Below are 44601 nucleotides of genomic sequence, written 5' to 3'. Positions count from 1 at the left end.
TGGTCTGGGAACACAAGAAACTGGACGCCCACCGGTGCTGTGACACTCAACCCCGAGCGCGACTCGGTGGTGGCGGCCCATGTCGGCGCCACGCTTATTCAGCCATTGGCTGCATGACTGAGGCGACAACTACCTTGACACGCGCCGGATCGTTGATATGAAAGACGACATGCGCTTCCACTCTTCAAACTTCAACGTCAAACAAGGTGAAACCATTCGCTTCGTCGCCAAGAATTCCGGTAAGGTCAAGCACGAAATGGTGCTGGGTACCGAAAACGATCTCAAGGACCACTATGAGGTGATGAAGAAAAACCCCGAGATGGAACACGCTGACGACAATATGGTCACCGTAGCGCCGGGTAAAAGCGGCGAGATCATCTGGCAGTTCACAAGGGCGGGCAAGGTTGACTTCGCCTGCCTGCAGCCGGGCCACTTTGACGCCGGTATGAAAGGTCTAGTGAATGTGGCAGCCAGCAAACTACCGCCAAAGAGTGACGGCCATAACGATCACAAACACTGACCTTTACGGCTACCACTGGCGATAGGCAGGTCGGCGAGCTCGGTATGTCCGTGGATCAGGCCGGAATGGAAATCCGCGAAAACAGCGATTTTTGAGCGTTCGGTTTGCGCTTGAGGCCAGCAATTGGCAGAGTAACCGCGGCACCTAAGCTTTCGTTGGCATGGGCTACAGTTGATGCATCTCAATCGCATCGGTGCTCAAATTTTCTAGGATCAGATTCTTTACAAACAAGGAGTTCAGTATGCCAATTTCCATGGCGTTTCGCGGCGCACCCAAGAAGGTTCTGGTTGCCCTATCGCTTTTTCTGCCTTTGACGGTCGCGACTTTCGGCGTGCAGGCGCAGGATGGCGCGCAGGCTTCACCCCAAGTGTCGGTCCAGCAAGGCGTCACGGTGAAGGTGACACCCAAGGCGGTCGGTGCCAGCATTGTGCGCTGGCAATTTGCCGTCGTGTTTGACACCCACAGCAGCGACCTCAGCGATGATCTGCTCAAGACCGCAACGCTGATGACTGTCGATGGTCGCGAGATCAAACCGATTGCGTGGACGGGTGCCGCGCCGGGCGGGCACCATCGCGAAGGCGTGCTCGAGTTTGTCATGACGGCACCTCCGCCTAGTGCCGTTGAGCTCAGGCTGGAGCGTCCGGGCGAAGCCGAATCGCGCGTCTTTCGCTGGAAGTTCTGACGAATTTGGCGCCTGACAGCGTGCGGCGATGTGGGTGCCTTGAAAATGCGCTGACGGAGATTTTAGACAAGCATCATGATGGTCGCCGCCGCCGTACCGACAGCGATTGAAACACCGTAGCCGGCTGCGACCCGGCGGCCTAGGAGGCGGCCACCGATCACCGCCGCTATCAACGCCTTCATTACCATGTTGGCCGCTACTGCGATGCCTACAGCCGTCACGGTGGGGGTCACCGCCAAGCCGCCTGCAGCCTGCATTTGAAGCACGGTGACCATGATTGCATCCACATCTGCCAGCCCGGAGAGTGTCGCCACCACATACAGGCCCGGGTTGCCCAGCCATTCTCTGCCGGCCTGAGTCAGTACCATCATCACGGCGAGAAACGCGCCGAAACCAAGCGCCGTACTCAGATCGAACGGCGCGACAGGGTCGCCCTCGGGTGCGATGTCGACCGATGAGTGTCGCTTCCACTGCAATGCGCCCAGGCCGAGCAGCGCGACACCCGCAGCGACCATTGGAACTCCTAGAGGCCTGCCCAGTACAGGCTGAAGCGATACGACGATCACCGTCATGCGCAGGAACATCATTCCGCAGGCGGCCAAAATACCAGCTGCCGCAGCATTGGCCAACCCCGGTTCAGCTTGAGCACGTCTGGCGAGCGTCAATGTGGCGGCGGTTGAAGAGGCGAGCCCTCCCAGCAGACCGGTCCAGAAAATGCCCCGCTGGGGTCCAGTGAAGCGTATTGCGATATGGCCGCACAGAGACAGGCCGGCGATAAGGACGACCGCCCACCAAAGACGATAAGGATTCAATGCCTTGTAGGGGCCGTAGCCGGCATCCGGCAGCAAGGGCAGGATGACCAGCGACAAGACTAGCAGCTGCAGCGCAGCGCTGAGTTCGCGGTGCTCCACCAGCCGTAGCCAGCGGTGCAGTGTGGGTTTGAGGTCCAGCAACATTGCGACGACGACAGATGCGCCGATAGCGACGGCAGCATGGCCGATGCCCGCCAGTGCGCCCAGGGCGTACGTCAGCAGTGCAGCGACAGCGGTAGTTGCACTCAGGCTGCCATGGGCACGCACACTTTCCCGATAAGACACTGTGGAGAGGATGGACAAGCCGGCGAGCCCTGAGGCCAGTGGCCAAGGGCCCAGTGCCTCGCTCAGTACGCCGAGTACGCCGCCCAACAAGCCGAACAATGCAAACGTCCGCAATCCCGCGACCCGGCTCCCATCAGCGCCCTCGCGTTCATGCCAACCGCGTTCGAGGCCGATCAAAATGCCGACGGCAAGTGCTGCAGCAAGAGAAAACACCGTGGACGTGATGGAGGCAGATAGGAGGTTCAGGAAAAGATCTCCAATTTTTAAATCAGAGCCCATATTATCGTCAAGGAGATCGAGCAAACGCCTCGTCTTCTTTGTCAATGCAGGCGGCAGACTGACCGGTTTTGTGATCTGACTTAAGTTCCACTTGATGTACGTCAATCAGCTATCGCGTTGGCGAGATAGCATTAAAAGCATAAATCTGTACCAGCATGAAGCTCTTTTCCAACATCCGCTCAAAACGCAGCATCGCATTCGTAGCGCTGCTGTTTTGGGTGTTTGCCTTGGCTTCAGGAGTCGCCAATGCTTGTCTTCTGGAGGCTCGCGGAACCCATCTCCATGTAGCAGCCGGATTGGCCGATGCAACGCATGCACCCGCCATATCACCTGGTCATGCTGGGGTCATTGCCGACCACGGAGATGACTCCCATGCTTCCAAGGCACCGTGCCTTAAGGCTTGCGCCGATGGTGAGTCCTCTGTGTCCCCGCAGAAATTGCGGTCTGTCCAGATCGATCTTGCTGCGGCGCCCTTGGTCGCGGTTCTCTGGACCGAAACTGTTCCTGTCGTTTTTCCGTTTAGTCGAATCGACGAAATGCGGCCCACGACATCTGAGCGACCCCTTCGGGTTCGCTACTCGCGACTAGCACTCTAGCCGTCTGCTGCCGCGTGTTGCAGAGCCTCGCGCTCTGTCATCTTCGCCGCTCTCACATTTTTCCGACGATTTCGGCTCTTGGTCCTCTTGGTATAGCGGGCAGAGTCGGACATCACACCGGTACCTGCACGCGCGCGCATACACACCGTATTTCCCTTCCATCAACTAACCAGGAGTCTGTCATGACCCATCTCCGTTCAATTTCCCTTGCCATCGCTTTTGCCGCCACTCTCACGTTAGCTGCTTGCAATACCGCTCCAGCGATGCCCATGGGCTCGGCAACTGCGGGCAGCATGGCCCCGCCCGACCATATGGCCAAGATGGACGCGCAGATGAAGACCATGCAGGGCATGCACGAAAAGATGATGAGCGCCAAAACCCCGGAAGAGCGCAGCAAGCTGATGGCCGAGCACATGAAAACCATGCAGGACGGCATGGCCATGATGGGCGGCATGTCCGGCGCCGGTATGGGTGATATGAAAGGCATGCAAGGCATGACGGGCGATATGGGCGCGCGCCAGCAGATGATGGAAAAGCGCATGGAAATGATGCAGACCATGATGAAAATGATGATGGACCGGATGCCTGCCACGCCGGCGAAGTAGGGGTGTGGTCATGACACCGTTTCGTACAGGTATTGCTCTGGCTGTCACCGTCGGGGTGTTTTATGCCCTGTGCGCGCTGGTCTGGGCTCTTGCGCCAGGGCCTTTTTTGGGCTTCATGAATAACCTCTTCCATGGCATGAACTTCAACAGCATGGTTCAGCCTCGGCCATTCGGGTGGCAGGGTTTCTTGACGGCGCTGCTCGTACTGAGCACCTGGGCGCTATTGGCAGGGGCTTTTTTTGCCTGGTTGCTCAATCGAATAACGCGTTGATTAGCCGGCTCTAGCGCGCCGGCGGGGTAGTTAAAGCTTGTAAAGGTAAGTTATATGTTGAAGAGAAGACAGCTGTTTCAGTTTGCCGGTGTGGCGGCCGTGGCCGCCGCCGGGGGCGCAGCCTGGATGTATTACGGATCGCCCCGTTCTGAGGCGCTGGCGGGCGGGCCGTTTCGCCACTATCCCTTCGATCCGGTGGCCGCAGATAATTTCCAGCAGAAGCTGTTCATTCCTGTCGGCAGCGGGCCGTTTGGGGTACTCGATGTCGCCGGCCCGCTCAAAATCCGCGCTACGGCGGCGAGCTTCCCGTTGCTGCCCGGCCGCGAATCCCCCTTCTTGCTGTACCAGACCGAGCAGGCGGGCAAGGCCTACCAGAACCCTATTTTGCGCATTGAGAGCGGCGCGCGTTTCACGGCCAGCCTGGACAACGCGCTCCAGGAGCCGACCATCATCCACTGGCACGGGCTGCACACACCCGCTGCCATGGACGGCCATCCGGCCAGCACCATCGGCCCGGGCGGGCGCTACGCCTATGACTTCAAGGTCAACAACCGCGGCGGCACCTACTGGTACCACACACACGCGCACGAGCTGACTGCCGAACAGGCCTATCACGGTCTGGCGAGTTTTTTCCTGGTGGACGACGACGATCAGCGCAGAGTCAGCAAGGCACTTGATCTGCAGCTCGGCGTCACCGATTTGCCCCTGGTCATTCAGGACAAGCAGTTCGATGCGCAGGGCAGGCTGTTGTACAAGCCTGGTGCCCATGAAGCCATGATGGGCTGGCTCGGCGACATCGTGCTCGCCAACCTGACACCCAATGCGGTGCAGGCCGTCACACCGCGCACCTACCGCCTGCGGCTGCTCAACGGGTCGAATGCGCGCATTTACCGGCTCGCCTTCGTCAAGGGAAACAAGGCGCTGGACTTCACCGTCATCGGCACCGACGGCGGCCTGATCGAACGGCCGGAAACGGTGAGCGAAGCCTTTCTCGCGCCGGGCGAACGCCTTGACGTGCTGTTCGACGCAGGCCAGGCGCGGCCCGGTGAGCACATCTTCCTCAGGAGCCTGGCGTTCGATGCGATGGAAAACGAAGGGCCAGCTGCCGGTCCGGGCGGCATGCCGGGTATGAGCGGCATGGGCATGGGCCAGATGATGGCCAGCATGTCCTCGTCACGGTTGCCGCTGGGCCTGGAGTTCAACATTTTGAAACTGTCGGTCACGGCCGGTGAACGCGTCGTCGCCAAACTGCCGGCCACGCTGTCCCAGATCAAGCCGATTGCTACCTCCGGCGCCGCGCAGCGCAAGATCGAACTGTCGATGGGGCAAATGCGATTCTTGATCAACGGGTACACCTTTCGCATGGACGAAATCGCATTTGACGTTAAACGCGGTGCGGTCGAAATCTGGAGCATCAGCAACCCGACGCTGGGCATGCCGCACCCGATGCACATCCACGGCTTTTCGTTCCAGGTGCTCGAACGCATCGGCAGTCCGCCCCAGGTCTCGGCCACGGCGCGCTTCGGCCAGGGACGCACCGTGAGCGACCTCGGCTGGAAAGACACCGTGCTGGTCTGGCCCGGCGAAACGGTGCGGGTGGTGATCGACTTCGCCCACGATTACCCCGGCGACCAGACCTATGTGTTCCATTGCCACAACCTAGAACACGAAGACGGCGGGATGATGATCAATTTTCGCGTCAAGGCGTGAAGGCGAATCTATACACGGGCTTAGGCAATTCAACTCACGGGAAAACTTACCATGAACACACTTAAATTTGATATCAGCGGAATGACTTGCGGCGGTTGCACGAGTAGCGTGCAGCGAACCCTGAAAAAAATTGCCGGAGTCAGTCACGCCGAAGTGACTTTGCATCCGGGCGTCGCTACCGTTGTGACTGATCCCGCCCGGGTGTCGCCCGCGCAAATTGAATTGGCGATCACCAGCCTTGGCTACCCGGCTAAGGCGCGCCCGGCAGATCAAGGTCAATAGGCCCGGCCATGAACAAGAAGAACCGCAAAGACGAGCGCAGAAGAAAAAGTCACACGGCAACTCACGGTGACATGGTTCAGCCCCGGATGTCTCTAATCCAGGCGGCGCCAGGCTGCTGGTCCGCTGAATTGTCTGCAATGGGAAACGCATGAAAACAACAACCATCGAGGTCGGCGATCTGGTCTCCACACTGAGCGCCACTGGCGTTGAGAGGCAGCTCTCTACGCTTCCGGGTGTCCATCACGTAGACGTGAACTACGTCGCCGGAAGCGCGACCGTGCACTATGATGAATCGCGGATCGAGCTTGAAACTATCCGGCAACGCGTGATCGACTGCGGCTATCACTGCCGCGGCCAACTCCTCCCAGCCCATGTTTGCGCTCCGGAGGAGCATAAGACGGCAGGAGATGCACATACCCGACATGCCGGGCACACCATGCCTGGCGGCGCAGGGCGCCAAAGCATTGGCGGCGATTCGGGGACAGAGCTGCGAGCTGCTGTGAAAGTTGCACCGGCGGCGCATGGCGACCATGGTTCTCACAGTGGTCATGGCGACCCTTCCGCTAACGGGAAGGCCGACATGATGCATGACATGGGTCACGCACCGGGTATGTCGATGGAAGACATGGCCAAAGACATGCGCAACCGCTTCCTTGTAGCTCTATTGTTCGCAATTCCAGTGTTTCTGTATTCACCAATGGGGCAGATGTTTGGCGACTTTGCTACCCCGTTCGGCATCGACCGCAAGCTGTTCCTGTTCGTCGTCGCGACAGGTGCCATTGCCTATCCGGGCTGGCCCTTCTTCATCGCTGCCTGGCGTGCTGCGCGCAACAAGGTTGCGAACATGGCGACTCTGGTCGTCCTGTCGGTCGGTACGGGGTACGTCTTTAGCGTCGGCGCCACTTTCATTTATGAAGGTGAGGTGTTTTACGAAGCTGCAGCCGTGTTGCTGGTCTTCATTTTGCTGGGGCATTGGTTGGAGATGCGGGCGCGCGCCGGGGCTTCGGACGCGATCCGCTCTTTGATGGACCTGGCCCCGCCCATGGCCACAGTGCTGCGCGGTGGCGTCGAGGTCAAGGTTCCTACCGCCGAGGTATTGGTTGGTGAGACAGTCGTCATCAAACCGGGAGACAAGATTCCGGTAGATGGCGAAATTTTTGAGGGTGGCTCCCAAGTCGATGAATCCATGCTGACCGGCGAATCCATGCCAGTGAAAAAAGTCGTGGGCGATGCAGTCATCGGCGCTACGATCAACAAAAGCGGCAGCTTCCGCTACAAGGCTACCAAGGTGGGCGCCGACACCGCGCTCGCGCAGATAGTCAAGTTAGTACAGGAAGCGCAGAACTCGAAGGCCCCGGGCCAGTTGCTGGCCGATAGGGCCTCGCAATGGTTGGTGCTGGCTGCCATTCTCATCGGGCTGCTCACCTTCAGCGTCTGGTTCTGGGTCCTGGGCCAGCCTTTGCTGTTCGCCCTGACTTTAACGATCACGGTCTTCGTGATCGCTTGCCCCGATGCCCTTGGGCTGGCCACTCCGATGGCTATCATGGTCGGGACCGGACTTGGGGCCATGAACGGCATCCTCTTCAAGAACGCTGCCGCGCTGGAAAACGCCACCAAGTTGACAGTCATCGTCTTCGACAAGACGGGCACGCTCACGCTCGGGCAGCCAGACGTCGTGGAGACGGTCACCGCGCCAGGTGTCAATGACGCGCAACTGCTGGCCACGGCAGCGGCTGTGGAGAAGTTCTCCGAGCATCCGTTGGCGCTTGCAATACTCAAGCGAGCCGGTACCACGCCGACTGAGGTCGCGACAGGCTTTACCAATATTGATGGGCAGGGCGCTCGCGCAGCTATTAACGGTGAAAACGTCTTGCTCGGCAATCGTCAGCTGATGGAATCTGAAAACGTCGCCTTGGACCCCCTCTCTGCGCAAGCCTCCCGTCTTCAGGGCGGAGGCCGCACCGTGGTGTATGTCGCTCGGGCTGGCAAGCTGATAGGCCTAATTGCCATTGCCGACGCCGTCCGACCAACGTCCATGGCAACGATCGCCAAGCTGCAGGAGCGCGGCGTGAAGGTCGCGATGATCACTGGGGACAATCAGTCCACAGCGGATCGGATAGGGAAAGAACTCGGCATCGACATCGTTCTGGCCGATGTGTTGCCTGGCCAGAAGGCCTCCAAGATCAAAGAGCTGCAGGCCCAGGGCCATAAGGTCGGCATGGTCGGCGACGGTATCAACGACGCTCCAGCCCTGACACAGGCTGATGTGGGCTTCGCAATTGGCGCGGGCACTGACGTGGCGATGGAGAGCGCCCAGGTCATCTTGATGAAGAGCGATCCCTACGACGTGGTCGGTGCCATCGAGCTGTCACGCGCCACGCTGCGCAAGATGCACCAGAACCTGTGGTGGGCGGTCGGCTACAACGTGATTGCCTTTCCTCTGGCGGCCGGCGTCTTTTACCCATTCACGCTGTCGCCCGAGGTCGCGGCACTGTCGATGTCCGGCAGCTCGGCGCTGGTAGCAATCAATGCATTGCTACTCAAACGCACCAAGCTCGCCGGCATTAGGCACCAGAAGCCGCAAGCTTCAACGACAACGGCCGCAGGGATTTCATCATGATAAATCTGTCCCCGGTTCCAAGCGACCTGGAGTCAGATTGTTCAAAACATCGAAAGGTACGGGAAGAAGAGGCCGGGACATCTATTTTCAGCGCGCCTTTTGACATCTCCTACGCGGCCCTTGAGCCCTGCAATTTTCAAACCACGATTCTCGCAAGGACCTTCACATGAAACGCTCACTTTCCTCACGCCTGCGTCAGTGCGGCAAGGCCTCCACTTGGATATTCGCCGGCTTTGCGGCGGTCGCTCTGTTCTTCCTTTTGGCAGAACATCGCGCTCATCTTTTCGGCTGGCTACCCTTCCTGCTCTTGGGGGGCTGCGTGTTGATGCATATGTTCCACGGCGGTCATGGGGGCCACGGTCAACATCGATCCGACGATACGCCCGGCCGCCGCGACCAAGACGCGGCACCCGGAGAGGTTACCCCGAAGCCGGGCGCATCAGCGTCATCTGGCACCCACCACCACTGAACCTATATCGGAGTCAAGGACATGGACCAATCTTCTGCACCAGCCTATGGGCTGTGGACGCTGGTAGTCATCAATTCACTGGTGTTCATTATTTTCGCTTTTAGTTTCGCCAAGCCGCAGAGCCCAAGGGACTGGCGCTCGTTCAGTGCCTTCTCCGGGTTTCTGGTGGCGCTTTTTGCCGAGATGTATGGTTTCCCGCTAACCATCTACCTGATGTCGGGATGGTTGAGCACCAAGTTCCCGGGTGTGGACTTCCTCTCGCACGATGCAGGTCATTTGTTGGAGGTGATGTTCGGCTGGCGTGCTAATCCCCACCTCGGCCCATTTCACCTGCTCAGCGCCTTATTCATCGGCGGCGGCTTTTGGCTGCTGTCCGCAGCTTGGTCGGTGTTGTACGCGAACCAGCGTGCAGGAACACTTGCTCAAAGTGGCGCATATGCAAGGGTTCGGCATCCCCAGTACGTGGCGTTTGTGATGATCATGTTCGGCTTCCTGCTGCAGTGGCCAACGGTACTGACGCTGGTGATGTTCCCAGTCTTGTGTGTGATGTACGTGCGGCTTTCCTATACGGAGGAGCGCGAATCGGCACAGCGTTTTGGGGATGAATGGGATCGCTACGCGAGCCGAACACCTCGATTTATTCCGAACTTTGGCGGATCGCCCTCGACTCAACACCCCACATAACACGTCGCCGGACATTGAAAATCATCTCACTTGGGGCGCAACGGCGTGACCGACGATCCATCTTTCCGCTACACATGGTTAATCTGGGCCTCGGCATTTATGGTGCCGTGGGCACTGCTGTTCTACTTCCGCCCCGAACTGCGCCGTCCCATGCTTTGGGCCAGCATGCTGACCACACCTTTCGGTCTGACAGAGCCACTGTTCGTGCCCGCCTATTGGAATCCACCCAGCCTGTTTGACCTGGCCCAACGAACAGGCTTTGATATTGAAAGCCTGATCTTCTGCTTCGCGATCGGTGGCCTAGGCGTGGCCGGCTATCGCGCTCTAACTTCATTGCCACTCAGAAGCATGGATCACCGAGCGAGATCGATGCCACAGCATCGCTGGCATCTGTTGGCACTAGCCTGTCCACTTTTCGTCTTCGGTGGCCTGATGGTGCTGCGTTGGAACCCCATATATCCCGGAATTCTGGCGATGTTTTCAGGGGCAATGGCAACACTCTTCTGCCGACTGGACCTCTGGCGAAACACACTCTTCGGCGGAGGCGTTTTTCTGGCGCTGTATGCGGTTTTTCTGCTGGGGTTGAAGTGGTTTTGGCCCGGTTACGTTGAGGCCGTCTGGAACCTGGGCGCCTTGCTTGCCTGGCGTCCGGGCGGTTTGCCCATAGAGGAGCTCTTGTTTGGCTTCGCTTTCGGCATGTACTGGAGCAGTGTTTATGAGCATCTCACCTGGCGGCAGCGGGACATGGCGCGGATTCGCCGAGTCGTAAGCGCCGGAAGAGGTGTTACGTGAAAAGAGACTCGTGCTGCCGTGCCGGAAGGACGAAAGCGAAGGGCGCGTCGGCAGCGATATGGCTCGCTGAGCCCGACCTCGCAGGCGTCCTGAGGCGTGACGCCCCAGATCTCGCGGTAGCCCAGTATCGATTGATAAAGGAGAACGAATGAACAACATGATCCAGGTAGGCATCGTTGGCTACGGTGTGATCGGCAAGCGTGTTGCCAAAGCCATCAAAAGTCAGCCGGATATGGCATTAGCGGGCGTAGCCGATGTTGCCGCAGACTGGCGCATTCTGGGCGCCGTGACGCAACAAATACCCCTCTATGCCGCGGACGCGTCGGCAAGCCAGCGCATGCGAGAGGCGGGTTTTCATCTCAACGGGTCGCTGGATGATCTCTTGGGCATCAGCGACATCGTCGTGGACTGTACGCCCAAGCGCGTTGGTGCCAGCAATGCGGAGCGCTATCGCGCCGCCGGAAAGGCATTTATTCTTCACGGCGGCGAAAAACACGAAGTAACTGGGCATTCCTTCGTGGCTGAGGCGAACTACGCCTCGGCGGTCGGTCGCCCAGCGACCCGTGTGGTGTCTTGCAACACCACATCGATCGTTCGCACCCTGGGTGCCCTCAAACGCGCCGGCTTGCTCAAACGCGCGCGCGGCACACTGCTGCGGCGAGCCACCGACCCATGGGAAAGTCATCTGGGCGGCATCATCAACACGGTGCTTCCAGAACCTTCGATTCCGAGCCACCAGGGGCCCGATGCGCGCAGCGTTGATCCCGATCTCGACGTGGTGACGATGGCGGTCGCTGTTCCGACGACGATTGCGCACGTCCATTATTGGGCGGTTGATATGACACGTTCAGCGAGCAAAGAGGAAGTTCTGGAGATCTTTTCCCGCTCCAGCCGGATCGCCCTAATCAAAGGCAGTACCGGCCTCACTGCCCCAAACGTGGTCAAGGAGTTGATGGCCGACAGCGGCCGACCGCACGACAGCCTGTACGAAGTAGGACTTTGGTCCGACATGCTGCACGTGGAAGGCGCGGAGTTGTTTTATGCCTACATGGTGGACAACCAGGCCATCGTTATTCCAGAGACGATAGACGCCATCCGTGCGCTGGGGATAAGCGGTGTGCCTGCAAGCGAATCCATTGCCATGACAGACGCCTCTTTAGGCGTGGGCGCACCGTTTGCATCAAAAAAATGGCCTTTGTCATGACAGAGGGGGTCTTTGTATACGACCGGTGGTTGTTGTACTGCAATGGCTAAACCAGTGTTGGAGCCACCCGAAGCCTAATTTTCAATCACTTACCTGAAAGTCTCCACATGAAACTCTCATTCCTCGGTGCCGCAGGCACTGTCACCGGTTCGAAGACGCTCGTCACCCATGAAGGGAAACAGCTGCTTGTCGATTGTGGTCTGTTTCAAGGCTACAAAAATTTGCGCTCGATGAATTGGGAGGAATTTCCCTTCGATCCGAAACAACTCGATGCCGTCGTCCTGACGCATGCCCACCTCGATCATTCCGGGGCCTTGCCGTTGCTCGTCAAGCAGGGTTTTCGTGGTCCGGTATTTGCCACGCCATCCACGATTGAAGTCTGCGGAGTTCTGCTGCCCGACAGCGGAAGGTTGCAGGAAGAAGACGCGGAGTATGCCAACCGCCGCCAGCGGTCTAAACACACACCAGCCCTGCCGCTGTACACCGAAGAGGATGCTTTCCGGGCCTTGCGTCGTCTGGAGCCGTTGCCTTTTGATGCCCCCGCCAGAGGCGTCGCCGGTATGCATCTCCGCCTACGGCCAGCGGGGCATATTCTGGGCGCCGGTTCGGTCGAGGTGACGGCGGGCGAGACCACCATTTTGTTCTCAGGCGACCTGGGCCGCCCGGACGATCTCGTCATGCGGGCGCCTACGCCTATCGAGCGGGCTGACTATATCGTCGCCGAATCGACGTACGGTGACCGCCTTCATGACGGGGCAGATGCCGAAACTCTTCTGGGCGAGGTGATCAGGCGCACGGCCGCACGGGGAGGTGTCGTAGTAATTCCCGCGTTTGCAGTCGGGCGAGCCCAATCGCTTTTGTATTCGATTTACCGCTTAAAAGAGCGTTCGGAAATCCCTGACATGCCCGTATACCTGAACAGCCCGATGGCAATCGACATGACCGATATCTATCACCGCTATCGCGCTGAACACCGGCTGTCGCCGGAGGAGTGCATCGGGATGTGTCAGGTCGCGAAAATGGTTCGTACAGTAGAGGAGTCGCGTGCGCTGGTCGCCCAACATTACCCGGCCGTCATCGTGTCGGCAAGTGGCATGGCCACTGGTGGGCGGGTGCTGCATCACCTAAAGGCGCTGGCGCCGGACAGACGAAACACCATTGTGTTCGCCGGATTCCAGGCTGGGGGCACACGCGGCGGCAGGATAGTTGCCGGCGAGAAAAGCATTCGCATTCACGGGGAGGATGTCGCCGTCAATGCCGAAGTGGTGTCTTTGCCAGGCATGTCCGCCCACGCCGACGCGCGCCAGATCGTCGATTGGCTCAAAACTTCTCCGAAGGCACCTCGGGGTGTTTTCCTCAATCATGGCGAACCGGCTCCGGCAGATGCGCTCCGGCAACGCATAGAGCGTGAACTCGGCTGGTCTGTGACCGTCCCGCGGCTGGGCCAGACCTTGGAGATTGCACGATGAACGGAGTTGGATTGCGGCTGCGTCCCCTGGGGATAGACACACACCAGGAATTCGTGATCTACATGCGGCGGGATTGCCACGTCTGCCGCGCTGAAGGGTTCGAAGCGCAAACACGCGTCGAGGTAGACCTGCACGACCGTCGCATCATAGCGACAATCAACGTCGTCGATTCAGATCTGCTGGCGGAGGGGGAGGTCAGTCTTTCAACCAGCGCCTGGAAAGCGTTGAATGCCATTTTGGGAGACATCGTCGGCGTGGCGCATGCGCCGACACTCGACTCTCTGAGTGCCATGCGTGCCAAGATCTACGGTCATCGGCTTGATGCCCCTGCGCTCAAGGCCATCGTGACGGACGTCGCTGCGGGCCGATATTCGGATATGCACATCGCCGCCTTCCTGAGTGCCTGCGCGGGTGGGCGTATGGACCTCCAGGAAACAATCGATCTGACGCGAGCAATGGTTGACGTGGGGGAGCGTATTGATTGGGGGCGAACCCCCATTGCGGACAAGCACTGCATAGGAGGTTTGCCTGGCAACCGGACAACTCCCATCGTGGTTGCCATTGCCGCTGCAGCTGGGCTGACAATGCCAAAGACTTCATCCCGCGCGATCACTTCACCTGCTGGTACCGCCGATGTGATGGAGACGGTGACCCGTGTTGATCTGGATCTACCTGCAATGCGCCGCGTCGTCGAGCGCGAGGGCGGCTGTTTTGTATGGGGAGGGGCGCTGACCCTGAGTCCGGCGGATGACTTGCTGATCCGCGTTGAGCGTCCACTGGACCTTGATAGCGACGCCCAGCTGGTCGCGTCCGTGTTGTCCAAGAAGATTGCCGCCGGGGCGACGCACGCGGTGATCGACATTCCCGTTGGTCCCACCGCCAAGATTCGGACCAATGAAGATGCGCATCGCCTTCAGGTCCTGCTTGAACAGGTAGCTGCTGCACATGGAATCCACTTGCGGGTTGTCCGCACGAACGGTGCACAGCCCGTTGGGCGTGGCGTTGGCCCCGCACTGGAAGCGCATGACGTCCTGGCGGTGTTGCGCGGTGCGGCTGCGGCCCCTGTGGATCTTCGCATGCGGTCGCTGGTGCTGGCGGGAGATCTTTTGGAGTTCTGCGGGCATAGCATTCCAGGCGCTGGCAAATCGGAGGCTTGGCGACTACTTGACAGCGGCGCGGCCTGGGACAAGTTTCAGGCTATCTGCGAGGCGCAAGGTGGGTTGCGCGAGCCCGGTGTCGCCCCTTTGCTTGAAGCGGTGACAGCCGAACGTACCGGCTATGTCTCCGGCATCGACAGTCGACGGCTCGCGCGGGTTGCGAAACTCGCCGGTGCGCCTGGCGCTCCCACTGTCGGGCTCTCTTTACATGTGAAGTTGGGCGATCCTGTGCAGCTTGGTCAGCCCTTGTTCACATTGCACGCGGAGGCACCGGGAGAACTGGCCTACGCTAAGCGCTATCTCGCGACGCACCCGATTTTGACACTGGGCGAGGAGGCAAAATCATGAAGCCCGTGGGGACCGCCATGCCTGGCAATGAACGTCTTACCGACGATCTGGCTGCTCATTTTGATTTCGATCGCGGACTTGCAACGGTTCGCCGTTTCCCCGACGGAGAATCCCATGTGAGGGCTGAAACCTCGGTCGAAGGGCGACATGTGTTCATCGTGTGCACGCTTGATCGACCGGATGACAAACTGGTGCCGCTCCTGCTTCTGGCATGCGCCATCCGCGAAGCTGGTGCGGTATCGGTCGGCTTGGTGGCTCCATACCTGGCCTACATGCGTCAGGATCGGCAGTTTCACGCGGGTGAGACGATCAGCGCTCAGCATGTAGCGGCGTGGATCTCACGCCATGTGGACTGGTTGGTCACTGTAGATCCTCATTTGCACCGCATTGCGGATCTATCGCAGGTTTACAGTATTCCTTCGCGGGTGGCCCATGCGGCAGACGGCGTCGCAAGCTGGGTACGGCTGAATGTAAGCCAACCGCTTTTGATTGGGCCTGACGAGGAAAGCGCCCAGTGGGTAAGGGATGTGGCGCAGCGCGCGGAAGTGCCTTTCATCATATTGGCAAAGACCCGGCGAGGCGATCGTGATGTCGAAGTGTCCGTCCCTGAGGTTGATCGCTGGCGCTCGCACACGCCAGTGCTGGTGGACGACATCGTTTCGACCGCACGGACCATGATCGAAACCGTTGGCCATCTACGCCGTATCGGTCTGGCCGCACCCGTGTGCGTGGCCGTGCATGCTGTGTTCGCACAAACGGCTTTTGAGGATCTGCATGCGGCCGGTGCGGCTGACATAGTGAGCTGCGACACGATTTCTCACCCGTCCAATCGCATCGCACTGGCTTCCGCCATTGCAGCCAGCGTGCGCGAGTTTCTTCCATGAATCCGAACCAGACTATCCGGGAGGCCGCCATGTCGTTCGTGTTGTCAAAACTGGCTGCACTTTTTGTGCTGCTCATCCTCGCACTTGGGTCGTCCGCCGTCTTGGCACAGGCGCGCCTCGAACGCGACGGTGTGGTTCTCTACTGGGGTCTCGTGCCCGCCGCAGTCGTGTCAGAGAAACACGCTTTGGAAGACATGCATGGTGTCGTGCCGCAGGACGGTGGCCAAGTCCATCACCTCGTCGTTGCCCTGTTCACAAGTAGCGGCGCGCGTATCGGGGACGCCGTGGTGCGCGCCCAGCTCAGCGAAACCGGGATTGTCGATGCACCGCCAAAGTACCTGACGCCGATGAGTGTCAACGGCCAAATGACCTACGGCCAGTTGTTCTCGACCGCCAGGAGCGGGCCATACCGCTTCCGCGTCATAGTCAAGCTGGCCAGCCGAGCCACCGAGATCGAGTTCGCTGTGTCAGCCTGGTCGCCTCATCGCGAAGTCCGCTAAGCGATCCCGCCCAAGAACCCGTTGGTCAACCTTCAGAGGCCCACAGTGACAAGTAACACTCCAGCCAGCGCGACAGATGCAGCCACTGCAGACTTAACGGCTGTCAGAATCTTCGATCGTTTGATGCGAGGCTACGCTGGATCAGCTTCCCTGCGGCTGTGGAACAATATCCTGCATGCGCCCGGTGATCAGTTGCCATCCTTCACGCTGGTGCTGCGCGATCCTGCCATCCTGCGTCGTCTGATTCTTGAGCGTAGTCCGCTGTTATTGGCGGATGCCTACTTCCGGGGTGTGATTGATTTCGAGGGTGACCTGTACAGCGCACTCTCATTAAAGACGCATTTCGAGCGCCTATCCCTTACTTGGCACGACAAGCTGGCCCTGCTGCGCGATGCCTGGCGCCTGCCCGCCATGACGGATCCCAATCTCAAGCCGGGTGATACCTTGGCTTCCCGGATCGCCCGGCGTTTCTCCCATCGCCACTCGAAAGACAGTGACCGTGCCGCGATCCAGTTTCACTACGACGTCTCCAACGAGTTTTATCGCTTGTGGCTAGACACGGAGCGCGTGTACTCATGCGCCTATTTCACTAGCCTTGACGAATCGCTGGATCAGGCGCAGCGCAACAAGCTGGAGCATATCTGCCGCAAGCTTCGACTTCAGCCCGGCGAGCGGCTGCTTGACATCGGCTGCGGCTGGGGGGCCCTGGTGTGCTGGGCTGCCAGGCATCATGGGGTGCGGGCCCACGGCATCACGCTTAGCCAGCAGCAGTTCGAGTACGCCCAGCAGCGTATCAAGGCAGACGGGCTGCAGGAACTGGTAACTGTGGAGCTGCGCGACTATCGGGACATGGCCGGCGAACGCGTCTACGACAAGGTGTCGAGCGTCGGCATGTTCGAGCATGTTGGCTTGAGCAACCTGCCGACCTATCTGTCGACCGTCATGCGCCTGCTGCGTCCTGGCGGACTGTTCCTCAATCACGGCATCACGCACGACGAAGAGGGCTGGAACAAGACGGTGGCCACTGAGTTCATCAACCGCTATGTCTTCCCGGATGGCGAACTCGATTGCGTCAGCAACATTCAACTCGGGATGGAGCGCGCGGGATTCGAAATCCACGATGTTGAGGGTCTGCGGCCGCACTACGCGCTGACGTTGCGCCATTGGGTGCAACGACTGGAGGCCAACCGCGACGCTGCGCTGCGCGAAGTTGGCGAGGCGACCTATCGTGTTTGGCGCTTGTACATGGCAGCCTGCGCGCTGGAGTTCGAGTCTGGTGGAACAGGGATTTACCAAATTCTCGCCTCCAGGCACAACCTTGGCGAATGCCCGGTTCCACTATCGCGGCGCGACCTCTACGCAGGCTGCAACGGCCTAAATTCAGGAGTGAATTGAATGTGCTTTTCCGCCACGGCCAGTTTCACCGCGGGTGCCTTTTTGCTTGGCCTGGGTACGCTGACGCTGCGGTCGGCGCGGTGTCGACGCGAATTGCCGTTCGCCGCAATACCGCTGTTGTTCGCAATCCAGCAGCTGAGCGAGGGTGTGATTTGGCTGACGTTTAGCCACGAGGCGCCCTTGCTCAATACGGTGATGACACATGTGTATTCCTTCTTTTCACATGTGTTGTGGCCAGTCTACGTGCCGGTCGCCGTGTTGCTGATAGAACCACCCGGACGCCGACGGCAAGCGCTTGTCGTTTTTTCCGCCGCTGGCATCGCGGTGGGAGCGTACCTGCTTTACTTCCTGGTCGCATTCCCCATCGTCTCGCGACCCATCGGCCAGCACATCGAGTACGTTTCACCGCATTTCTATGCTGCGGTGGCCATGACGCTTTACCTGATGTCAACCACCGTCAGTCTTTTGCTGTCAACGCATAGAACGGTGAAAGCCTACGGAGGCTTTGCGCTGTTGTCCTTTGGCTTGGCCTATTGGTTCTATACAACCTGGTTTATCTCGGTATGGTGCTTCTTTGCCGCGCTGTTGAGCGTTGTCGTTTCTCTTCACTTTCTTTTGCTTAGAGACGGACAGCACAAGCCGAAGCGCATGTGCGGGCATCCGGCGTTGGATCGGCTATCCGAACGCAGCCCGCCTGATCACTATTCATAGGAGTACAAACACTAGACATGGTGAAGACCCGCATCGTCGTCGGGCACCGTTGCACTGTCAAGCGGTTGGGGAAATCTGCTTGAACTGCTGCTGCGTGGTTGTGAGGGTTGTAGTCAATCTGACTGGCCTTTGCTCTTTGAGACAACAGTCGAATTAAACATTTTGGAGAAAAGAGTATGCGAAAACTATTGGCTGTCCTGACCGCAGCATTGGCGCTGAGCCTAACGGGCTGTGGGTACAACACATTTCAGACAAATGACGAGCAAGTCAAGGCGAGTTGGTCGGAGGTCGTCAACCAATACCAGCGCCGTGCGGATCTGGTTCCCAATCTCGTCAATACCGTGAAGGGCGAAGCAAAGTTCGAGCAGGACACCCTGGCGAGGGTGATTGATGCGCGTTCAAAGGCTACATCAATCCAGGCTACCCCGGAGCTTGTCAATGACCCGGTGGCATTTCAAAAATTTCAGCAGGCTCAAGGTGAACTGACTGGTGCATTGTCGAGGCTGTTGGCTGTTTCAGAGAACTACCCGAACTTACGGGCCAACCAGGGTTTTCGGGACCTGCAAGCGCAGCTGGAAGGGACCGAGAATCGCATTACGGTTGCACGCAATCGCTATATCAAGTCGGTGCAGGACTACAACGTGACGGTGCGGTCCTTTCCCACCAATCTGACAGCGATGGTGCTCGGCTACAAGCAAAAGTCCAACTTCACCGTCGAGAACGAAAAGGAAATTTCCAAGCCGCCCAGTGTCGGTTTTGACTCCGCACCGGCAAATCCCAAAGTCGGTGCTTCAGGTGTAGCCAAGTGATTGCGAGAAGCGCAGGCAGGGCCTTATTCCTTGCATTCACACTTGGCTGGGCTGCATTCTCTATAGCGCAAGCACCGGTCCCGCCTTTGACTGGGCATGTCATTGATCTAACCGGCACGCTTGCCGCAGAGCAGAAGGCCTCACTGGAGAAAACGTTGACAGCGTTTGAGGCAAGGAAGGGCAGTCAGCTTGCTGTCCTGATAGTCCCGTCATCAGCGCCGGAAGAAATTGAGCAATTTTCCTTGCGGGTTGCTGAGCAATGGAAGCTCGGACGGAAGAAAGTTGATGACGGTGCTATCCTGGTTGTTGCCAAAAACGATCGCACGCTACGTATTGAGGTGGGATATGGACTGGAAGGGCCGCTCAATGACGCCACCAGCAAACGCATCATCAGCGAGGCCATTCTGCCGCGCTTCAGGCAGCAAGACTTCTATGGTGGCATCACGGCCGGGGTCGAGCAGATCATCCGCGTCGTTGACGGTGAGCCCTTGCCGGCACCCATCGGGCAACCTGCCACCAGTACCGGAGACGTCCGGCAGTACGCCCCTATCCTTTTCATTGTTGCTCTCGCAGTGGGCGGCGTGCTGCGGGCGACGTTAGGCAAAGTACCCGGTTCGCTGGTCACAGGTGGGGCAGTTGCAGTAGTTGCCTGGCTTATCGCTGGCGCCTTATCCGTGGCGTTGCTCGCTGGAGTGATCGCGCTGTTCATCACGTTGTTGGGTGGAGGCATGGGCGGGCATGGACACGGCGGGCACTACGGAGGAGTCGGGCGAGGCGGCTTTGGCGGCGGTGGCTTCAGAGGAGGAGGCGGTGGCTTCGGTGGCGGCGGCGCGTCGGGGAGATGGTAATCATGAATATCAAACGCATCTTGACGCATTTGCTGCTCACCGAAGGGCGGGTCAGGCGAGCCTTTCCGCGCAGTACTTTGAGCACTATCGAAAAAGCTATCAAAGCAAGCGAGACCGCGCATGTCGGAGAAATCCGATTTGTCGTGGAGGGCGGGCTAGACGGCATGCCGCTGTTTAAGGGGCAGACGGCCAAAGAACGGGCCGTTGAAGTTTTCTCGCAACTCCGCGTTTGGGATACCGAAGACAACAGTGGTTTGCTGATTTACTTACTGCTCGCTGATCGGGCGGTAGAAATTGTTGCCGACCGCGGGATTCACGCAAAAGTGGGATCACAAGAATGGAGCAAGGTTTGCCGCCAGATGGAAACGGCCTTCAAACAATCGAACTATGAGAGCGGTGCGCTCAAAGGCGTGCAGGCTGTGACGCAGCATCTGGTGGAGAATTTTCCCGCCAATGGTCGCAGTGTTGATGAACTGCCGGACAAGCCGGTGATCCTTTAAGGCTGGTCGATTTCAAATTTAGGAGTGTCATTACTATGCGAAAAAGCTCAATGAAATGGTTGGTCTCAGTTGTGCAGATCAGTGCGCTGTTGGCTGCCGGGGCGTCCTACGCCGCGGCGGAGAAGGTCTATGTCGCGGATGAAGAGGGGAACACTGTCAGCGTCATCGACGCGACATCCTTCAAGAGGATCGGCAGTATTCCGGTCGGTCAAGGTCCGCACAACGTCCAGGTCGCGCCTGATGGCAGGCAAGTCTGGGTGACCAACAACGGCGAACCGGCAAAGGCGGCCCACAACATGCCGAAGTCCGAGCATGGAGCAATGGCTGGCAGCGGAGAAATTTGGGCCATTGACACCACCACTGATGCGGTGGCGGCTAAGGTGCCAGTCGGCATGCATCCCGCACACGTGGTCGTGACGCCCGATGGCCGTTTTGCTTACGTCGCAAACGGCGGCGAGAACACCGTTAGCGTGGTGGATATTTCTGCGAGACGGGTTGTTGACACAATTCCGGTCGGCGCCTCCCCACACGGCATGCGGATCAGTTCGGACGGCAAACAAGCCTGGGTCGCCAACCTCAAGGGCGGAACCATCTCGGTCATTGACACTGCGGTACGAAAGGAAACTTTGCAAATCGCTGTTGGCAAAGGCCCCGCGCAGGTGGGTTTTACGCCTGATGGTCGGCTGGGGTTCGTGTCGCTGTCTGGGGAAAACCGGGTCGCTGTGATTGACCCTGTGAGTCGAAAGGTTATCAGCAAGATAGCTGTGGGTACAGTTCCGATTCAGTTGTACGCAACACCCGACAGCCAGTTATTGTTGGTGGCGAATCAGGGAACACGGCAAAACCCAGGTAGCACTGTCAGCGTCATTGATCTTCGTAGCTTCAAGGTCGTATCGACGATCAAGACCGGAAAGGGTGCTCACGGCGTGGCAATTGATCGCAAAGGACTCCATGCCTTTGTGACTAACCTTTACGAGGACACAGTCTCCGTTATCGATATCTTGCAGCGCAAGGTGATCGCCACCATCCCTGTCGGCCGCCTGCCCAATGGTGTCAGCGTGACGCCTTGACCATGGTAGGGGTATGCGGCGAAAGGGCACCTAGAGCGGGTTTAAGGTTGCCACGTTAAAGAGGTTAACTACTGCAATGACTTCTGTCTCCCGGTTAGCCGCGGTGGCTGAGCTCCCCAGTCTGCAGCCTGTGCAGTTGGGGTGGCTGGCTGCGGCGGTGTTTGTTGTGTCGGCCGGTTATGGGGCACTCATGCCTCTCTTGCCGGGATGGCTGTCTGAGTTGACGCCAGGTGCGACTGAGGCTGAAATTGCACGCCACGTCGGCTTTCTAAGCGGCACGTACGCTGGCGGCGTACTGGTCGGCGCCCCTCTGTGGGGTGTGATGTCGGACCGCGCCGGGCGGAGCCGGATACTGGTTGTTGGACTCGTTGGCTACGTTGCTAGCCTGCTTCTTTTGCTGGTTCCTACATTGAGCAGCCTGTGGGGAATGTATGTGCTACGCGGTGCAACTGGCTTCTTCGTGGCGGCGGTGGTTCCGGTTGTTGCCGCACTGGTTGCTGAACACACTCCTAGGCAGCAGCGCGCGCGGCGCTTCGCTTGGCTCAGTGCTATGTCGCTACTCGGATTTCTCTTCGGCCCTGGGCTGGGAGTCGTAGCAGACGGGATCGGCACATTGTTGATTTTAGGGGTGGTTTCCCCCTCGCTCTCCGCACGTTTTGTGATTGTTCTTTCCGCTGTGCTCGGTGCGACCATGATGGCGGGACTCACCGTGACACTGCCTACGACGCAGCCTGCCAACGCAGCGGCGCAGATAAGTCCGGGTGCTTCCACTGAAGGTCGCCATCTCGCGTTGTGGTGGCTGAATGGAGTTGTCATGCTCGTGCTCGCGGGTTTTGAGTTGGGGATACTCCTGCAAGGACAGCAACACCCTGGCGTCTCTTCGCGCGAGATCGGATTGATGTTCGCCGAGTGCAGCCTTGTGATGCTTGGTGTCAACGCTCTGCTGTTTTTCACGAATATGCTTGAAAGAGTTCAAAGCAGATGGTTGATCGGCGTAGGGTTGCTTTTGGCGATGGCAGGGCTGCTGGTGCTGGCTCGCCATCGATTAGATATTTGGATGTATGTGGGCATCAGTCTTACAGCCGCTGGAACCGGTTTGGTTCTCCCAGTCATCGCCTACATGGGCGCGAGTGTTTCGCGACAGATGCTCAGCGTTACGATGGGTGGGCTTGCCGCGGCTGCTAGTTTCGGGCAGACGCTCGGATCGTCCGCCGGCGGATGGATCTTCGGTGCTTTCGCCCGTTACAGCTTCGCATGGCTAGCTCTTCCTTTGGCGGTGATGCTCGTGCTCTTGCTGATGTGCCCGCGATGGTGGTCGGCCACTTACGCTTTGCCGTCGATTCATCCGGCTTTGCCAGAACCGCATGACTGAGTAATCATGGGGCACACCATGGCGAAACTATTGTTAATAGCTGCAACCCTATTCGTGGTTAGCGTACCGCTCAATTTTCTGTGGGAGGTGGCGCAGATGCCGCTATATGTGGAGGAAGGTGACTTGTTGGAGTTTGCAGCACATTGCGTCGTCCCCAGCCTAGGGGACGGCCTAATCGTACTGATTATCTTTGGCGTCGGCGTCATTGTGCTGGGCCAGACGGACTGGTTTAGCCAGCCGGGACTCGGCGGTTACGCTCTGATGATCTTTACCGGATTCGCTATTGCCCTGACCATCGAATGGGGCGCTGTGTATGTCTTAGACCGCTGGAGTTATACGGCGCGCATGCCACGCTTACCAGGCTTGGGTGTCGGCCTTTCGCCAGTGCTGCAAATGTTGATACTGCCACCCGTTATATTCAAGTTTTCGACGTGGTGGCTTGACCGGAAGCAGCGTGACTAAACTACCCGAAAGACTCCCATGTCCGATTCCTTGACCCCTGGCACCCTGCAAAAGATGCACGCCTATTGGCGTGCGGCGAACTACCTGTCGGTCGGGCAGATTTACCTGCGAGACAACCCGCTGCTTGAGCGCCCGCTCGCGCTAGCGGACATCAAGCCGCGCTTGTTGGGCCATTGGGGCACGACGCCGGGTTTGAACCTTCTCTATGTTCACCTGAACCGGTTGATCAAAGATAACAACCTGAACATGATCTACGTCATGGGCCCAGGCCACGGCGGGCCAGGCATCGTTGCGAACAGTTATCTGGAAGGGTCCTACACCGAACACTATCCAGCCATCGAACGCAACCGCAACGGCCTGCAGCGGCTGTTTCGGCAGTTTTCGTGGCCGCAGGGCATCCCCAGCCACGTGTCGCCCGAAGTGCCAGGCTCGATTCATGAGGGTGGCGAGTTGGGCTACTCGTTGGCCCATGCCTATGGAGCGGCGTTCGACAATCCCGATCTCATCGTCGCCTGCGTCGTCGGTGATGGCGAGGCCGAGACCGGCGCGCTGGCGGCGAGCTGGCATTCCAATAAATTCCTGAATCCGGCGCGCGACGGCGCGGTGCTGCCAATCCTGCATCTGAACGGCTACAAGATCGCCAACCCCACGGTGCTGGCACGCATCAGCCGGGAAGAGCTGACCGATCTGATGCGCGGCTACGGCCACGAGCCGTACTTCGTCGAAGGCGACGACCCGACGCTCGTGCACCAAGCCTTGGCCGGCGCGCTGGATGCGGTGCTGGCACAAATACGCGAGTTTCAACAGCAGGCGCGAGCGCTCGACCCGGGGGAGTCTCTCCTACGGCCACGCTGGCCGATGATCGTCCTTTGCACGCCCAAAGGCTGGACAGGGCCGAAACGCGTTGACGACAAACAAGTGGAAGGCAGTTGGCGGTCGCACCAGGTGCCTATAGCTGAGTTCAAGACAGGCGGGCATGTGGAGCAGCTCGAAAGCTGGCTCAAGAGTTACCGGCCCGAGGAACTGTTCGACGAGGACGGTCGGTTCCGTGAGGAGTTGGCTATGCTGGCACCGACAGGCCAGCGCCGTATGGGCTGCAATCCGCACGCCAACGGGGGCGTGTTGCTGAAGCCGCTGGACATGCCTTCCTTCCGCGTCTATGCCGTTCCGGTGACCGAGCCGGGAACCATGGAGGCTGAGGCCACTCGCGTCCTTGGCAGGTTTCTGCGCGACGTGATGAGACTCAACCTGAAAGCGGCCAACTTCCGACTCTTCGGCCCGGATGAAACCGCGTCGAACCGGTTGGATGCGGTGTTCGAGGTGTCCGGCAAGGTGTGGCTGGACGGCGTGCAGGAGGAGCGTGACAACCACCTCAGCGCCAACGGCCGCGTGATGGAAGTGTTGAGCGAGCACCTGTGCGAAGGCTGGCTCGAGGGCTACCTGCTCACCGGGCGTCACGGCCTGTTCTCTTGCTACGAAGCCTTCATCCACATCGTTGATTCGATGTTCAACCAGCATGCCAAGTGGCTGAAGGTGTGCAACCAGATCCCCTGGCGCAAGCCGATCGCCTCACTGAACTACCTGCTCACCTCGCATGTTTGGCGGCAAGACCATAACGGGTTCTCGCATCAGGACCCCGGCTTTATTGACCATGTGGCCAGCAAGAAGGCAGACGTGGTGCGCATTTACCTGCCGCCCGACGCCAACACCTTGCTGTCGGTGGCGGACCACTGCCTGCGCAGCCGCAACTACGTCAACCTGATCATCGCCGGCAAGCAGCCGGCGTTGCAGTGGCTGGACATTGACGCGGCCGTGCGCCACTGCGCTGCCGGCGCAGGGGTGTGGGAGTGGGCCAGTAGAGATGCGGGTGTTGGTCAGGTCGACCCCGACGCCGTGATGGCCTGTGCCGGCGACGTGCCGACGCTGGAGGCGCTGGCCGCCGTGACCCTGCTGCGCAGCTATGTGCCAGACATCCGCATCCGCTTCGTCAACGTCGTCGACCTGATGGTTCTGCAGCCGCCGTCGGAACATCCCCACGGCTTGGCCGACCGCGAATTCGATGCCCTGTTCACCACCGACAAGCCGGTAATCTTCGCCTTCCACGGTTACCCCGCGATCATCCACAAGCTGACCTACCGGCGGCGCAACCACGACAACATCCATGTGCGCGGCTATAAGGAAGAGGGCACCACGACGACGCCGTTCGATATGGTGGTGTTGAACAGTGTGGACCGCTATCAATTGGCGCTCGACGCGATCCGGCGCATCCCCAGGCTGGCGGGGCAGGTGGCGGCGGAGACCGCGCGGTTCGATGCGACCATGCAACGCCACAAGCTCTACATCGGCGAGCATGGCGAGGACATGCCGGAGATCCTGGACTGGCACTGGACAGCATGAAAGTCTGTGGATGCGCTCGCTGAACATTCTCTCGCTGAACAGCGGCTCGTCGTCGTTCAAATTCGGTTTGTATCGCGTCGATTCGACCGGAACCGAGCAGTTGTTCGGCGACAGCGTCTCGACAGCTGACCATCCGGACGCGATGACCCGTATCGCCAGCGTTCTCGCAGCTTCTGGGATGCCGCCACCAGACGCCGTTGGGCACCGCATCGTGCATGGCGGGCCTGCGCTGCGGCAGCATTGCCGCATCGACGATGCGGTGCTGCGCCAGCTGCAAGCCGCTGTCGCCTTTGCGCCGCTGCACGCACCCGTCGCGCTGGCGTTCATCCGTTTCGCACAAGCGCACTTTCCCGGCGTTCCTCAGGTCGCGTGCTTCGACACCGCCTTTCATGCCGAGTTGCCAGAGGTCGCCCGTGTGCTTCCGATAGCCAGGGAACTGCAGTCTGAAGGCATCCAGCGCTACGGCTTCCATGGGCTGTCGCTCGAATCGATTGTGCAGCAATTGGGCAACGGCATGCCGGTGCGGCTGGTCATTGCCCATCTCGGCAACGGTGCAAGCATCACCGCAGTCAAAGGTGGTAAGTCGATCGATACCAGCATGGGCTTGACACCAACCGGCGGTGTAATCATGGGCACGCGCAGCGGCGACCTGGACCCGGGCTTGCTCGTGTACCTGATGCGCGAGAAGCGGCTTGACGCTGCCCAGATCGAAGCCCTGGTCGATCACCAATCCGGCCTCAAGGGGATTTCGGGGCTGGATAGCGACATGCGGGAACTGCACAAGGCGGCGCCGTCGAACCCCTCGGCGCGACTGGCCATCGAGATGTTTTGTCAGTCCGTACGCAAGCAGATTGCTGCGATGATTGCCGTATTGGACGGGCTTGACCTGCTTGTCTTCACCGGCGGTATCGGAGAGAACGATGCGGCGGTGCGTGCCTCCATATGCGCTAGTCTGTCTTGGATGGGCATAAATCTGAACGAACCCCGCAACCGCTTGGTAATCAATCCGATCAACAACGCCACATCGCGTTGTTCGGTGCAGGTTATCGTCTCCAAGGAAGACGAGCAGATTGCCCGCCATACGTGGGCCTTGGTCGCATGAATTCCTACCCTGTCAGAAGGGGGAAGCGTCAATCGTTCTCGACTCGTCACAATGGTCTGGACTCCTCGCATCCGATCTAGCAGATCAGGTTGATGATGGCGAAGCTGCTGGCGGATCTTGAGGGAGTTCTAACGCATCGGTCAAACTCAGCGCAGTAGCTGAAGGTTTTCTGCCCCGGAACCGATCGGCCCGATTGACAAGGCTAATCATCTCGGCGGCCGCTTGAATCGTCAGCCGATGCTGTGTGAAACCCTGTCTCGGCGAGATGTAGGCCGCCATATCGCGAATCGCTTCAAGCTGTTGTTCACCGGCTTGTCCCAACAACGCGATGACCAGGTTTTCGAGCGCGATGACGCGCACTTGAAGCTGCATCAGCTCGGCGTTGGACAACGGTGGCGAATCGGCCATCGGCTCGCGCAGGCCGAAGTCAGAGTCCGGGTCGGCGGGCCCGGCGCCACCCTCGTTCTCCCAACCTGCGAGTGAACGGTCGCGCAAGCGTTGCGTAGAGTCCGCGCGGCGATCAGGTGCGTTGGTCGAGTCGAAAGTCATGCGCGCGACGTGCTGGAAAGCCCGTCTGAGCCGGGTTGCGTGATGGTGCCATCAGGGACGCCATCCACATGTACCTGCAGCCACCATTCCAGCAGCGCGAGATGCCACAGCTTGCTACCCTGAATGCGCGTGAAGTGCGCCTCCGGATTGGCCAGCAGCTTGTCGACGTAGGCGCGTTGGTAAAGCCCGCGCCGGATGCAGGCATCCGACTGCAGAATGCCGCGCATCAGCTCCAAAAACGGGCCGCGCACGTGCTTCAGGGCGGGCACCGGGAAGTAGCCCTTCGGTCGGTCGATCACCGCATCCGGGATCACGCCGCGCGAGATCGCCTTTAAAGGAAACTTTCCCCCATCCTTGAGCTTCAGTTCGGGAGGCATCCTTGCTGCAAGTTCGACCAATTCATGGTCAAGGAAGGGCACCCGCACTTCAAGACCCCAGGCCATTGGCATGTTGTCCACGCGCTTGACTGGATCATCGACGATCAAGGTGGTCGCGTCGAAGCGCCAGACCTCGTCGAGAAAGGTGTCGGATTGCGGCCTGCCGAGTTCTCGCGCGACCAGCTTCCTTGTCACGTCGGGCACGTGCCATGCCGGCGCGATCATCTCCAGATACTCGGCATGGTCACGGTCGAAGTAGTGCCGGCCGAAGCGCTCCACCGGCGGGCCGGTTTCAGCGTCCATCAACGGGTACCAAAAGTAGCCGCCAAACACCTCGTCGGCGCCTTGCCCCGCAAGTACCACCTTTACCTCCTTCGACACCCGCTCGCTGAGCAGGTAGAACGCGATGACGTCGTGGCTCATCATCGGTTCGGTCATGGCCGCCACGGCTTCAGGCAAACGTGCAAGCACCTCGCTGTTTGGGATGAGGTGCTTGTGGTGGCGGGTGTTGAACTGCGCAGCGATCAGGTCCGAGAACTCGAACTCGTCGGCCTTCTCAGCACCCACACTGACCCCGGGGATGCCCTCGAAGCCGATCGAGAACGTCAACAGGTCGTCCACTTTATCGGCCAGCAAGCCAACCAGCAGGCTCGAATCCAGCCCGCCCGACAGCAGTACCCCCACCGGTACGTCGGCGGCAAGGCGATGACGGTCGAGCGCGCGCACAAGGACCTCGCGCGTCTTTGCAAGCCATTGCGCTTCTGACAGCGGCTCTGCTGGCCGCGTCGCGTCCAGCGTCCAGTACAACTTCTGCGTCACGGCTCCATCCATGCCGACAGTCATCGTGCTGGCGGGCGGAAGTTTGCGAACGCCGGTCAGTATCGTGCGCGGTGCCGGCACCACGGTGTGCAGCATGAAGTGGTGGTGCAATGCGACAGGATCGAGACGTGTATCGACGCCGCCGCCAGAAAGCAGCGCGGGCAAGCTCGATGCAAACCGCAGTCGATTGTCATCCTGGGTCAAGTACAAAGGCTTGATACCGAAGCGGTCCCGCGCCAGAAACAGACTGGCGCGACGCATATCCCAGATGGCGAAGGCGAACATGCCGTAGAAACGTTGTACGCACTGTTCGCCCCATGCAGCGTACGCCTTGAGAATGACCTCGCTGTCACCTTCCGAGACGAAGGTATGGCCCATTGAGATCAGTTCGGCGCGTAGTTCCCGGTAGTTGTAGATCGTGCCGTTGAACACCAGAGCGAGGTGCAGTGTGTCGTCCACCATCGGCTGTTCGGCGTTTGCAGACAGGTCGATGATTGCGAGGCGCCGGTGCCCAAAGGCAACCGGTCCGTTCGCATATGTTCCCGCGTGGTCTGGTCCGCGGCGTGCCAGCGTTTCGGATATGCGTTTGATTACCGCCATGTCCGGTGACGTGGCGTCGAATCTCAGTTCACCGCAAATGCCGCACATGGAAGGCCTGGCGTAGGATGGGTAAGCCGTTCCTCGACACGGCCAGATGCACTGCGGCATCTTCCAGAGAACGGGATGCGATGCTGCCTGTTCTTGAAGGCGCATCCATATGCGGTGATGGTAGAAAAGCGTTCACGGGTTGGGACAGGTTAGGTTGAGCATTCGGTATGTCTAAACAGGATATCAGTCGTTGCCTCCCCCTGTCTGTTCGATGGACGATCCGGTGGCGACAGTGACATATCGATGTAAGGCAGTGCGCTGAGTTCGGTAGCAATGTGTCGCTTTGTAGGCTGAGCAGCGCGGGCGGGCGTACTATGGGGCAAATGTCTGAATCCCTCTCCTTTCACCCAACCGGGCGTCGATCTTCATGAGCTTGGCTGCACACAGCTGATATTTCGTCCGGAGATATCGCCTCCCAAAAATGTCGGGTGGCGTGCTGTCAACCGGACCTCAAAGTGCCGGCGGGTAACCAGCCTCGGTCAGCGCTTCGACGAAATCCGACCGGTCTTCGGTCGATTCGATCTTGACCCTTTTGGTGTTTATGTCGACATCCACCTTGGAGTTGGGATCGACGAGCTTGGCGGTCATGGCGACGGTGCTGGCGCAGTGGCCGCAGCTCATGTCTGGCAGGTTGAATTCAAGCATCAAAGGCTCCTAAAAAATTGGAATGTCTAAATTTAGACCTTGCCACCGTGGCAAGGTCAAAATGTTTCGTCACATATCCACATGCTGGGCAGGGAATTAACTTCTACCGGCTTGACCCTTCCATGGTGGGAAGGTTCAGAATTTCCCTCATCGCCGCCATGTCGGCCTAAAAGCAGATGAGGAACACCGTGAACATAGCAACAGCACTCCAACCCAGCGCGTCAGGCCAAACCGACTGGACCTTACCAGTCGAGGGAATGACCTGCGCGTCCTGCGTCAGCCGCGTCGAGAAGGCCCTTTCGGCTATTCCGGGTGTCAGCGAGGCGAACGTGAACCTGGCAACCGAGGCGGCCACCGTCCGGGCCGATAAGGGCGTGGCCCTGAATGCGTTACGCGCAGCCGTCGAGAAGGCCGGATACACGGTGGGCGAACAAACGGTGCAATTGAGTATCGAGGGCATGACCTGCGCATCCTGCGTTGCTCGCGTCGAAAAAGCCTTGCTCAAAGTGCCCGGCGTGACCTCCGCCCAAGTCAACTTGGCCACCGAAACCGCCGAGGTTAAGCTGGCGAGCCGTGATCTGGACGTCAGCGCTCTGACTGCGGCGGTGGCCAAGGCCGGCTATGCCGCGCGCGCGATCGCCGAGGAGAAGAGGCAGGGGGAGGCGGTCAAGGGCGGCAACGAATGGTGGCCGGTGGCTGTCGCGGCCGTGCTGTCGATTCCGCTGGTCATTCCGATGGCCGCCATGCTGTTCGGCATCGAATGGATGCTCCCTGGCTGGGTGCAATTTGCCTTGGCAACGCCAGTGCAGTTCTGGCTGGGCGCCCGGTTTTACCGCTCTGGGTGGAAAGCACTCAAGGCGCGCGCCGGCAACATGGATCTGCTGGTGGCGCTTGGGACCTCAGCGGGTTATGGCTTGAGCGTGTACCAATTGCTGGTCCACGGTGACCATGGAATGGCACACCTCTACTTTGAGGCCTCAGCAGTAGTGATCACCTTGGTACTGCTCGGCAAATGGCTGGAAACCCGTGCTAAACGCCAGACGACAGAAGCCATTCGCGCGCTCAATGCGTTGCGGCCGGAAACAGCCCGGGTGCGCCGGGACGGACAGGATCACGGAATACCGATCAGCCAGGTGCTCAAGGACGACATCGTGGTCATTCGCCCGGGGGAACGCGTACCGGTGGACGGCGTGGTGGTGGAAGGGGTCAGCCAGATCGATGAATCCCTGATCACGGGCGAAAGTCTGCCCGTGGCCAAACACGAGGGTGACAAGGTCACCGGAGGTTCAGTGAATGCGGAAGGCTTGCTGCTGGTAAAAACCACCGCCATTGGCGCCGAATCGACCCTGGCGCGCATCGTGCGGCTGGTCGAATCCGCCCAAGCGAAGAAAGCGCCCATACAGCGCTTGGTCGACAGGGTCAGCGAGGTCTTTGTGCCGGTGGTGATCGGCATTGCGCTGGTCACCTTGCTGGGCTGGGGCCTCAGCACGGGGAACTGGGAAAACGCCATTCTCAACGCTGTAGCGGTGCTGGTTATTGCCTGCCCCTGTGCTCTGGGCCTGGCCACTCCCACAGCGATCATGGCTGGTACCGGGGTTGCTGCCCGGCATGGCATCTTGATCAAGGACGCCGAAGCACTCGAAATTGCACATAGCGTCAAAGTGGTTGCGTTCGACAAAACCGGTACGCTTACCGAAGGCAAACCAGAGCTGGTAGCAGCCGATGCCGTCGATGGCAATCGTCTGGCTTTTCTTGCGGCAAGTGCCTCTATCCAGGCGGGCAGCGAACACCCTTTGGCACGCGCCGTCATGGATGCCGCTGTTCAAGAGGGCGCTCAACTGACATCGGCGTCCAAAGTTCGCGCTATTGCCGGCCGCGGCATGGCTGCCGTAGTGGCGCAGCGTGACCTGCGCCTTGGCAGTTCACGTTTCATGGACGAACTGGGAGTGGGCCTTGGGCCCTTATCGGGACGTGCCGCCGAGCTCCAGGCCCAAGGCCGGACGGTGTCGTGGGTGGCTGACATCACAGACCAACCGGTGCTTTTGGGCTTGCTGGCGTTTGGCGATGCTGTCAAACCGACGGCGGCACTAGCCATCGCTAAGCTCCACGAACAAGGTGTCAGGTCCGTACTGGTGACTGGCGACAACCGCGGCAGTGCCCAGGCGGTGGGCAAGCAACTCGGCATTGATGAAATCCGTGCCGAAGTGCTGCCGGAAGACAAAGCCAGGATCGTGGGTGAACTGAAAGCCGGGGGCGTCATCGTCGCCATGGTTGGGGATGGCATCAACGACGCGCCGGCGCTGGCAGCTGCGGACGTCGGAATCGCCATGTCCACGGGAACAGATGTCGCGATGCATGCTGCGGGCGTGACGCTCATGCGCGGCAATCCGGCCCTGGTAGCTGATGCAATCGACATCTCGCGCCGTACTTACGCGAAAATCCGCCAGAACCTGTTTTGGGCATTTATCTACAACGTGGTGGGTGTGCCGCTGGCAGCCTTCGGTCTGCTGAGTCCCATGGTTGCTGGCGCGGCCATGGCTTTTAGCAGCGTCAGCGTGGTGACGAATGCCTTGATGCTGCGCCGCTGGAAAGGAAGCAACACATGAACCAATCGAATATGGGGGGGCCATTCAACATCGGCGAAGCCGCTCGCCAATCCGATGTCTCCGCAAAAATGGTGCGGCATTACGAGTCGCTGGGTCTGCTGCCCAGCGTTGATCGAACGGACTCAGGGTACCGCCAGTACTCTGATAAAGAGGTTCACACCCTTCGCTTTATCAAGCGTTCCCGGGCCTTGGGCTTCAGCATGGCCGAAATTGCGGAGCTGCTCAAACTTTGGCAAAACCAACGACGCTCAAGCAGCGATGTTCGAAAGATCGCGCTCAAGCAAGTGGCTGATCTCAACGAGAGGATGTCAGAGATGGAGGCAATGAAGCGGGCCTTGGAGACCTTAATTCATTGCTGCCATGGCGATCACCGGCCTGACTGTCCAATCCTTGACCAGTTGGGTCAAGTTCACAACGTGCCGGCCAGCGTTAAGGCTCGACGCAGCGACTGATCCATCAGGTTTATTTGGCAGGACCTTACTTTTTGGCGCCTTCGTGAGGATGCTTTGCCAGGTATTTATCAAACTGGGCAATTTCTTTTTTCTGGTCGGCAATGATTTTCTTGGCCATTTTGAGCATTTCAGGATCTTTGCCGCTGCGCAGTTGAGCCTCCGCCATGTCGATGGCACCCTGGTGGTGCATCCGCATCATCATGGCGAAATCTGCGTCGGCATTGCCGGTCATATTCATCCCGGCCATCTTGTCGTTGTTGTCCTTCATCATGGCCTTCATGTCCATGCCACCTTGCATTGGAGCAGAGGCCGCAGGTTTTCCTTGCATGCCTGACATGGCGCCTCCAGTCGCTCCAGACGATTGTGCATGCGCGACAGGCCAAACTAAAGTTGCTGCCAAGGCCACGGCGCCCAAGCGGCTGGCGTTTAAAAGAGTGAACTTTGAAAACATGATTATTTTTCCTTGTATTTAAATTGCTCAATCCATAGTCGCCATGTTGCGGCACTCTTGCGCGCATGCATGGCAGGCCCGCGCGCAGGCCTGACAATGGTCCATGTCATGCTTGGCGCACTCGTCACCGCAGGCTTGGCAGACGTCTGCGCACGCTTTACAGATCGTTTTAGCGTTTTCGCTGCCTCGTGCCATTGCGGCGGCCGCGACCGCACAAATCTGGGCGCAATCCATGTCCAGCGCAATACACCGGGCCATCATCTTCACATCCGGCTCCTGCAGGCACGAAGCGGCGCAGTGATTACAGGCGATGACGCAAGCGTTACAGGCCTCAATGCAGGCGGCATGAACTTGGTGTGGCATATCAATCTCCATAAGAAACGTGCCGATATAGGCATGTCACATGCTCACTTTCAGCACTATAGCGCCCTGTAGTCAAAAGGCTTTAAACGCCGTAATCCTGACGGGCATTGGTCCTTTTAGTATTCACGCCACAACCGACTGCAGATGGCTGCAATCCTAAAAATCCGCGGCCAATAAGGCGGAATGCGTCACGACTTGGCAGTGCGTAGCCGCCTGCACTTTGACTTTGAAAACCCATGCTCGGTCTGGCTGACCGCAGAACAGAAGGAGTGCTGATGATTGTCGCGAGGTCCACATTCCTGCCTTGTTCGATTGAGCAGTGACTGGAGCAGGTCATGACGCTTTTGCATTACGTGGCATGGCCCATGGTGGCGTTCGTGACGGTCAGGCCGTCCGCGCTCTCCGAGCGTCGGGAGGAGGGCAAGTATGTGGTGGGACTTCGGCTGTTCGGTTTCATTTCCTTCGGGCCTCAGACCATCGACATCTCGGTTCCATCGAGCGACGGCACACACGTCGAGTTGCGGGACAACGGCTGCAGCAGCCTTATTTCCAGATGGGACCATCTGATCACCATCCGCTCTGCGGAGGGAGGCTGCGTTAATTCGGATCGGGTGTAAGTCAAAGCAGGCGTTTTGACACCATTTGTCTGGGGGTTTGCCTGGCTGTTTTAGCGCCATCGCCAGCGTCGTTGGCTGCGGTTGGTCAACAACGCATTCAAATACGACCGGCCTTTGCCACTACAAAAATTTGAAAGGTGCCGCCGAGAACGCGGCTGTAGCCCAAGCCCTCCACCGTGCGAGGCGGTTGCGCAGAACTACACCAGCCAGACTGAAACGAGTATCACTTGCTCCGTACTGAAAAGATTCAATTTTTATCCAATGGCCGTCCCGGCCTCATCCCTTGCGCGGCGCGGGGGCTTTCGCGGCTGTTAGCATAGGGGCTGTGAAACGTCTTGTTTGTCACTTCCTGATTTTCTGGTTAGCGCTGCTGTCGGGCGGCGCCTATGCCCACGCGGCAGCCGATGCTGCGCAGGAGCTGGGCCACATTGCCGCCCACGCCCTCGAGGGGCAACTGACCGTTGCAGGTGACAACGAAACATCCGACGCGGCGCATGAACATGGGCCCACCGAGTCTTGTAGCCATAGCCACTGCGGCTATGGCCATGCGGCCGGTATGCTGCCTGCTCAGTTCCGTTCCACCGATGCGAGCGTCGGCGCCCCGCTGCCCACGCCGCAAGCCTGGGCCAGCCGCGAACAGCCCAACAACATCGAACGCCCCAAATGGAGCTTCACCACCTCATCGGTGGTGAACCTTTGACCTGACGGGCGCTTCAAAAGTCTTTCTTTTTCCAGTGTCCTGAGTGCAAAGGTTCGCCGAAGTTTTGATTTGCTTCGGAGAACGCTCTTGCTTGATCTTTCCCCTTTCCGTTTGTCGCGGCTTGCCTGCACATCGTTATTGCTGCCGGCCGCCCTCACGCTTGCCAGTGCGCAAACTGTGCCGCCGCGACCCCTACCATCCTTAGCTGAAGCCGCAGCACCCACGGGCGGCACCAGCCTGCGCGAGGCGCTGGACGCGGCCTGGGCCCTGAGCCCGGCAGCCCGCAGTGCCGACAGCCGCCGCGCCCAATTGCAGGCCCGGGAACGCGCTGCATCATCCTGGATCAATGGCTCGCCAAGCGCCGTGCTGGCGCATCGCAGCGACCGCTTCAATAGCAACGGTGGCTTGCGGGAATACGAAGCCGAGCTGGAACTGCCGATCTGGAGCCCGGGCGTGCGCGGCGCCACCCAGCGTGAGCTGGCAGCGCTGCGCCTGGGTTTCGAGCCGCAGCAACAGGTGGCGCGACTGAAACTCGCTGCCGATGTGCGCGAAGCAGCCGTCAGCGTGGCCGTGGCACGTACCGAACGCGACCTGGCCCAACGCAAACACAGCGAAGCACAAACACTGGCGCAGGACGTGGAACGCCGCGTGAAAGCCGGTGACAGCGCCCGTGTGGACGGTTTGCAGGCGCAGTCCCTGGTCCAACAGGCCGCCAGCGGACGGGAACAGGCGCAGCAGGCCCTAGCCCGCCTGCAAAACCAGTGGCTGGCCCTGACCGGCATGGCCGCAGTGCCGTCGCTGGACGAGCCCCTCCCGTCCGCCAACCCGGTCATGGGTCCAGACCACCCTGCGTTACAGGCCGCACAGTCGCGGGTCCAGGCGGCGCAAGCTTCGCTCGAACTGAGCGAAACCGACAAACGCGACCCGATGTCAGTCGGAGTAGGCGTCACGCGCGAACGTTCGGCCTTTGGCGCCGCAAGCGAGACCAGCTTGCGTCTGGCAATAAAAATCCCCTTCGGCACCGACAGCCGCAACGCCCCGCGCATCGCTGCAGCACGCGCAGAACTCGACGCCGCGCAGGCCGAACTGGACGCCGCCCAGAGACAGATACAGACCGAACTGGCATCGGCACTGGCCGAGCTCGACGCCGCCCGCCGCACGCAGGCCAGCATGGCCGAACGCGCGCGCCTGAGCAGTGAGGTGCAAGGCCTCGTGGCCAAGTCTTACCGCCTCGGCGAGTCCGACCTGCCGACCCGCCTGCGCGCCGACAGCGAAAAGTTTGAAGCCGACCTATCCCTGGCGCGCGCCCGCGTGGGCCTTCAGCGTGCCATTTCCCAATTGAACCAAGCCCTTGGATTGCTCCCATGAACCTCATCTACAAGCCAAACAAGCCTCTAGCTCATATCCAGCAGGCGCTGACAGCTATTTTTTTCATAGCGTCTGGTTTGTTTGCCACGGCCTGGGCTGGGGGAGACCACGGGGCAGAAGCGCCAGCGGCGGCCGGCGTGGTCACCTCCCCGCGCATCAGCAGCCATTCCGACCTGTTCGAGCTGGTCGGCGTGGTCGAGAACGGTGAGATGAAAATTTACCTAGACCGTTACGCGAGCAACGAGCCGGTCACCGATGCAAAGATCGAAGTCGAGGCCGGCACAGCCAAAGGAACCGCCGCGCCCCAGCCGGACGGCAGTTACAGCTTCAAACATGATTTGCTGGGCCAGCCGGGCGCTCTGGCCGTCAGTTTTGTCGTCGCCGCTGGCAAGGACACCGACCTGCTGGCTGGCGACCTGGTCATCACCGATCCCCACGCTGAAGACGATCATGCCAGTGCGAAGCGACCCTGGCTGCGCTGGGCCGCCTATGCGGGCGCTGTACTGCTGCTGGCGGCGCTCGCCGCTGCGGCATGGCGAAACCGCCGCCGCAAAAGCCTGGCCGGCATGTTAATTGCCGCCTGCGCCCTGGGCCTGGGCGCAACAGCCACCCTGGACGCGCAGGCGGGACCGGGCCACGACCCCGGCGGGGAGGCTGCCCCCGCAGCTGGCGGCAATACGCCGCGGCGGCTGGCCGACGGCGGTGTGTTTTTGCCCAAGACCAGCCAGCGCCAGCTCGGTGTGCGAACCGTGGTCGCCCAGGAAGCTTCTTTGCCGACCACGGTCGAACTGACAGGCCGGGTGGTGCTGGACAGCAACGCCGGCGGCAAGGTGCAACCGACGCAGGCCGGGCGTATCGAAGCTGGTCCGCGCGGCCTGCCGCAACTCGGGCAAGTGGTGCGCAAGGGCGAAGTCCTTGCCGTGGTACGCGCCTCCAGCAGCGCGATTGACCGCGCCAACCAGCAGGCGCAAAGCGCCGAACTCAACGCGAGCCTGAACCTCGCCCGCAGGCGCGTGGAGCGTCTGCAGCAACTCGAAGGCACAGTACCGAAAAAGGACATTGAAGCTGTGCAGTCCGACGTGATCAGCCTGCAGCAACGTGCGGCAGCGGTCGCGGGCAGCGTGTCGGCCATCGAAGCCCTCGTGGCACCCGTCTCCGGTGTCATTGCCGCTGCCAATGTGGTGGCTGGTCAGGTTGTCGAGGGGCGCGAAGTGCTGTTCGAAATTGTCGATCCCGCGCGCATGAGTGTTGAAGCCAGTGCCTTTGATGCTGCGCTGTCGGCCAACATCGCCTCGGCCAGCGCCAGCCCGGCTCCCGGCGCAAGCGTGCCACTGCAATTTGTCGGCGCCGGCAGCAGCCTGCGCGAAGGGGCGATTCCCCTGGTGTTTCGCACCCTGCCGGGCAAGAACGCTTTGCCCCTGTCGATCAACCAGCCGGTCAAGGTAACCGTGCAGACCAAAAGCCAAGTCAAGGGTTTTGCCGTGCCCATAAGTGCCGTGGTCAAAAACGCCAGTAACCAGGACATGGTGTGGTTGCACACCGGCGCCGAGGTGTTCCAGCCGCGCACCGTGCGCCAGGTACCTCTGGACGGAAGCACCGCCGCGATTGTGGATGGCCTCAAAGCCGGTGATCGGGTGGTGACGCAAGGTGCGCCGCTGGTCAACCAGGTTCGCTGAGCAGGGCCGCACAACATGTTTGAAAAACTCATACACGCCTCCCTCGCCAACCGCCTGATGGTGGTGGTGCTGTCGGTGGTACTGCTGCTGGTCGGTGCGTTTACGCTGGTTCAGATGCCGGTGGACGTATTCCCCGACCTGAACAAACCGACGGTCACGCTGCAGGCCGAAGCCGGTGGCATGGCGCCCGAAGAAGTCGAACAGCTCATCACTGCGCCGCTAGAAATCGCCATGGGCGGCATACCGGGGGTGGAAAGCATTCGCTCGATTTCCAGCGTCGGCCTGTCCTTTGTTTATGTGACCTTCGACTGGAAAACCGACATCTACCGCGCCCGCCAGATGGTGGGCGAGCGGCTACAGCTGGCACGCGAGCAGTTGCCGCAGGGGGTGACGCACGTCGGCATGGGGCCCATCAGCTCCATCATGGGCGAGATCATGCTGCTGGCCCTGCCCATCGACACCAGCAAGATCAGCCCGATGGCGGTGCGCGAATACGCCGACTTCGTGATGCGCCCGCGCCTGCTCACCCTGCCTGGCGTCGCCCAGGTGGTGCCGATAGGTGGCGAGGTGCGCCAGTATCAGGTGCAGCCCGACACCGCGCTGATGGCGGCGCTCAAGGTGGATCTGGAAAACATCGAGTCCGCGCTCAAGGGTTTTTCGGGCAACTCCAGCGGCGGTTTTCTCGAACTCAATTCGCGCGAGTACCTGATCCGCAACATCGGCCGCACCACCCGGCTGCAGGACCTGGAGCGCCTGCCGGTAGCCTTTCAAAACGGCAAACCGATCCAGCTCAACCAGGTGGCCAAGGTCACGTTTGCGCCAGCCATCAAGCGCGGCGATGCGGGCTTGAACGGCCAGCCCGCCGTGATTCTCAGCATCCAAAAACAGCCTGCTGCTGACACCGTGGCACTAACGGAAAAAATCGAAGCCGCCATCGAAGAGCTGAAAAAAGGCATGCCGCCGGGCATGGGTGAGTCCAAGGTCACCATGCGCCAGGCGAACTTTATTGAATCGTCGGTGAATACTCTCAAAGGGAAGTTGATGCTGGCGTTTGCCGTGGTGGCGGTGGTACTGTATTTATTTCTGCTGAACGTTCGTACCACCGTGATTTCGCTGGTGGCCATACCGATTTCGTTCATGGCGACCGTGCTGGTTTTCAAGTATTTCGGTTTTTCCATCAACACCATGACGCTGGGCGGTCTGACGATTGCCATCGGCGAGCTGGTCGACGATGCCGTGGTGGGCGTGGAAAATGTGCTGCGCCGCCTGAAGATGGACCGCACCGCGCATCCCACCCGCCGACTCGGCCCCTTGGAGTTGATTGCCAAGGCCACACTTGAAGTGCGCTCTGGCATCGTGATTGCCACCTTGATTGTTGTGCTGGTGTTGGTGCCCCTGTTCTTTCTGCCAGGTGTCGAGGGGCGCTTGATGCAGCCGCTGGCTGTGGCCTACATCGTCGCCATGCTTGCATCAATGCTCGTCTCGGTGACGCTCACCCCAGTGCTGGCGTACTACCTGTTACCGAGAATGAAAGGGCTGGACCATGGAGATACGCGGGCCCAGCTATGGCTGAAAGCACGCTACGCGAAAGCACTGGCATATGTGCTGGGGCGTCCTCGCACCTGGGTGTTGGCCGGCGCAGCGGCGGCGCTGCTTGCCATGGCGGCCGTGCCCTTTTTCCCCACGACTTTTTTGCCGCCCTTTAACGAAGGCGTGGCGCTGGTCGGCCTGCGCCTGAACCCCGGAACCACGCTCACTGAGTCGACCCGCATCGGCGCGATTGCCGAAAAGGCTCTGGCGGATGTGCCTGAGGTCGAACATGTGGGGCGCCGCTCTGGGCGCGCCGAGCTGGATGAACATGCCGAGGGTGTGCATGCGTCGGAGCTCGACTTGAAACTCAAGCGCAGCGAGCGCAGCCTGGAAGAGGTGTTTGCCGACATCCGCAGCCGCGTTTCCACACTGCCGGCGGCCATCGGCATTGGCCAGCCAATCAGCCACCGCATCGACCACATGTTGTCGGGCGTGCGCTCGCAAATCGCCATCAAGATTTTTGGCGACGACCTGGACACCCTGCGCACGCAGGCCGAGGCGCTGCGGCAAAAGCTTACTGGCATCAACGGTGTGGTGGACCTGGAAATCGAAAAGCAGGTGCTGACGCCCCAAATCAGAATCCAGGTGGACTACGACCGGGCCCTGGGTCTGGGCCTGCCGCCGGCCAAGCTGCTGCAGGAGCTGCAGGTGTTGATCGACGGCGAAAGCGTGACGCAAATCGTCGAAGGCAGCCGCCGCTTCAACCTGGTGCTGCGCCTGCCGGAAGCCTCGCGCGGCATCGAGGGCTTGCGCAATCTGATGATAGACACCCCGGGCGGCCGGGTGCCCCTGAGCCAGTTGGCCAGCGTGGAAGAGGGTGACGGGCCCAATCAGGTCAGTCGAGATGACGGGCGCAGGCGTATCGTACTGGCGGCCAACACGCAAGGACGGGCGCTCAGCGAAGTCGTGGCCGACATACGGGGGGCAATTGCCGCCACTGCACTGCCCGAGGGTTACTTCATCACGATCGGCGGTCAGTTCCAGGCGCAGGAAGACGCCTCGCGCCTGATCGGGCTGCTGTCGCTGGGCTCGGTGGCGTTGATCTTTTTAATTCTTTACTCGCGCTACCGCTCCGGGATACTAGCCGCCATCATCATGGCCAACATACCGCTGGCTTTAGTCGGCGCGGTGGTGGGGCTGTGGCTGTCGGGTCAGCCACTGTCGGTGGCGGCACTGGTGGGTTTCATCACGCTGGCAGGCATCGCGATCCGCAACGGCATTTTGAAGGTCTCGCATTACATCAACCTGTGCGCTTTTGAAGGGGAAAAATTTGATACTGCCATGCTGCTGCGCGGCTCGCAGGAGCGGCTGACGCCGGTGCTGATGACTGCGCTGGTGGCGGCGCTGGCGCTGGCGCCGCTGCTGTTCGAGGCGGACATGCCAGGCACTGAAATCTTGCATCCGGTGGCCGTGGTGATTTTCTCGGGCCTGATCACTTCGACCCTGCTTGACTCGTTTTTAACACCGGCGATGGTCGCGATGTTCGGCCGCAAGCCGATTGAGGCGTTGGTGGCCGATTCAGGAACTGAATCGTTTTGAATTTTCTCTCGCTCCCTAACTTTACTGAAAGGTTTTCCATGAAACTCAACCAACTCTTCCTCGCCGCCTCCCTCGCTCTCTCCGGTGCAGCCGCCCTGGCCGCTGGGGCTCACGGCCACGATCCTAAATTCGGCGGCGTGGTGGTGGAGACCAAAGCCGGTGACTTCGAGATCGTCGCCAAACCCGACACATTGCAGATCCATATCAGCGACCACGGCAAAGCGTTGAAGCTGGACGGCGCCAAGGCCAAAGTGACCTTGCTCAACGGCACGGAAAAATCAGAAGTGGAACTGACCCCTGTCGGCGACAAGCTTGAAGCCAAAGGTGCCTTCAAGGTCGCCAAAGGCACCAAAGGTATAGCGGTAGTGACGTTGGCGGGCAAGCCACCGGCCACGGCGCGCTTTGAAGTGAAGTAAGCGTCAATCTGCGCAGGGTGCTAGCATACGGCACTCTGCCGTTTGAGGCGCAACGAATCATTGCAATGATTTAGCCAACAAATTCGCTGCGGCACTTTGAAGAGAAGCATTGGCACGAAAATACCCCACTACGGTAGCCACGCTGTGGTGCCCCGTCATGGTCATGGTGTCGGCCAGCGGTACCTGCTGCCGTCCAGCTTCGGTCACAAAGCCCGACCGCAGTGAGTGCGCAGAAAACGCCCCCTCGATCCCGGCCAAGGCACATCGCTCCTTCACGATGGCCCGAACCGCGGCCGGGGAGAGCCGCTCCCCCAGATGCCCACCCTTACGCACACTCCTAAAAATCGCCCCCGATCCAACCCCGCTAGCCTGCAGCCAGGCCGTAAGCGCAACAGCTGCCGGCCCCAGCAGCGGCTTGTTGTTCTCAGGCAGATCCACCCCCGCCTGGTTGGTCTTCGAGTACGCCAGGTTGTAGACAAAGCCCTCGGGGATAGGCTTCAGGAACTGCATGTCGGCCCCCGTGACTTCGGAGCGCCGACGCCCGCCGCTAGCCCAGGCAAACAAAAGCAAAGCGCGATCCCGCTTGCCGCGCAGGGAGTCGTCGCAGGTGGCCAGGATGGCCTGCAGGGGCGCCTTAGTCAACGCGTCTTTCTTCTGGGGCAGGGCGCCGCGCTTGGCGTAGGCCTTGCGCGTGCGTGACAGCAGTTCACGCACCGTCGGGTCCTGGCAGGGATTCTTAAGTTCACGCACCTGGTGCGCTTTGGACAGGACGGCAATCCGGTGGACCAGGGTGTTATGGGCCAGCGCACCCAGCTTGCCTTTGTAGCCAGCCTGGACCAGCGTCTGGTCGATCAAGGCCGGCAGCTCGGACACCAAGCCCTTGTCCGTCGTCCGCTCAGCATGGTCCACGATGAACTGCAGCACGCAAGGGGAGGGCACCGGCAGCTGGATCTGTCCACCGTAGCGGATGCCGTACCAGGCGGCCCAATAGCGCAGGGCGCTTTTGTAGCTGGCCATGGTGTTTTTGGATTCGCCCTCGCGCAGCAGGTCTTCGACGGCGCGCCGCGTGACGTCGCTGAGCTCGGTTGGCTGCAGAGCAGGGACTTTCTGGAGGACCGGAAGGCGCATGTTCGATTTAGGGCGGGCTATTAATTAATTTCATACATGATATGTATGATGTATTACGTAAATATCAAATAGATCACGATAACAATCTCTTATCGTTGGTAAATATAACGACTGGAGTCGGACCATGCAATCGAAAAGTACGAGAGGTGTTCAGCAGGAAGAAGTCTGGGCGGCAGCGGATGCTTTGATCGCCGCTGGCGAACGACCGACGATAGAGCGGGTGCGCCTGAAGATCGGTCGCGGCTCACCGAATACCGTCAGTCCCATGTTGGAGACCTGGTTTGCCACTCTTGGGCCGCGGCTCGGGGTTGCCGCATCGGACTCCCTTGCGATAAATGAGGGTGCACCTAAGGAGCTACGACACGCACTTGATGATCTCTGGGTCGCCGCTGTTACAGCTGCGCGCGATAAGGCGGACAACGCGCTTACCCTTACATTTCGAGCCAGCGTTTCGACGTCCATTTCCAGCAGGCTAATGTAGCGGGCGGGAGAAAGCATCGGTGCAAGCTCCGGATCCTGCAGGTCTTCGATGAAATTTGGAAGCGTTTGCGGCATTGTCATAGAGCCCCACAAGTTCCGCACTCTCCGCGGGCTACGGCGAACTACCGCCGCCGGTTGGCCTGCGAGACGACGCTACCGGCCAAAGTTTTGGTCACCGGCGCTGAGTTGGGATTGTCCAAGGCCCGGGACGCTCGGCTCTCGGTTTGGGCGCCGGTCTGAGCTGAGCTGCCAGCCTGACGCAATGCGGAGCCGGCCAGCGACTTTTGGACTGTGCTGGATGACGAGCTGCCTAGAAGGGGTATCCTCTTAGCTCCACAGAGTTTGGATATACTGGTTAAATATACAGTTATTATGCCAGTCCTCATTCAAGACTACCCCCGCACCTGGAGTGAATTTCTGGATTGGTTCTCCTCCGAGGATGCCTGTCTGGCCTATCTGGAGCGCCTGCGCTGGCCACAAGGGTTTGTCTGTCCGAGTTGCGGCGCGATGTCGCCGCCGTCGCGCGCCAGCCGAACCCGGTTGCTATGCAGGGACTGCCGGCACCAAAGCACCGTCACTGCCGGCACGATCTTCGACAAGACCCGCACGCCCTTGAAGGTCTGGCTGGCCGCGGCTTGGTATGTGACCAACCAGAAGCAAGGCGTCAGCGCCTTGGGCCTACAACGGGTGCTCGGCTTGGGCAGCTACCAGACTGCCTGGACCATGCTGCATCGGTTTCGCCGGGCGATGGTGCGGCCCGACCGTGATCGACTCAAGGGCGTGGTCGAGGTCGATGAAACCTACCTGGCCATCACGGACCGCAAACAGCCCATTTCCCCAGCGGGGCGCAAGAACAACACGAGCAAGGTACTGGTCGTCCTGGCAGTGGAGGCGCTGCAACCCAAGGGGTTCGGGCGCATCCGTCTGCGACGCATCGACAAGGACTCCGAGGAGTTCGTGGTGCCGTTCGTTCAAGCGTCGGTGGAGCCCGGTACGACAGTGAAAACGGATGGCTCGGCCGCTTACCGATCGCTGTCGGAGTTGGGCTATGACCATCAACGCAACATCATGCTCGGCTCGGATGTGCCGGCCCATGTCTCCATGGCCGGGGTGCACCGGGTGGCCTCGCTGATCAAACGCTGGATTCTGGGCACCCATCACGGTTCGGTCCAACCCGAACACCTGGATGCCTACCTGGACGAGTTCGTCTTCCGCTTCAACCGCCGCACCTCCAGCTCTCGCGGGATGCTGTTCTACAGGCTGATGCAACAAGCCGTGGTCACCGATCCGGTGACCTACGCCGACATCGTGCTGCCCGCCGAAAAAGCCGCTGAAATGACCT

General features: G+C 59.9%; 41 protein-coding genes and 1 pseudogene. 35 read left to right on the top strand and 7 right to left on the bottom strand.

The window, feature by feature from the left end:
* Positions 1–148 precede the first annotated feature (148 nt).
* Positions 149–520, top strand: a pseudogene (locus B7G52_RS17765) (plastocyanin/azurin family copper-binding protein); the annotation flags it as partial.
* 241 nt (positions 521–761) lie between these two features.
* Positions 762–1202, top strand: a complete 441-nt coding sequence (locus B7G52_RS17760) for a hypothetical protein (protein ID WP_096698855.1) — start codon at positions 762–764, stop codon at positions 1200–1202.
* Between the two features lie 62 nt (positions 1203–1264).
* Here B7G52_RS17760 and B7G52_RS17755 read toward each other — a convergent pair whose 3' ends face one another.
* Positions 1265–2683: an MgtC/SapB family protein gene (locus B7G52_RS17755; RefSeq protein ID WP_371329035.1), complete on the bottom strand. Its 1419-nt coding sequence runs from the start codon at positions 2681–2683 to the stop codon at positions 1265–1267.
* Positions 2684–3356: 673 nt separating this feature from the next.
* Between B7G52_RS17755 and B7G52_RS17745 the strand changes: the two genes are divergently transcribed.
* The 23 genes from B7G52_RS17745 (at position 3357) to B7G52_RS17635 (ending at position 26835) form a co-directional block, all read left to right on the top strand.
* A complete protein-coding gene (locus tag B7G52_RS17745) occupies positions 3357–3779 on the top strand; it encodes a hypothetical protein (protein WP_096698853.1) in 423 nt (140 codons plus the stop codon).
* Between the two features lie 10 nt (positions 3780–3789).
* Entirely contained in the window at positions 3790–4050 is a 261-nt protein-coding gene (locus B7G52_RS17740) for a DUF5676 family membrane protein (protein ID WP_096698852.1), read from the top strand.
* A gap of 54 nt (positions 4051–4104) precedes the next feature.
* Entirely contained in the window at positions 4105–5760 is a 1656-nt protein-coding gene (locus B7G52_RS17735) for a multicopper oxidase family protein (protein ID WP_096698851.1), read from the top strand.
* A 51-nt stretch (positions 5761–5811) separates the two neighbouring features.
* On the top strand, positions 5812–6042 hold the full coding sequence (locus tag B7G52_RS17730; RefSeq protein WP_096698850.1) for a heavy-metal-associated domain-containing protein: 231 nt from the start codon (positions 5812–5814) through the stop codon (positions 6040–6042).
* Positions 6043–6190: 148 nt separating this feature from the next.
* Entirely contained in the window at positions 6191–8662 is a 2472-nt protein-coding gene (locus B7G52_RS17725) for a cation-translocating P-type ATPase (protein WP_096698849.1), read from the top strand.
* A 166-nt stretch (positions 8663–8828) separates the two neighbouring features.
* The gene (locus tag B7G52_RS17720) at positions 8829–9131 is read left to right on the top strand and encodes a DUF2933 domain-containing protein (protein ID WP_096698848.1); all 303 of its coding nucleotides are present in this window, start codon (positions 8829–8831) and stop codon (positions 9129–9131) included.
* Positions 9132–9152: 21 nt separating this feature from the next.
* Complete coding sequence (locus B7G52_RS17715) at positions 9153–9815, top strand: isoprenylcysteine carboxylmethyltransferase family protein (RefSeq protein ID WP_096698847.1); 663 nt, start codon at positions 9153–9155, stop codon at positions 9813–9815.
* A gap of 45 nt (positions 9816–9860) precedes the next feature.
* Positions 9861–10607 carry a lycopene cyclase domain-containing protein gene (locus tag B7G52_RS17710; protein ID WP_205853082.1) on the top strand — a complete coding sequence of 249 codons (747 nt, stop codon included), beginning with the start codon at positions 9861–9863 and terminating at the stop codon, positions 10605–10607.
* A 148-nt stretch (positions 10608–10755) separates the two neighbouring features.
* On the top strand, positions 10756–11811 hold the full coding sequence (locus B7G52_RS17705) for a type II glyceraldehyde-3-phosphate dehydrogenase (protein ID WP_096698846.1): 1056 nt from the start codon (positions 10756–10758) through the stop codon (positions 11809–11811).
* A 107-nt stretch (positions 11812–11918) separates the two neighbouring features.
* On the top strand, positions 11919–13280 hold the full coding sequence (locus B7G52_RS17700; RefSeq protein WP_096698845.1) for an MBL fold metallo-hydrolase RNA specificity domain-containing protein: 1362 nt from the start codon (positions 11919–11921) through the stop codon (positions 13278–13280).
* A complete protein-coding gene (locus tag B7G52_RS17695) occupies positions 13277–14785 on the top strand; it encodes a thymidine phosphorylase family protein (RefSeq protein WP_096698844.1) in 1509 nt (502 codons plus the stop codon). Before B7G52_RS17700 ends, B7G52_RS17695 begins: the two co-directional genes overlap by 4 nt.
* Positions 14782–15669 carry a ribose-phosphate pyrophosphokinase gene (locus tag B7G52_RS17690; protein ID WP_096698843.1) on the top strand — a complete coding sequence of 296 codons (888 nt, stop codon included), beginning with the start codon at positions 14782–14784 and terminating at the stop codon, positions 15667–15669. The genes B7G52_RS17695 and B7G52_RS17690 overlap by 4 nt, the downstream gene beginning before the upstream one ends.
* 29 nt (positions 15670–15698) lie before the next feature.
* Positions 15699–16169, top strand: a complete 471-nt coding sequence (locus tag B7G52_RS17685) for a hypothetical protein (protein ID WP_096698861.1) — start codon at positions 15699–15701, stop codon at positions 16167–16169.
* 123 nt (positions 16170–16292) lie between these two features.
* On the top strand, positions 16293–17564 hold the full coding sequence (locus B7G52_RS17680; protein ID WP_096698842.1) for a cyclopropane-fatty-acyl-phospholipid synthase family protein: 1272 nt from the start codon (positions 16293–16295) through the stop codon (positions 17562–17564).
* Positions 17565–18275, top strand: coding sequence for a DUF6629 family protein (locus B7G52_RS17675; protein WP_240523511.1), 711 nt, complete (start codon positions 17565–17567; stop codon positions 18273–18275).
* 176 nt (positions 18276–18451) lie between these two features.
* A complete protein-coding gene (locus B7G52_RS17670) occupies positions 18452–19084 on the top strand; it encodes a LemA family protein (protein ID WP_096698841.1) in 633 nt (210 codons plus the stop codon).
* The gene (locus tag B7G52_RS17665; RefSeq protein ID WP_371329036.1) at positions 19084–19932 is read left to right on the top strand and encodes a YgcG family protein; all 849 of its coding nucleotides are present in this window, start codon (positions 19084–19086) and stop codon (positions 19930–19932) included. Before B7G52_RS17670 ends, B7G52_RS17665 begins: the two co-directional genes overlap by 1 nt.
* A 2-nt stretch (positions 19933–19934) precedes the next feature.
* Positions 19935–20432, top strand: a complete 498-nt coding sequence (locus B7G52_RS17660; protein WP_096698839.1) for a TPM domain-containing protein — start codon at positions 19935–19937, stop codon at positions 20430–20432.
* 50 nt (positions 20433–20482) lie between these two features.
* Complete coding sequence (locus tag B7G52_RS17655) at positions 20483–21502, top strand: cytochrome D1 domain-containing protein (protein WP_240523510.1); 1020 nt, start codon at positions 20483–20485, stop codon at positions 21500–21502.
* 76 nt (positions 21503–21578) lie between these two features.
* On the top strand, positions 21579–22874 hold the full coding sequence (locus B7G52_RS17650; protein ID WP_096698837.1) for an MFS transporter: 1296 nt from the start codon (positions 21579–21581) through the stop codon (positions 22872–22874).
* Positions 22875–22892: 18 nt separating this feature from the next.
* Positions 22893–23336 carry a hypothetical protein gene (locus tag B7G52_RS17645; protein ID WP_141397491.1) on the top strand — a complete coding sequence of 148 codons (444 nt, stop codon included), beginning with the start codon at positions 22893–22895 and terminating at the stop codon, positions 23334–23336.
* Between the two features lie 18 nt (positions 23337–23354).
* Positions 23355–25733 (top strand): phosphoketolase, encoded by a 2379-nt coding sequence (locus tag B7G52_RS17640; RefSeq protein ID WP_096698835.1) that lies wholly within the window; start codon positions 23355–23357, stop codon positions 25731–25733.
* 10 nt (positions 25734–25743) lie between these two features.
* On the top strand, positions 25744–26835 hold the full coding sequence (locus B7G52_RS17635; protein ID WP_096698834.1) for an acetate/propionate family kinase: 1092 nt from the start codon (positions 25744–25746) through the stop codon (positions 26833–26835).
* 84 nt (positions 26836–26919) lie between these two features.
* Here the strand turns inward: B7G52_RS17635 and B7G52_RS17630 are convergent, their stop codons facing one another.
* The 3 genes from B7G52_RS17630 to B7G52_RS17620 all read right to left on the bottom strand — a co-directional run bounded on the left by B7G52_RS17630 (position 26920) and on the right by B7G52_RS17620 (position 29873).
* Positions 26920–27384 carry a hypothetical protein gene (locus B7G52_RS17630; protein WP_205853081.1) on the bottom strand — a complete coding sequence of 155 codons (465 nt, stop codon included), beginning with the start codon at positions 27382–27384 and terminating at the stop codon, positions 26920–26922.
* Positions 27381–29228: an N-acetylglutaminylglutamine amidotransferase gene (locus B7G52_RS17625; protein ID WP_096698833.1), complete on the bottom strand. Its 1848-nt coding sequence runs from the start codon at positions 29226–29228 to the stop codon at positions 27381–27383. Before B7G52_RS17625 ends, B7G52_RS17630 begins: the two co-directional genes overlap by 4 nt.
* 450 nt (positions 29229–29678) lie before the next feature.
* Positions 29679–29873, bottom strand: coding sequence for a heavy-metal-associated domain-containing protein (locus B7G52_RS17620; RefSeq protein ID WP_096698832.1), 195 nt, complete (start codon positions 29871–29873; stop codon positions 29679–29681).
* Positions 29874–30049: 176 nt separating this feature from the next.
* On the opposite strand from B7G52_RS17620, the gene B7G52_RS17615 reads away from it, so the two are divergent.
* Positions 30050–32479: a heavy metal translocating P-type ATPase gene (locus B7G52_RS17615; RefSeq protein WP_096698831.1), complete on the top strand. Its 2430-nt coding sequence runs from the start codon at positions 30050–30052 to the stop codon at positions 32477–32479.
* The gene (gene cueR, locus B7G52_RS17610; protein ID WP_096698830.1) at positions 32476–32931 is read left to right on the top strand and encodes a Cu(I)-responsive transcriptional regulator; all 456 of its coding nucleotides are present in this window, start codon (positions 32476–32478) and stop codon (positions 32929–32931) included. Before B7G52_RS17615 ends, cueR begins: the two co-directional genes overlap by 4 nt.
* A 25-nt stretch (positions 32932–32956) precedes the next feature.
* Here the strand turns inward: cueR and B7G52_RS17605 are convergent, their stop codons facing one another.
* The gene (locus B7G52_RS17605; RefSeq protein ID WP_240523509.1) at positions 32957–33382 is read right to left on the bottom strand and encodes a DUF305 domain-containing protein; all 426 of its coding nucleotides are present in this window, start codon (positions 33380–33382) and stop codon (positions 32957–32959) included.
* 27 nt (positions 33383–33409) lie between these two features.
* Positions 33410–33745 carry a four-helix bundle copper-binding protein gene (locus B7G52_RS24175; protein ID WP_096698859.1) on the bottom strand — a complete coding sequence of 112 codons (336 nt, stop codon included), beginning with the start codon at positions 33743–33745 and terminating at the stop codon, positions 33410–33412.
* A 335-nt stretch (positions 33746–34080) separates the two neighbouring features.
* Here B7G52_RS24175 and B7G52_RS17595 point away from each other — a divergent pair, with 335 nt between their 5' ends.
* The 6 genes from B7G52_RS17595 to B7G52_RS17575 all read left to right on the top strand — a co-directional run bounded on the left by B7G52_RS17595 (position 34081) and on the right by B7G52_RS17575 (position 41651).
* Positions 34081–34362, top strand: coding sequence for a hypothetical protein (locus B7G52_RS17595; protein ID WP_205853080.1), 282 nt, complete (start codon positions 34081–34083; stop codon positions 34360–34362).
* Between the two features lie 325 nt (positions 34363–34687).
* A complete protein-coding gene (locus B7G52_RS23405; RefSeq protein WP_141397490.1) occupies positions 34688–35062 on the top strand; it encodes a hypothetical protein in 375 nt (124 codons plus the stop codon).
* Between the two features lie 87 nt (positions 35063–35149).
* Positions 35150–36430, top strand: coding sequence for a TolC family protein (locus B7G52_RS17590; RefSeq protein WP_141397489.1), 1281 nt, complete (start codon positions 35150–35152; stop codon positions 36428–36430).
* On the top strand, positions 36427–38106 hold the full coding sequence (locus B7G52_RS17585; protein WP_240523508.1) for an efflux RND transporter periplasmic adaptor subunit: 1680 nt from the start codon (positions 36427–36429) through the stop codon (positions 38104–38106). Before B7G52_RS17590 ends, B7G52_RS17585 begins: the two co-directional genes overlap by 4 nt.
* Before the next feature lie 15 nt (positions 38107–38121).
* The gene (locus B7G52_RS17580) at positions 38122–41235 is read left to right on the top strand and encodes an efflux RND transporter permease subunit (protein WP_096698828.1); all 3114 of its coding nucleotides are present in this window, start codon (positions 38122–38124) and stop codon (positions 41233–41235) included.
* Positions 41236–41273: 38 nt separating this feature from the next.
* Positions 41274–41651 carry a hypothetical protein gene (locus B7G52_RS17575; protein ID WP_096698827.1) on the top strand — a complete coding sequence of 126 codons (378 nt, stop codon included), beginning with the start codon at positions 41274–41276 and terminating at the stop codon, positions 41649–41651.
* Positions 41652–41708: 57 nt separating this feature from the next.
* Here B7G52_RS17575 and B7G52_RS17570 read toward each other — a convergent pair whose 3' ends face one another.
* Complete coding sequence (locus tag B7G52_RS17570; protein ID WP_096698826.1) at positions 41709–42779, bottom strand: site-specific integrase; 1071 nt, start codon at positions 42777–42779, stop codon at positions 41709–41711.
* A gap of 124 nt (positions 42780–42903) precedes the next feature.
* On the opposite strand from B7G52_RS17570, the gene B7G52_RS24170 reads away from it, so the two are divergent.
* Both B7G52_RS24170 and B7G52_RS17555 read left to right on the top strand, forming a co-directional pair.
* The gene (locus B7G52_RS24170; RefSeq protein WP_240523507.1) at positions 42904–43260 is read left to right on the top strand and encodes a DNA-binding protein; all 357 of its coding nucleotides are present in this window, start codon (positions 42904–42906) and stop codon (positions 43258–43260) included.
* Positions 43261–43631: 371 nt separating this feature from the next.
* A partial coding sequence (locus B7G52_RS17555) for an IS1595 family transposase (RefSeq protein ID WP_141397488.1) occupies positions 43632–44601 on the top strand: 970 nt, incomplete at its 3' end.

The sequence above is a fragment of the Polaromonas sp. AER18D-145 genome (assembly GCF_002379095.1).
Lineage (GTDB): Bacteria > Pseudomonadota > Gammaproteobacteria > Burkholderiales > Burkholderiaceae_C > Polaromonas.
The sequence above is the reverse complement of the archived record's forward strand: the minus strand, read 5'-3'. Positions and strand labels throughout refer to the sequence as shown.

What these genes read in the sequence shown, in the direction of transcription:
- B7G52_RS17670 (WP_096698841.1), top strand. Translation starts at nt 18,452, where the DNA reads ATGCGAAAACTATTGGCTGTCCTGACCGCAGCATTGGCGCTGAGCCTA.
- B7G52_RS17695 (WP_096698844.1), top strand. Translation starts at nt 13,277, where the DNA reads ATGAACGGAGTTGGATTGCGGCTGCGTCCCCTGGGGATAGACACACAC.
- B7G52_RS17625 (WP_096698833.1), bottom strand. Translation starts at nt 29,228, where the DNA reads ATGTGCGGCATTTGCGGTGAACTGAGATTCGACGCCACGTCACCGGAC.
- B7G52_RS17720 (WP_096698848.1), top strand. Translation starts at nt 8,829, where the DNA reads ATGAAACGCTCACTTTCCTCACGCCTGCGTCAGTGCGGCAAGGCCTCC.
- B7G52_RS17705 (WP_096698846.1), top strand. Translation starts at nt 10,756, where the DNA reads ATGAACAACATGATCCAGGTAGGCATCGTTGGCTACGGTGTGATCGGC.
- B7G52_RS17730 (WP_096698850.1), top strand. Translation starts at nt 5,812, where the DNA reads ATGAACACACTTAAATTTGATATCAGCGGAATGACTTGCGGCGGTTGC.
- B7G52_RS17580 (WP_096698828.1), top strand. Translation starts at nt 38,122, where the DNA reads ATGTTTGAAAAACTCATACACGCCTCCCTCGCCAACCGCCTGATGGTG.
- B7G52_RS17585 (WP_240523508.1), top strand. Translation starts at nt 36,427, where the DNA reads ATGAACCTCATCTACAAGCCAAACAAGCCTCTAGCTCATATCCAGCAG.
- B7G52_RS17735 (WP_096698851.1), top strand. Translation starts at nt 4,105, where the DNA reads ATGTTGAAGAGAAGACAGCTGTTTCAGTTTGCCGGTGTGGCGGCCGTG.
- B7G52_RS17745 (WP_096698853.1), top strand. Translation starts at nt 3,357, where the DNA reads ATGACCCATCTCCGTTCAATTTCCCTTGCCATCGCTTTTGCCGCCACT.
- B7G52_RS17690 (WP_096698843.1), top strand. Translation starts at nt 14,782, where the DNA reads ATGAAGCCCGTGGGGACCGCCATGCCTGGCAATGAACGTCTTACCGAC.
- B7G52_RS17685 (WP_096698861.1), top strand. Translation starts at nt 15,699, where the DNA reads ATGTCGTTCGTGTTGTCAAAACTGGCTGCACTTTTTGTGCTGCTCATC.
- B7G52_RS17605 (WP_240523509.1), bottom strand. Translation starts at nt 33,382, where the DNA reads ATGTTTTCAAAGTTCACTCTTTTAAACGCCAGCCGCTTGGGCGCCGTG.
- B7G52_RS24175 (WP_096698859.1), bottom strand. Translation starts at nt 33,745, where the DNA reads ATGCCACACCAAGTTCATGCCGCCTGCATTGAGGCCTGTAACGCTTGC.
- B7G52_RS17645 (WP_141397491.1), top strand. Translation starts at nt 22,893, where the DNA reads ATGGCGAAACTATTGTTAATAGCTGCAACCCTATTCGTGGTTAGCGTA.
- B7G52_RS17700 (WP_096698845.1), top strand. Translation starts at nt 11,919, where the DNA reads ATGAAACTCTCATTCCTCGGTGCCGCAGGCACTGTCACCGGTTCGAAG.
- B7G52_RS17570 (WP_096698826.1), bottom strand. Translation starts at nt 42,779, where the DNA reads ATGCGCCTTCCGGTCCTCCAGAAAGTCCCTGCTCTGCAGCCAACCGAG.
- B7G52_RS17680 (WP_096698842.1), top strand. Translation starts at nt 16,293, where the DNA reads ATGCGAGGCTACGCTGGATCAGCTTCCCTGCGGCTGTGGAACAATATC.
- B7G52_RS17630 (WP_205853081.1), bottom strand. Translation starts at nt 27,384, where the DNA reads ATGACTTTCGACTCGACCAACGCACCTGATCGCCGCGCGGACTCTACG.
- B7G52_RS17660 (WP_096698839.1), top strand. Translation starts at nt 19,935, where the DNA reads ATGAATATCAAACGCATCTTGACGCATTTGCTGCTCACCGAAGGGCGG.
- B7G52_RS17760 (WP_096698855.1), top strand. Translation starts at nt 762, where the DNA reads ATGCCAATTTCCATGGCGTTTCGCGGCGCACCCAAGAAGGTTCTGGTT.
- B7G52_RS24170 (WP_240523507.1), top strand. Translation starts at nt 42,904, where the DNA reads ATGCAATCGAAAAGTACGAGAGGTGTTCAGCAGGAAGAAGTCTGGGCG.
- B7G52_RS17575 (WP_096698827.1), top strand. Translation starts at nt 41,274, where the DNA reads ATGAAACTCAACCAACTCTTCCTCGCCGCCTCCCTCGCTCTCTCCGGT.
- B7G52_RS17615 (WP_096698831.1), top strand. Translation starts at nt 30,050, where the DNA reads ATGAGGAACACCGTGAACATAGCAACAGCACTCCAACCCAGCGCGTCA.
- B7G52_RS17620 (WP_096698832.1), bottom strand. Translation starts at nt 29,873, where the DNA reads ATGCTTGAATTCAACCTGCCAGACATGAGCTGCGGCCACTGCGCCAGC.
- cueR (WP_096698830.1), top strand. Translation starts at nt 32,476, where the DNA reads ATGAACCAATCGAATATGGGGGGGCCATTCAACATCGGCGAAGCCGCT.
- B7G52_RS17675 (WP_240523511.1), top strand. Translation starts at nt 17,565, where the DNA reads ATGTGCTTTTCCGCCACGGCCAGTTTCACCGCGGGTGCCTTTTTGCTT.
- B7G52_RS17725 (WP_096698849.1), top strand. Translation starts at nt 6,191, where the DNA reads ATGAAAACAACAACCATCGAGGTCGGCGATCTGGTCTCCACACTGAGC.
- B7G52_RS17650 (WP_096698837.1), top strand. Translation starts at nt 21,579, where the DNA reads ATGACTTCTGTCTCCCGGTTAGCCGCGGTGGCTGAGCTCCCCAGTCTG.
- B7G52_RS17655 (WP_240523510.1), top strand. Translation starts at nt 20,483, where the DNA reads ATGAAATGGTTGGTCTCAGTTGTGCAGATCAGTGCGCTGTTGGCTGCC.
- B7G52_RS17635 (WP_096698834.1), top strand. Translation starts at nt 25,744, where the DNA reads ATGCGCTCGCTGAACATTCTCTCGCTGAACAGCGGCTCGTCGTCGTTC.
- B7G52_RS17640 (WP_096698835.1), top strand. Translation starts at nt 23,355, where the DNA reads ATGTCCGATTCCTTGACCCCTGGCACCCTGCAAAAGATGCACGCCTAT.
- B7G52_RS17715 (WP_096698847.1), top strand. Translation starts at nt 9,153, where the DNA reads ATGGACCAATCTTCTGCACCAGCCTATGGGCTGTGGACGCTGGTAGTC.
- B7G52_RS17740 (WP_096698852.1), top strand. Translation starts at nt 3,790, where the DNA reads ATGACACCGTTTCGTACAGGTATTGCTCTGGCTGTCACCGTCGGGGTG.
- B7G52_RS17595 (WP_205853080.1), top strand. Translation starts at nt 34,081, where the DNA reads ATGACGCTTTTGCATTACGTGGCATGGCCCATGGTGGCGTTCGTGACG.